Source organism: Desulfotruncus alcoholivorax DSM 16058, assembly GCF_000430885.1.
GTDB lineage: Bacteria > Bacillota > Desulfotomaculia > Desulfotomaculales > Desulfallaceae > Desulfotruncus > Desulfotruncus alcoholivorax.
Window position 1 is genome coordinate 1 of record NZ_AUMW01000012.1, and the last position, 57,671, is coordinate 57,671.

Below are 57,671 nucleotides of genomic sequence, written 5' to 3' on the forward strand. Positions count from 1 at the left end.
GGCTTTGGTACTGCTGAATTCGGTAAGGGTATCAACAGTTCCGTCACCGTTAATATCGTATTTGATGCTTGCCAGGTTTAATTTGAGTTTCTTATTGTCGGCAGTAAATGCTGCTTTAAGCACGTTCTCCAATTGAGCGCCGGAGATGGTTTGGGTTGCACCATTGTTAACTTTTACGCTGGCTTCGCCCCAAAGTACGGTTACTTTGGATACTGCGCCCCACTCAAAACCGTTCGGAAGGGTGAATTTCAGGCTCTCGGCTTCGTTGTCCAGGGTGTCGTTTACTGATTCATCAACACGAATGGTTGTCGTGTCGTTGTCGCTGAATGTGGGGTCATCTGTTACTACGATGTCAACGTCACCGGATCCAACGCGACCAACGACTAATCTTTCACTCGAAAAACCGCTGCCGCTGGGAGCGCTTATATTTAAGGTAATATCGCCGTCAAATCCGCTGTCAACATATATTCCGCCAAGGTTAATAAACATATAGGTATCCAAACTGGTATCAGGATCGCCATTTACCGTTACCTTTAATTCGTTTTTATCAAGCTTGGTTACAGTAAATGTTGACTTACCTGTAAAACCATTGTTGTCGGAAAGGTAATTAGCAGGTATTGTAATGTTGTTTTTTGTTCCGCCTAGCTTTGAATAAGTTGCATCATGCACTGACCAATCAGTTTCAGTCGTATCATTCTCCATAAACTTAAAATCTTTCGGAAGAGAGATGGTAAAAGAATCCCCATCCTTAATTTTTCCAGCAGTGTTCTGAATGAATACTGTACCGAGAGGTACAATTGAATCATCATTAACGGTCGGTGTTGATAACACCTCTGTACTGCTAGCAAATGCCGCAAACGGGAATACCATGGTGAGCGCGAACACAAGAGTCATTACCAAGCAAAATCTCTTATTGCGTAGCTTTAACAAATTTGTTTCCCTCCTTAAAAATTAATATTTCGGCCCTTGGGCCTAGTTCTAATGAAGTTTAACGTTTGGTTGCACATCCCCCCTTAAACAGGTATCGGTTAACTTGCTGCCGTGAAGCCTTTCCCGCTCTCAATAGCAGGATCTTCCAGGTTTATTGCTTGGCGGTTCCGTTAGAGAAGCGACCGCTCCGCTTACTCGCATTGTAATGTTACTAGGCTTCACAATCTAAACAGTTTTGCTTAATTTTTTCAATGCCTGTCTGTTTCCACCTGATTAATTAGACACGCAATCAAATGTAAAAGTTCCAATTACCTGGTTTTTTTCTGCCTATTTAATAATTTTCGTTAGTTTGGTGCTTTTGGATTTCTTTGTTTTGCACCCGTTTATTTAGACACGGCGGTCTCAATAAAAGTTCCAGGTGGAATAGCAAAATTAAAATTTTTTATTTCCATAATTAATAGCGTTATAATGTGAGGGGAACATTGCTGACCGGCTTGCGGCAAGCCTTTAACATTTAATGCAGACGGCCTGTTTTATTTAACTATTGAAATATCAGGGCGGGCAGGCAACGGTAACCTTTGATAAATTTAATGTTTTAAAGTAAATTATTTATTAGATTAATTATTTATCTTTTTTAGTTTTGCCATTTTTTTTAAAATAAGTTAAAATAGTGCCCGCTGCCGGAACTTTTTATATTGCATATGTGTCTAAGAAGTGTCCGGAGCTGGAGCTCGAGGGGGATCGTCCCTTTGGATAACGTAAAGCTCCTGGTAAAGAGATCCCAAAAGGGTGACACCAGGTCCTTTGAGCAACTGGTGACTCTGTACCAGGATAAAATTTTTGCACTAAGTTACCAACTCACAGGCAATTACGCCGATGCGCAGGATCTGGCCCAAAATGTATTTATAAAAGCCTACCGGGCTTTACCGGGGTTTCGCAACGAGGCTGATTTCGGGACCTGGCTGCACCGCATTACAGTAAACCTTTATATTAATGAAAGGCGCAAAAAGAGACCCGAGGTTTACCTCGACAAACCGGTGCAAACCGGGGAGGGTGAAATGCCCCGCTTGGTGGCCTCTGGTACCGAAAATCCCGAAGAAGCATTTGAAAAAAAAGAATTCCGCAGTATGGTACGTGATGCGCTGTGGAAACTGTCCGAGGAGCACAGGGCGGTGCTCGTGTTAAGGGAAATGCAGGGTTATTCTTACGAGGAAATAGCGCAAATGTTGGACTGCACCCTGGGCACCGTTAAGTCCCGCATCAACCGGGCTCGCCTGGCCCTAAAAAAGCAATTATTTCAGGCTGCCTGCAGCGGTAAGGATAACCTTCCTTAAATTTAATCAGCTCCAATGATTTTGCTCCGGGGAGGTGAATAACAGTGAATTGCATGCAAATTCAGCAGCTAATACCGGAATGGCTGGACGGCGAATTGGATACCGGCACAGCCGGGCAAATTGAAAAACACGTTACTACCTGTGATGAATGTAATGCAGAGGCTGCTTTTTGGCGGGAGACCGGCAATGCTCTAAGGGAAGGCGTGCCAAGCGTCAAAGCCCCGCCCGGGTTCGCCGGCGTGGTTATGAGTCAGTTGCCGTCGCAGCGTAGAACCATCACGGCAAGATTGTTCACCGGGTGGAAACGCAATTTCGCAGCGGCTGCCGCCTTTATGATCGTGGCGCTGGGATCCGCGGGAGCCTACATGTATTGGGACGGTAATGTGGCCGGACAGTTGCTAAGCAACGGCAAGACTAACCCGGTCCGGATGATTTATAACAAAATTCAAAGCAACATTGGTCAAGATGTAACCGCAAACACCCCCCGGGACAACGTAACGGGTGAACATGCGGGCCCAGCTGTACAGCCGGGTGATACAAATGCAGACCCCGGCAAAGCACAGCACGATGCCAGCAATAATAACCATATGAATAATAATGAACCCGGCGCCCATCAGGGTGAGGCCCAAAACAGCCAGGCAACGCCCGATACCGAGTCGGAATCAGTTTCCAAACCCGCTGTTAAGGGTGCTGACCCGCAGCAATATGTATTGTTGAGCACGGACAAAAATCGAGTATTGGATCGCACTTTTTTAAAAGTAAAAGTTGATGATTTACAGGCCGCCCACCGTCAGGCACTGGCGCTTATCAACAGCTCCGGGGCCTCGTATGAGGTTTTTGGGTCTGAGTATACACCCGCAGGGAACCAGGAAACTTTAAAGATAGTAACGGGCAACAGTATTTCCGTCAGCCTGCTGGATAATCTTAAAAAGCTTGGCCAAGTGTTGAACAGCGATACCCAGCGGATCGATATCAACGCGCGTTACAAAGAAAAGGTCGAACAATACCAGTCACTGTCTGCCCAACTGGAAAATTCCGGCCCGGTGGAACAGGAACAATTAAAGATTAAGATGGCAGGCATTGAAGCGCAGCTAAAAGATTGGGATCAGGAAGCGAATACTGATACCATTATACTATGGCTGGATAATTAAAACTACGACAAGGCAGGAGTTTTTATAATAGTAGACTCCTGCCTTGTTTTTGATAATTAACTCCCCCTGGCCGCCATGGCGGCCAGGCAGATAATGATTGAAACCTGGTTATTGCAACTGGTCTGGTTCGTTTGCAATGCTTGTTACAGAATCCAGCAGCCTGTTCAAGGCGGCAACCGTTTCCGCCCGTGTTATATAGCTACCGGGAGCAAATAAATTGCCTGGTTTTCCCGATAGCAGCCCCAATGACCTGGACATACTAACGCTTTTTCTTGCCCAACTTGAAACTTTATCCCAATCCGCATAGTCCGGTTCTTTCCGCGGGTTTTGCGGCAAGCCTTCAAGCATGCCATAAGCGCGCGCCAGCAGCGCCGCGGCCTCTTCCCTGGTTATTCGTGCCTGCGGGCGGAAGGTATTATCCTCATAGCCTACGGCCAGCCCCCTGCTGTAAGCCATTGTTACGGCATTCCTCGCCCAGTCCGGTATAGACGCCGCATCCCTGTACGGCAAATTCGCCCCGGGACTGCCCGGCCCCAGCAGCCTGGAAAGCAATACGGCAAACTCGCCCCGGGTAACGGAATTGTCCGGCCGGAATGTGCCGTCCGGGTAACCGTTTATCATGCCCCGCGATACCATGCGGCGAATATCCGTCTCCGCCCAGTGCCCGCTGATATCGGTAAATCCCTTTTGCCGGCGGGCGAAATTCAGCTGGAGTCCGGCCACCCCTCCGGTTGTCCCGTCCACGGCTACCAGTTGAACATCTTCCGCCTCGCCAGCTTTGGCCGGGTAGTAAAACGCTCCGGATGCATTAATTTCCAGCTCTTTGCAGTCGCCCCCCGGATACCGGGCATAAAGGCGGGTGGCGGTGGTTTTGCCGGTAACCAGCGAGAATTTTTCATATGGTATAGTGGAAATTATCTTTAACAAAGGTGGATCGACCCCTTTACGGGTTTCCGCCGCCAGGACAGCAACAACCTGCTTGCCGTCCGGAGTATAAAGAGCAGTAATTGTAACCTGCTCTCCAGGCAGCAAATCTCTGAATTTAACGGTGTAGCCATTTTTAGTTATCGCGGCAAATGAACTGAGAAGTAATGTTTGTCCATTGTCAAGTTGTATTCCCTGCCCCGGGATATAAGCTTTCAAAACACTTTTCACCCTTTCGGCAGTCTCAGCAATATCCACCCGCCATACCGCGCCCGTGGCTGGGTTTAGCGCAACCCGCACCCATTGGCCGGGGTTTAATATGGAAATGCCTGCGGGCATACCCCACCTGTACAGCTGGGTTTCGGGAGATAAGTTTAAATATTTAAAGCCTTTTCTGCTGTCCAGCAAATACAGCGTATCTTTTTCCGCAAAAATAACCTGGCCGTAACTCACATCAGAAAAAGCAGCAACACCCAGCGCTTCGGTGGAACCCGGAGCCAGGTTGATAATGGCCAGGTCCCCTTCTTTCAGCGCTTCAAGCGCAGCCGGCTTCTGGTCCCTGGTGATGGATATGCCCGCCATAATGTGATACCGGCTGCCGGAAGCCAAAGTTATATATCCTGAACCGCGATCCACTCCGACTATCTGCCCCAGAGTCAGGTAACGCTTTACCGCCAGGTGATAGACCATTCCATCCGACCCCAGAGTAATTTGTACCGGCATACCCGGCAAAAGATTATCTAAGTCTGCGTTAGCGGCGGCACCGAAGGGCAAATCAGCCGCATCCCCGTCCATTATGACATCGGTAAAATCTATCGAGGCTTCCCGGTTCAGGCTGAATGTTTGCTTCCCTTCCAACAATTTTATGCTGTTGTTTTCGCGGTCAATGCCGGCCAGAACACCTTCTGTTTCCAGGCTGGCAACGCTTGCCCGCCAGATAGTCTGGTCATGTGGATTGATATCGGCCGACACGCTGCTGCCCGGAGGAACCGCCTGCTCCGCCGGCATGGTCCGGCCGTTGACGAGCAGGGCATTTTTAGCTTCCGGGTTAATGGTGTAGCCGCCTTCCCGGTAATTCTGGTTAATACGCACCAGAATTTTTTTACCTTCTCCTTCCATTTCTTTTATCCCGGACGCCTGCCAGGTGCGGCCCACAATATATGCTTTGAGGGAACCGGTACCAGGCCGTTCTACCAAGTAAAGATCAGCGCCGGCCGGGATTTCCTCGCCGTCCTGGAGCAGCCGGTCATCTACAGCCGCAACAGTTTCAGACGGCAAGGCAGCCCGGTTGTCCCCGGCAAGTGTCTCCCTGCCCGGAGGCTGGCCGAAAACCAGCGCAAAATCCTGCGTCACCCCTTCTTCTCTGGAGGTATCTTCTAAAATCGACCGGCCGCGCACCACGATTTTGTATTCCCCCGGTTTGGGATTAGGTATATAAACCTGCTCCACATTGTTGCGACTGTCCATTTTGCCCCGGTGGTCAAAATCATTTCCATAATATATTTGTCCATCGGGGGAGATAACCTCCAGATCCAGGTTATTAACCAAAGTTGTACCGGCACCCGGCTCCGCCGCGGGGTCTGTCCAGGAAAGGGTCGCCTTGAACGGTGACCCGGAGTAAGTGATCTTTTTTTCCAATACCTTACTGCCGCCTGTAGCCAGTCCTTTTTTATCGTCCACCAGTTCGAAAAGTTTGTTTTGCAGGGCTATAACCGTGCTGCCTATATCCAACTGACCAAAACCGGCTGCTGCGGGATTTGCGTCCAAATGCTGCGCGCCGTTGATTAAGATAGCTTTCATCAGGGCGGCCGAGGGATTCTGAAAGCCGCTATATTTTTGCAAATACTGGCGCAGCAGCGCTGCGGCACCGCCGGTAACGGCTGAAGCCATACTTGTTCCCTGCATCACCGTGTATGCGGGACGTCCAGACAGGTTCCCAGCCACCAGCCGGGAGGCTGTGGAAATTATGGAGGTGCCGGGAGCTACCAGCTCCGGCTTGATGCGCCCGTCAACAGTGGGGCCCCGGCTGGAGAATACCGCTACTTCGCCGGCGCCACCCATATCACTTTCAAACGCCGGCCTGGGGCTGATCGAAGCGCCTACAACCAAGGCGTTTTTACTGTTGGCCTCGGCAGTGAGGCCATCTGCCTGGGGGCCGGAATTGCCCGCACCGAAGATAGCGAGAAAATCCTGATGATTGCGCACGAATTCATCTATCTGGGCAGCCGAGCTGTCATATGCATTTTGCTTTTTGCCCCAGCCGTCTACATGTACGCGCACATCGGCGCTATAGGCCGGCCCGAAAAGTTCCTGCAGGTCCAGAGGCGGAGCGGTGTTACCGTTTTTGTCCACGATGCCCTGAAAGTACAGGCTGGCCCCGGGAGCCAGGCCGGCGTATTTTCCATTGGAAGCCTTGCCGCTGCCGACCAGGGTGCCAGCCATATGGGTGCCGTGCCCGTTGGTGTCGGCTGGGTTTTTAACCCCGGCCCAGGATTTTAGCAGAATTACCCGGGGCTTTTTACCGGGATCGGATTGCAAATCAGTATGGATATTGGTCATCGAACCGGTGTCCAGCCCGCTGTCCGCCAGCCCGATGGTTACCCCTGCCCCGTTCAGCCTGCTCGGAGTGACAAAACTCGGAATAGCCAGTGGCCTGGCCCCAACTATATCCCTGGCCCGGTCATTTAACAATTCAGGTTGTTCGTATTTTTGCACATACAGCACAAGCGGCGAGGCAGCCAATTCACCAACCGTGTCACATGGTAATTCTACCTTCAGATAGCGGCCGCCGACCGCAGCGCCGTCCAGTACCCGCCCGCCCAAGTTTTCTACCAGCCGTATAGTTTCGGGTTTGTCTACCGCACCGGTCAGGGTAACAATATAAGCTACCGGTTTTGTATTATTTTTGTAAATTTTACCACTGCTGTTTTCAGGTGCTTGTTGTCTGTCCTGTGCCTGGCTTAACGACGGGTGCTGTAATTTTTGCTTGGAATTGTATTCAGTAATTTTTTTAACATAGGGCAATTTTTGCAGCTCCGGTTTTTGTTCGGGCCTGACCCGCACCAGCAAGGTCTCGCCGTTTAGAGTTCCCATCCAGTTCACCTTTTCGGCGAGAAGTTTTTTTTCATTGCTGTCAAGCGGCCTTTGTAAATTTATTGCATACATTGCAAGATCATGATCCGGTCCAGTTGTCCCGCCGGTTTCGTTGTCATAGTTTATTGCGCCCTGCCGGCCACCAATACCCGACCATAGCGCCATACCAAGTGCAAAAACGGATACAATTAACATTATACGACTTAACTTTACCGTGCTATCACCAGCCTCACAACGTTTTTTGTTATTCAAAGATTATGTCTTTCCATTGTCCCGGCTATTAATGATTAATGTTTTTGCATGTATTTTATTTTCCACAAAACCTTTTAAATTCCCTGTTTGTTAACCTGGTAAATATTTAACAATATTAACTAACCAGAAAAATTTTCATGTTACTCGTATCCGGCACTCCAACAGTTCCCTACACGCGTTGCGCATTCCCCTTGTGCCCGTAATCAACAAATCATTTTTATCTTTTTTATATCAGGTTAATAGACGACTCTAAGAAAAAATTGTTCCCTACAATTCTTTAAAAAAAGGGCAAAAAAAAGCAAGCAACTATTAGCTTTTTAATTGCCCGCTTACGGTTTGTGTTTAAATAATTCTTTCCTTATAGTTCGCCCGTTTATCCTGCATATACTTTCTGCTTGATTACTTTGCGTATCATCCTGCGTTTATGTTGAGCGTTCAACACGTTCAACATGTTCAGCGCCCTGCCGGTCCCTATAGCCACACAGGAGAGGGGGTCTTCCGCAATAAACACGTTCAAGCCGGTTTCCCTGGCTATAAGCTTGTCCAAATCGCTCAAAAGTGCGCCGCCGCCGGTCAGTACGATGCCCTTGTATACTATATCCGCAGCCAACTCCGGCGGGGTTTTTTCAAGCACTTCTTTAACCGCGCCCACCACCAGGGTAAGGTTTTCCTTGATCGCCTCATAGATATTATCACTTGACACGGTAACTTCTTTAGGCAGGCCGTCTATCAGATCACGGCCCCTGACCCGCATTTCAGACGGCGCGCCATTGGGACAAGCGCTGGCAATTTCCATTTTAATCTCTTCCGCCGAGCGTTCCCCTATGGCCAGGTTGTATACCCGCCGGACGTATTTGACTATAGCCTCGTCAAACTTGTCACCGCCGACCCGCAGGGAAACGCTTTGTACGATTCCGCCAAGGGATAATACGGCAACGTCCGTGGTACCGCCGCCGATGTCGACAACCATGGTGCCGCCGGGCTGTGAGATGTCGAGACCGGCGCCGAGCGCCGCGGCCAGCGGCTCCTCTATCACGTGGGCCTGGCGCGCGCCTGCCTGAACGGTGGCCTGTTTAACCGCGCGCTCCTCCACCCCGGTAACACTCGATGGAATGCAGACCATCACCCGGGGTTTGAAAAACAGTTTTCTTCCCACTGCTTTTTCTATAAAGTAACGCAGCATTTTTTCCGTTACGTCATAATCGGCAATCACACCGCTGCGCAGCGGGCGGATGGCCACAATATTGCCTGGAGTTCGGCCCAGCATGCGCCTGGCTTCGGAACCTACGGCGATCACTTTGCCCGAGGATTTATCCATAGCCACCACCGAAGGTTCTGTTAAAACTATACCCCGACCTTTAACATATACCAGAACGTTAGCCGTTCCTAAATCTATACCAATATCAGCGCTCATGCGGAACTTCACTGTCCCCTTTCCAAACTCTTTTAATGCTGCTTGTCCAATATATTTAATTAATTATTTAAAGCACTATCCATAAATTAATGATGGCACTACGTATTTATTATCTTTAGGGACAAGCTTACCGCTACTAATACTTCTACTATTGGGGACAAATTCCTCCAGGATATGATATTTTTGTTATTGTTTTTCCCGGTATTTTTTTCTGGTAGCTTCGCCGCCGCGCAGGTGCCTCTCGGCCTTATTAAAATCCAAGACTTTTTTAACCTGGTTGGCCAGCTCTTTATTTAATGAAGGGAGCCTTTCCGTCATGTCTTTATGCACTGTGCTTTTACTCACGCCAAAGACCAGCGCGGCCTGGCGGACAGTGGCCTGGGATTCAAGGATATAGGAGCAGATTTCCAGCACCCGCTTTTGAATATATTCCTGCATTGCTTTACCTCCCCGGGCATTTGTTACATTATATGCGGGGAGAATAAAAAAATTGTTTTCTCCAAAAATAAAAACACCCCTGATTTAGGGGCAGCATTTGGATTAAGCCATACCCGGCATCATTATGCCTGTTGTTACCAGGCCCTAGCAGCCAGCGCTTTAGCCAGCGTTTGTATTTCTCCACCGGGTCCTGGTTGCCAAGCCTTTTTTGGAAGGGCCACATCAATAACACCCCCGTGTATATAAAGTTGGAGTTAAATTTATTGTGGCTTTTGGTTGATTTTTTATGCCTGGTATATTCTTGGAGTTTTCAATTTTTTGTTACATATTATGCGATTTTTATTGCGAGATTGCAGCAATGACAGGGGTTTTTGGTGCTGTTTGCGCGGGCGGACAGTGTCCGTCCCTGCGTAAATCCTCGGGCCACTCGCCCGCCCCTACAGAAATCACACGGGGTTTTTGTCATTTGTTGAAAATGCTGTTTATTTCCACTCCCGTATAATAGTGCTTGATTATTTTTTTGTAGTCATAACCATGTTCGGCGAATCCCTTTGCTCCGTACTGGCACATTCCCACACCGTGCCCGTAACCCCTCGTCGTAAATGTAACCTTATTTCCAGCTGAGGTGATGGTAAAATTGGTTGAACGCAAGTTTAGCATGCGCCTGATGTCTGTGGCGGCAATTTTTGACCGGTCGCCGACCACCAGTGTTTTGGGCCTGCCGGTTGCTGTTCGCTCCAATACCTGGAACATGTTGTCCCTTTGTCCTGTGGACACTGCTATGGCCTGCTGGTCGACGCCAACTGCTTTTGATAGCTGGGACAAACTAAACGTCACCCGGCGCTCCGGCTCGGGGTCGGCGTCATAAGGGCAGGCCACGCTTTTCAGGTATGGCACGTCATATTTCCAGACATCACCGGAATTTTCAGTCCACCCGCCGCAGGAAGCATGAAAGACCGGGTCAATGGGCTGCCCGTTGTAGGTAATTATTTCTCCCGCAGTGGCATCTACAGCCATGCGTATCTTGTAATAATAACGATAGTAATTGACCTTGCCCCAACGCTTTTTCATTTCTTCAGCAGGCAGCCAGGCCTGGGCGTGGGCCGGGTCGTCACACGTATCCGCGCCCTCCTTGCAGCCGTTGATCACGCCCCCGCCCGCCATTCTTTTGTAAATGTAAGTTCGCGCGGCCACAGCCTGGGCTTTAAGCGCTTCTGCGGGAAATTCGGCCGGCATTTCGGCGGCCACCACGCCGGTAACGTATTCTTCCAGTGGAATTGAGATAATCTCGCCGGTCGAATGCCTGTAGAGGCGAACCATTGTGCCCTCATTATCCAGCGGCGGTTGAGCCAGCTTGCGGGCAGCCCAGGGTAATCCCAGGGCCAGCATTGCTGCTATCAGCAAAGTAAAAACAAATACCTTACGCAAAGGCGTCACCTTCTGCCTGTGTTTCTTACTCAGTAGTCAGGAGTCAGGAGTCAGCATAAGAGATCGGTTTATCGTCTCGTAATATTCTGACTTCTGAATTCTGAGTACCTGGATAATCATTTATATTACCCATTAATGGCATTTATTACCTATTATCGCCGACAAGTTGAAGGTTTATACCGGGGTCTATTAAGCGCGATATTCAAGGTCAGCGCCGACCGCTTTTAATTTTTCAGTTAGTTTTTCATAGCCTCTCATAATGTGTTCAATATTGCCCACGACGGTCTCGCCTCTGGCGCTGAGGCCCGCCAACACCATGGCCGCCCCCGCCCTTAAATCGGTGGACTTAACATAAGCCCCGGTCAGCCTGACAGGCCCTTCAGTCACCGCCATCCTGCCCTCTACTTTGATCCTGGCGCCCATGCGTTTTAACTCTCCAACATGCATAAACCGGTTTTCAAAAACTGTTTCGGTGATGATTCCAGTGCCTCTCGCCCCCGTCATCAAAGCCATCATCTGCGGCTGCATGTCTGTGGGAAAGCCGGGATAAGGCATTGTTTTAACATCAACAGCGTGGTACTGCTCACTTGCTGTCACCCTGACTCCGTTTTCCAGTTCCTGAACCTGTATACCCATCTCTTTTAACTTCGCGGTAACCGGCTTTAAGTGATCAAGGATCACATTTTCCACTGTTATATCCCCGCCGGTAATGGCCCCGGCCACCATATATGTACCGGCTTCAATCCGGTCCGGTATAACCGGGTGAGTAACGCCGTGCAATTCCTTTACCCCGTTGATTCTAATTACCTTGGTGCCGGCGCCCTTTATTTTGCCGCCCATAGCGTTGATAAAATTGGCCAGATCCACCACCTCCGGCTCTTCTGCGGCGTTTTCGATAATTGTTTGCCCGTCCGCCATAACCGCGGCCATCATAATATTTTCCGTAGCGCCGACACTGGGAAAGTCAAGGTAAATCCTATCGCCCTTCAAGCCATTTACTCCCGCTTCGGCAAGGACGCTGCCGTAGCCGTGTTCAATACGTGCTCCCAGCGTGCTGAAGCCTTTTAAGTGCAGGTCAACCGGCCTGCTGCCGATGGCACAACCGCCCGGTAATGATATGGACGCAATTCCGGTACGGGCTAAGAGCGGCCCCATAACCAGAAAGGAAGCCCTCATTTTCCGGACAAATTCATATGGCGCCTCGGTGCCGGGCTTTTCCGGCGGTTCTATAATTAATGTGCTGCTGTCGAGCCAGGTAATGCCGGCTCCCAGCGTCTCCAAAACCCTGCATATGATGTGGACATCGGCAAGGTCTGGCACATCTTCCAGAATGCACGGCGAGCCGGGTAAAAGACATGCAGCGATAATGGGCAGCACAGCATTCTTGGAACCGCTGACCCTTATTTTACCGTACAGCGGTTTGCCACCCCTGATTACCAGTTTTGTCACCAAAAAATCTCCTTGAACGTTGCTTTGTTACCTATTGTTGCCAATTTAAGGTATTGAAATACGATTATTTAAAAACCCCGGCGTACCGGGGCTTTTTTTCTAAAATAGCTACATGCCGTTATACCTTTATTCGATTTGTTATAACGGTTTCAGCGCTCATTGCAAGCTTTCGGCGGTTTCCGCAGTATTTCCGTTTCCACCGGTTGTTTCTGAATTGTCTGTTGCCACAGTCTCACCTGTATCACCGGCTTGATTATTGTTTCCGTCTGCAACAGAACCGGTTTCACTGTTTTCAGCATTTTCAGCGCTTCTCTCAATCAGCCTTTCCATTATAGCTGCCATTTCCGCCCTGGTTATTGCGCTGTCGGGATTGAATTTACCGTCCGGGCTTCCTTTCATTATTCCATCGTTATACAGCGCCAGGATATATCCCAAATCTTCCTTTGATATCTTTAAGCCGTCCGTAAATGGGACATCGTTAGCTGTCACAGGCTGCAGCTGCAAGGCCATGGCCAGGCTGACCGCCACCTGTGCCCTTGTTGCCTGGACTTCCGAGTGAAAGCGACTCATATTGACGATTCTAAGCTGGGCGGCCTTGCGCACTGCTTCCCTGGCCCATTCAGGGACTTTTTCAAAATCACCGTTTTCTTCCTGCGCCGCCGTATCGTCTCCCGTATTCTGGCCGTTTTCTACTGTACCTTCCGCCGGCGCATCCTTCTCAGCCAGTCTCATCACCAGCGCAATGGCCTCGGCCTGGGTCAGCGTTTTATCGGGTTTAAACGTACCGTCTTCATATCCGTTAAACGCACCGATTGCAACCATTTTTTGAATTGATTCACCGGCCCAGTGATCTTTAACGTCCGACAAGTTGCACTCTATATCTACGCCTTCGCCGGTTAGTTGATTATAAGCCTGATATTTTTGTCTGAATTGATTTGCGGTCATGGCTTTTTTCTCATAAGCTTGTTCATCTGCACCAGCCTTATGGACGTCATCCGTAATCTCAATTTTTCCGTCCTTTATCTCCACGTGCAGGCCTTTTTCTGTTACATATTCGACGTTATCGCCTGCTTTGTAATTTTCCATTGTCTTTGTTTTTTGCTGATTGGTTTTCTCATATGTATTCTCATATGTATTTTGGTTTTTATTATCGCCTGTTTGTTCGCTATCATCCTGGATCCCGGTCTTTTCCACACCAGTGCTGCTGCCTGCGCTGTTGTCCGAAGATGTTGAACTGCTTTTGCCGCCACCGGTATGATTGCTTCCCGGCTTGGCCCAAACTATGCCGCTTGACACCGCAAGTGCAAAAATTAAAGCCAAGATAATAATTAAACCACGCTTCATTTATTTTCCCTCCTGATATTTTTTCTTTTATTATTATATAAAATCCATATAGGGACCAGCGTCTTATTTTTTTAGATATTTAGTCCTAATTTTATTCGAAACAGTGTGTTCAGACCCGCCCTCATCAGTGATAAAAAATCTCCAAAAAACAAAAACCCCCGGCTGTTAATCCGGAGGGTCTTTGCAATTTATATTATTATTTTCAGCTTACAGCCTTGAGGCGGTTGATTGCACGCTTCAGTGCAGCCTCGGCGCGCAGCACGTCAATGTCGCCCCCGCCTTGCAGGCGGCGCTCGGCGCGCTCCTTGGCCGCCTCGGCCCTTTTTACGTCAATTTGGTCCTCGCGCTCAGCGGAGTTGGCCAGTACGGTCACCCTGCTGTTGCGGACTTCAACGAACCCGCCGCTGACAGCTATTTTTAAAATTTTGCCTTCATGATGCACTCTGACCAGCCCAATTTTAAGGGCGCTGACCAGTGGAGCATGGTCGGGCAAAAATCCTAATTCGCCTTCACTGCCGGGCACCACCACAAACCGCACTTCCTGGCTGTATACTTTCCGCTCGGGCGTAACAATTTCCAGTAATTGCAGTTTATCTTCCGCCATACTTATGCACTTCCTTCAGCCAGACGTTTTGCTTTCTCTATGGCTTCTTCAATAGTTCCCACCATATAGAATGCATCTTCCGGCAGATCGTCATGCTTGCCGTCCAGGATTTCCTGGAAGCCGCGGATGCTGTCCTTCAGTGAAACATAGGCACCGGGATAGCCTGTGAACGTTTCCGCCACGTGGAAGGGCTGGGAGAGGAAACGCTGCAGTTTCCGGGCCCGGGCCACGATCAGTTTGTCTTCATCTGACAGTTCTTCCATACCCAGAATGGCGATGATGTCCTGCAGTTCCTTATATCTCTGGAGCACCTGCTGCACACCGCGGGCGGTGGCATAGTGTTCCTGCCCGATAACGTTGGGGTCCATAATCCTGGATGTGGAGTCCAGCGGGTCCACAGCCGGATAAATACCCAATTCCGCAATCTGACGGGACAGAACGACGGTGGCGTCCAAGTGGGCGAATGTGGTCGCCGGGGCGGGGTCGGTCAAGTCGTCGGCGGGCACGTAAACGGCCTGCACGGATGTAACCGAACCTTTCTTGGTGGATGTAATCCGCTCCTGCATCTGGCCCATCTCAGTGGCCAGGGTGGGCTGGTAACCCACGGCGGAGGGCATCCGGCCCAGCAGAGCCGAAACCTCGGAACCGGCCTGGGTGAAACGGAAAATGTTATCGATGAACAGCAGTGTGTCGGCGCCCTGCTCATCCCTGAAGAACTCAGCCATGCACAGGCCTGTCAGGGCCACGCGGAGACGCACTCCGGGCGGTTCGTTCATCTGGCCGAACACCATGGTGGTTTTGTCCAAAACGCCGGATTCAGTCATTTCATGATACAGGTCGTTACCTTCACGGGTACGTTCACCCACGCCGGCGAACACGGAGATACCGCCGTGCTGCTTGGCGATGTTGTTGATGAGCTCCATAACGATAACGGTCTTGCCCACACCGGCGCCGCCGAACATACCGACCTTACCGCCCTTGAGGAACGGCACCATCAGGTCGATAACCTTAATGCCGGTTTCCAGCTGTTCCGCCCTGGTGGACTGGTCCACCAGCGCCGGAGCGGGACGGTGGATGGGGTACTCGTTATCACTTACAATGGGGCCTTTGCCGTCAATGGGCTGCCCCAGCACGTCCACCAGGCGGCCGAGAACCGGCTTGCCCACAGGAACGCTGATGGGTTTCCCCAGGTCGACAGCTTTCATACCGCGCACCAGGCCGTCTGTCGTGGACATGGCCACGGAACGCACTATATTGTTGCCCAAGTGCTGGGCCACTTCCAGAGTGAGGTCAATCTTTCTGCCGAAAGCGTCCTCTTCTTCACTGGTAATTTTAACAGCGTTATAAATATCAGGTACTTGGCCGGGCGGGAAACGTATGTCCACCACAACGCCGATGACCTGTACTACTTCACCTACGTTAGCCATTAGCTACTCCGTACCTCCTTTGCCTCATAATCTCCTTTTTCCCCCCGCCCCGGCTATTCCAGAGCGGCAGCGCCGCCGACAATTTCAGAAATTTCCTTGGTGATGGCGGCCTGACGGGCACGGTTCATGGTCAGCGTTAGCCTGTCAATCATATCCGCAGCGTTGCTGGTTGCGTTATCCATGGCGGTCATGCGGGCGCTGTGCTCGCCGGCCTTGGTCTCAAGCAACGCCTGGAACAAGGAGTTCTCAACATACATGGGCAGCAATTGGCCCATTATCACTTCGGCGTCAGGCTCAAAAATGTAATCCACGTGTTTGCCGTCAGCCTCTCCCTCGGGTGGTTCAACCGGAAGCAGTTTTTGCACAACAGGCTTTTGTACAAGCACGTTCACAAACTGGCTGTAAACCAGGTATACTTCGTCATATTCTTCAGCCGCGTATTTATCCATTACAAACTTGGCCACTTCGCGGGCAAAACCGGCGTCGACCGATTCGCCGATGCCGACGTACTGCTGGGCTATGTTGTAATCCCGGCGGCGGAAGAAATCCCTGCCCTTGCGTCCGATACACACAACATCTGGGTTCGGGCGGTTTTTCATCTCCAGAACGGCTTTCTTAATGACGTTACTGTTAAAGCCGCCGCACAGTCCGCGGTCTGACGTCACAACTATATATGCCACTTTATTGGCTTCGCGCACTGCCAGCAATGGGTGCTTCAAGCCCACCGAAGCGGATCCCACCCTGCCCAGTACGTCACGCACTCGCCTAGCGAATGGCCTGGCAGCCAGAACATTTTCCTGGGCGCGCCGCATTTTTGCCGCAGAAACAGCCTTCATCGCTTTGGTAATCTTCTGGGTACTGGATATACTCTTGATACGGCGCCGGAGGTCGCGTATGTTTGCCATCTACTAATTCACCACCTCGCTGTTTACTCTGCCGGGCAATCTATTTGACGAATGATTCTTTGTATTCTTTAATGGCAGCCCTGAGTTTTTCTTCCAGGTCCTTGGTAATCTCTTGCTTCTCGCTCAGTTCCTTGCGGACATCTGCCTTGTTGTTCTTAATGAACTTAATCAGCCCGTCTTCAAACGGCAGCACCTGTTCCACAGGAAGGTCGTCCAGGAAGCCCCTGGTGCCGGCGAAGATAGAGATAACCTGGTCTTCAACGTCCATCGGTACATACTGGCCCTGTTTGAGCAGTTCCACCATGCGCTCACCACGGGTCAGACGGGCCTGGGTAGCTTTGTCCAGGTCGGAACCGAACTGGGCGAAAGCAGCCAGCTCACGGTACTGGGCCAAGTCCAGACGCAGGGTACCGCCGACTTGTTTCATAGCCTTGATCTGGGCGGCGCCACCCACACGGGATACTGAGATACCCACGTTAACGGCGGGACGGACACCGGCGTAGAACAGGTCCGGTTCAAGATAGATCTGACCGTCTGTAATAGAGATAACGTTGGTCGGAATGTAAGCTGAAACGTCACCGGCCTGGGTTTCAATAATCGGCAGGGCGGTCATTGAACCGGCGCCCAGCGCGTCACTGAGCTTACAGGCACGCTCCAAAAGGCGTGAGTGCAGGTTGAAAACGTCACCCGGGTACGCTTCACGTCCGGGCGGGCGGCGCAGCAGCAGTGACAATTCACGATAAGCAGAGGCCTGCTTGGATAAATCGTCATATACAATTAACACGTGTTTGCCTTGTTCCATGAACTCTTCACCCATGGAGGCGCCGGCAAACGGAGCGATAAAGAGCAGCGGAGCAGGATCGGACGCTGTGGCGGATACCACGATGCTGTATTCCATAGCTCCGGTATCTTTCAGTTTTTGCACCACGTTGGCCACAGTGGAGTTTTTCTGGCCCACCGCAACGTAGATGCAGATAACGTCTTTACCTTTTTGGTTAATGATGGCGTCAACAGCGATAGCTGTTTTACCGGTTTGGCGGTCGCCCAGGATCAATTCCCGCTGGCCGCGGCCGATCGGGATCATGGAGTCGATCGCCTTCAAACCGGTTTGCAGCGGCTGGTGAACTGATTTACGCTCAATAACGCCGGGGGCGATACGCTCAACCGGGCGGAACTTATCGGAGTTGATGGGGCCAAGACCGTCAATGGGCTGGCCCAGAGGGTTAACCACGCGGCCGATCAGGGCATCGCCGACAGGCACGGAGATAATCCGTCCGGTCCGCTTAACAGTATCGCCCTCTTTAATGTGGGTGTAGGGACCCAAAAGCACGCAACCGATGTTGTCCTCTTCCAGGTTCAACGCCATGCCCATGGTGCCGCCGGGGAATTCCAGCAGCTCACTGGCCATACATTTTTCCAAGCCATAGACCCTGGCAATACCGTCACCCACCTGGATGACCGTACCAACGTCGCTGACTTCGACTTCGGCTTTATATTTCTCAATTTGCTGCCGAATGATCGAACTGATCTCTTCAGGTCGCAAATTCATCTACTGTTTCACCCCTATCTACTTAACTTATTTGTCTGAGGTGTTCGCGCAGGGTCTCAAGACGTGTGCGCACACTACCGTCGATAACCTTGTCGCCAACGCGTACCAGCAACCCGCCCAGCAAGCCCTTGTCAACATTATAGCTGAGCCTGACTTTTTTACCGGTGCATTTGGCCATAGCATCGGCAAGCCGCTTTTTCTCCTCCTTGGTGAGCTCCACCGCCGAGGTTACATTTACGTCGCTTATATTCCGGGCCTTATTGGCCAGTCCGGTAAAATATTCGGTGATGTCCGCCAGGTAAATTTCCCTGTGACGCTCTACTAAAAGGCCCAGGAAGCTCATGGCAACCTCGGATATACGCCCTTTAAAGAGGCTGTCCAGCACTTCCTTCTTCTCAGCGGCGGTAATGCGGGGGTGAAAAAGAATTTTCCTCAGCTGGTCGGATTCAGTGATTACACCTACAACTGCTTTTAATTCCTCTTCAAGTTGGTCAACAAGCTTCGCTGTTACCGCAATTTCATAAAGGGCCTCAGCATAGCGCCCGGCCACGGCCCCCTTTAGCATGGCAGATCCCCTGCCTCTTTAATAAATTCGTCAATCATGCTGCGCTGTATATCGGCAGTAATTTTCTCGCTGACAACTTTACTGGCAACCAGTATGGACAATGTAGCAACATGATCGCGTAATTCTGCAACAGCCTTTTCCTTCTCCCTGTTGATATCCTGCAGTGCCGATTCCTTGACGCGATTGGCTTCCGCCTTGGCCGCCTCAATGATTTCACGGGCCTGCTCTTCACCGGCCTTGGTAGCTTTCTGGATGATATCCCGCGCTTCATCCTTGGCTTTTTGCATTTCAGCCAGGTATTGCTGGCGCAGGGACTCGGCCTGCTTTCTTTCTTCCTCGGCGGCGGTTACATTTTTCTCAATATAATTCTGCCGCTCTTCAAGTATCCGCACGATATGAGGATACACCACGATGCGCAGGAAGATGAGCAACACGATAAAGTTAAAAATTTGCGCCACCAAAGTATTATTAAGGCCTAACGCCTGAACTACAGCACCCACAACTTACCCTCCTTCCTTTCGATTGTGACAAAAGGAAGGCGATAGCAGGCTCTGGTTGACCAAAACCCGCTATTCCCGCCTTCGCCACAATATTGCCTGGCATTACAGGGGGCCTTACCCGATTTTACCCATAAGAATGAATGCAATAACGACGGCAATGATGGGCAGCGCCTCGATCAGACCAACGGAAATGAACATCATGGTCATCAGGTTACCCCTCATTTCAGGCTGGCGAGCGATAGACTCAACAGTTTTACCGGTTACGAGACCGTCACCGATACCGGCGCCGATAGCAGCCAAACCTACGGCCAGGGCAGTACCGATTGCAGCAGCACCTGCTAATTCCATACTTTTCCCCTCCTTTCTCCCAAAATTGCAAATCATAAATTATGGTGGCATATCTCTATTTAAATTGAGATATCAGCTAATTGATATGCAGCGGTTAACAGGTATTAAATGCCGGCGATGATGAAATCCGGCGATTCCAACAATTCCACGTTTCCAGCGGTTAATGGTGCTCGGCGGTTACTTGTCCGATGTAAGCTATTGTCAACATGGTAAAAATAAATGCCTGGATAAAACCTACGAAGATACTGAAAGACAACCACACCACCGAAGCGATGAAACCGCCGAAGATTGTTATGGTCAGCGGGATCAACCCCAGCAGAACCGCTATAAGAACTTCACCGGCGTAGATATTGCCGTAAAGACGGAAGGCCAGCGTCAGCGGCTTGGACAATTCCTCAATGATAACCAGCGGCAGGAAGAATACAAATGGTTCTACGAAGTGTTTGAAGTAGCTAAGCTTGCGGTAGTACAAACCCAGGATCTGGACCGTGATAAACACCCCAATGGCCATTCCCAGCGTGGTATTGACGTCGGCCGTGGGAGACATCATGGTTGGGATCAGACCCCAGAGGTTACAGAACAGCAGGAAAATAAACAAACTGAATAACAGGCACATCAGGGAAGCGCCTTTCTTCGGGTCCAGGTTTTCATAGGCCAGACCCTTTAAAAAACTGTACATCTCCTCCACCATCAATTGCAACTTGCCTGGTCGCTTCAACTGCATACTGCGCGTGGCTGCAACTGTAAACAGTATGACCAGTGCCATCACGATCCAGGTCATGACCAGTGTTTTCAGGTTCATGGGACCCAGACCGAAATTTACAGCCTCGTGGGGAAATCCCCAAACATTCAGGTTCTCGTGCACCATTGCAAGCATGTCTTTGCTTGCTTCATGAGCTGCTGCGGCTGCGGACAATTTTTTTTCACCCCTTTCCCTTTATAGATTAATTTTCTTTATATTTTATCAACGGCATTGCGTGCCGCGAAATACTTGTACAGCGCAACGTTGGCATCCACGATGGTGATGAGCGTGGGTATCAAAAGCCCTGCCCCGACACCGTATACATTTATGAAATCCACCTTACTGGCTAAATAGATCACGGCCACGATCATGCCCAGGCGCGGGTAAAAGCCCGCTCGCATAAACATTTTGGCCTGCTTCTGGCCGGCGTTCTTTTGCAGAACCAGTTCCACCAGCATGCGCATCCGCCTGACCAGGAAGTAGCAGTTGACAATCCCCGCCACGCTGCCCACAATAAAACCCAGGATCAACGTATCACCGGGGTTGACAATCAATCCCGGCAGCGTCAGCACGGCAATCAAGGCCGTAATCCTGGTGGTGCGCGCATATTGTAAATCTATGTCCCTGATGGGTGTGGGATCTGTCAACCGGTTTCACTCCTCAGTTCTTAAAAAACCTTTGCATGGTCTGGATAATACCGAATATCCCCACGGCAACCCCGGTCAGCACACCTCCCACCAGAAACCAGGGCTCGGTGCCCAGTTGCCGGTCCAACAGCCTGCCCCCGTAAAATCCCAACAGCACGGTGATGGCCAGCTCGGTGCCGATGGTGGTGGTAACGGCAATAGCCATTAAGGGTGCATTTTTTTTCTTGGGCTTGGGTTCTTCCACATTACCACGCCTTATCAACTAAAATTGTAGTATACAATTGTCGCGTACATTACAATTTTAGTTCAGAGAATACTTTCTACATAAATAGTATTATTCCTTCACCAGACCGCACTTTTTTATTTTTTGCATCATTGGAAATATTTATTACTTTGAAGGTCTTTATTACTTTGTGATAAGACGTACTTTTTTTGTGACAAATGTTAATAATCCAGCTGTTATTAGGAATTCAGAGTGCCTTGAGCCGGTTCTCTTATTCCTTGTAGACAAATTGTAATTTTTCTTGTGATAAGTTGTACTATTTAATATATGTTAATCTATGCGTCAGTCTGATCATTTATCAGGAACAAGTTCTCCGCTTAAACGCCTTTTTCCTTCTAAAGAGGCCGGGTTTTAAATATATTTTTTACTTTAGACATGCCAAATTGAAGCAATTACGCCAGCCATATTCAGGTATTCGGAATTTAAGGAGTCAGAATGCCCCGAGCCGGTTCTCTCATTCCGCCCCCGACTCCCAACTTCTGACTCCTGTCTTCTGTCTTCTGACTCCTGACTACTAAGTAGTTACAGATGATGAAAAGTTACTTTTATGTTTTTTTGGCCCCGGCTTCCTCTTTGAAGCAGTGAGGTATTTTTTCATTTTGCGAACCACCGTGGACTGATTAATATTGAGGACCTCCGCCATGCGGTAAGTGTTGCCAAACGCCTTGAAGGCCTTTTCAATCAATTGCCTTTCCACTTCCTCCACGGCTTCATCCAGAGGGCAAATATCAGGAATGAAGATTTTATTGCTTTTTTCGCTTACTTTGCTGAGCACATAGTCCGGCAGGTGGTTCGGTTTAATCTCAACCTCATCCGACGTAACCGCCAGCCTTTCTACAATGTTCTCGACTTCCCTGACGTTGCCGGGCCAGCTGTACCGGTCCAGAACCTCCCTTACCTCATCACTGAACCTTTTGGCCATGCCGTACTTTTTATTAAACAGGTCCAGGTAATAATCCAGCAGCACCTCCACATCCTCCCGCCTATCGCGCAGCGGCGGAATTTCCAGAGGAATGACATTCAGCCTGTAGAATAAGTCCTCCCGGAAAGAGCCTTCCTGGACCATTTTTTTAAGATCGCGATTGGTAGCGGCAACAAACCTGACATTAACATCAACCGCGGCCGTTCCGCCTACCGGAAGCACACTTTTTTGCTGGATGACGTGCAGTAATTTAACCTGCAGGTTGAGGGGCAGTTCGCCTATTTCGTCAAGAAACACCGTACCCCCGTCGCCCATTTCAATCAGGCCCTTTTTGCCCCCCTTGCGGGCCCCCGTGAAAGCCCCCGAGGCATACCCGAACAATTCAGACTCCAGCAGATTTTCCGGAATAGCCCCGCAGTTGATGGTAACAAAGGGCCCGGCACTGCGGGAACTCATTTTATGAATTCTTGCCGCCACAACACCTTTACCCACCCCGGACTCGCCGGTGATTAAAACCGTGCTGTCAACGGCGGCAATCTTATCCGCCATTTCCAGCAGTGAAACCATTTGCGGGCTGGAAGCTATCAGGTCCCGGTGCCCGTCTTTCCGCTCGCTGTTAAGCTGCAGCATCTGTTTCCGGTAATTATCAGCCAGCCGCTCGGTATCCTTTAACATCCTGCGCAAACTGGCAAGCTCGGAAATATCCCGCGAATTTACAACCACTCTGGTAATGTTACCGTTTTCATCAAAAACAGGATTCCCCGTCACAATCAGCTCTTTGCCGCTGCGAGTCGTCTGGGTTATGGTTACCCGCTCCCTCCTTTCGAAAACCAGCCGGGTAACCGAAGGCGAAAAATAACCCTGCTCTTCCAGCTCAATTACATTCCTGCCGATAAGCTCATTTGTATCAACGCCATAGAAGCTCTCACCGGCCTTATTAATTTTTCTGGTAATACCTTCGCCGTCAATGACGAAAATTTCATCGTATGAGGAATTGAGAATAACCTCCAGCTCATCTCTGGCTTCTTTAAGCTCCTGCATTTGCTCCTTAACTTTCTCCAGTTCCGAGGTATCCTGTACTATGAAAATAGAACCAACCAGCCGCGCATTTTCATAAACCGGGGTGCGGCTTACAATCAGCCTCTTACGACCGGCACTAATTTTTTCTTCTTTGCTTTCCCGGTCATTCAGCATCACATCGGTAAGCCTGGTATCGGGTATGATCTCTTTAACCGACCTGCCGATTACACTGCGCAGCCCCAGCCCTAAAAGCGCCCTGGCTGCGTCATTCAACATAGTTATTCTGCCCGAAGCATCAGCCGTAATTACCCCGTGACTGCCGGCAGTCAAATGCATCCCCACACCCCCTTCACCCCCATTATACTCCCTTTTAACATGAAAAGCGCGCTGAATCAGTTCCCTTAGCGCGCGCTTTTCAGTACTTTTTTCCTTAACCCTGGCTATATATATGGCCAGTATACTTTCCAAAAGTAAAAAAATGGACCCGGTGTGAGCACGGGTCTGTTATAGGAAGATAGCTTGTATGAGTCAAATTGTATGCCTTTGGGCACACAATAATGGTAATAAAAGAGCATTATGTTCAGCTGATCCTGGCGTAGCGGAATTTGTCATTTCTGTCCAGCATGCGCTTTAATTCTTTGATTTGCCTTTCCAGCTCCTCCATCTTCCGCACCATCTGGCTGGGCGCGCAGTTACCGTATTGCTCGCAATTTTTGCACGGGTCGGACGCATATGCCATCGGGCACCTTGTCATTTATCATCACTCCCCTAAATTATTACTTACAATTTAGGCCAACTTTATCTCACATTTGACTTGCTGATAAGCCTGGTTACCCAGCCAGCCCCTCATGTACATGGCCTGGCTGATGCGTTCGATTGCCACCATGTAGGCGGCGCCCCTCATGTCGACATCCTTGCGCTTGCGGTAGAGGCTGTATACATTATTAAACGCTTCAACCATCTTTCTCTCCAGCCTGTTGTTTACTTCTTCCTCAGACCAGTAGTAGCCGTACTGGTTCTGCACCCACTCAAAGTAGGATACGGTTACGCCGCCGGCATTGGCCAGCACATCGGGCAGCACCAGGATTTTCTTCTCCGCCAGAATGCGGTCGGCCTCGGGCGTTGTGGGACCGTTGGCACCTTCAGCGATGATTTTGGCCTTAATTTTGGCTGCGTTTTCGCCCGTAATCTGGTTTTCCAATGCGGCCGGGACCAGTATGTCACATTCCAGAGCCAGCAGTTCATCTTTGCTGATGTCCTTGCTGCCGGGGAATCCTTTAACGCTGCCGGTGCAGGCTTTGAATTCTTCGAGAGCGGCAATGTCAAGACCATTGGGATTATAAGCGCTGCCGGACGAATCGCTGACGGCCAGGATGCGGCAGCCGTCTTCCTGCTGGAGCAGCCTGGCAGCTATGCTGCCGACGTTGCCGAACCCCTGCACCACCACAGTTGCTCCTTTAAGTTCAAGTCCTGTTACTTTGGCAGCCTCGCGGATAGTGAAGACACACCCGCGCGAGGTGGCCTCCACCCTGCCCAGTGAACCGCCGACAATCACCGGCTTGCCGGTAATCATACCAAACTCGTTGTGGCCGCGGTAACGGGAGAATTCATCCATCATCCAGCTCATAACCTGGCCGTTGGTTCCCACGTCGGGGGCCGGTATGTCAAGCTCGGCGCCGAGAACGGGGGCAATCGCCCTGATATAACCCCGGCTCAGCCGCTCCAGTTCCCCCGGCGACAGTTCTTTATGGTTGACAATAATCCCGCCCTTGCCGCCGCCATAGGGGACGTTCAGTACGGCGCATTTGAGAGTCATCCAGGTTGAAAGCGCCTTGACCTCATCCAGGTTTACATCCTGGTGGAACCTGATACCGCCCTTATATGGGCCCAGAGCGTTGTTATGCTGAGACCGGTAACCGGTAAAAACCCTTATCTCGCCGTCATCCATTTGGACCGGAATGTTCACAGTAAGAACCCGCTGTGGCTCACTCAGTATATTGTATACCGATTTGTTTAAATTTAATTTCTTGACGGAGGTATCAATTAAATCCTTTACAATTTCAAAACTGTTGATTTCCTGGGTCATGATAACCCCTCCCTAATTTTGCATTTGACTTTCATTTAACTTTAATAACTAGCAAAGGCAATGCCAGAATGCGCAATATTTACAATGCTGCCATTAGGGGATAATTGATTAATCGCCTCACTTAATAATGCAAACATGCATTATCTGCTTTTTGAGGTCCACTTGTATACAATACACAGCCAGCAATCCGGCAAGTCTTACACAATTGATGCTGAAACAAATTAATTTGATTTTGCTTTGCATTAATATCTTTGGGACGGAATTTTTTCAATAATTTTTTCAAGAAAAATTTTTTGCAAATTTAATGCTAGGTGATAAAACAGTAAACAGCTATATATAAACACTCCAAAACGCATTAATTTTGTCTTTAATTTGAAACACCTGTTTCATCTTTGAAATTATTTAATCACTTGTGAGACAGTTTTATCGAAAAAAACAGGATTCCAATATGGCAATCAAGAATATTATATTTAAAGCTCCGGCTTTAAATATGGATTACCACGTCGTTTCACTCCTCGCAATGCCTGACTGCTTAATATTGTCTTTTTGCCACTTGAACTACTATATGTAGAAGGAATTCCGGTCCGGATACAAGGAACTGTAATTGCGAGCGCAGCGAAGCAATCTCAAATGAGAGGGATGCAGACCCATGTCTCTTCTGAGGAAAGGGGACACACCTCCAAATAAGGAAAGGGGACACACCTCCTTCGGAGGAATGTCCCCAACATATGAATGTTCCCGATTAATGTCAATATCGGATACCGCACAGCAGGTGGCCGAAGCCATTTCCGCCGTACTGGACGTTGAAACCGAAATTTTGGACAATCAATATAACATCGTGGCCGGAACGGGAAAGTATAGAGACCTGGTCGGTACCAAGGATGAGGAAGCCTGGCATACAGATGAGGATTTTATCTACACCAGGGTATTGAAAACCGGTAATCCAATTATTATTGAAGACCCGGAAGCCGACTTTTACGGCCCCATTCTAATGGGGGAAATGGGGGAGATTTGCTGCCCGATTAAGTTGCATGGACAGGTAATCGGTGTAATGTCCCTGGTTGCATTTGATGAAAAGCAAAAAAACCAGCTGATGGATAAAAAAGACCAGTTGCTGAATTTTCTCACCCGCATGGCTTTTTTGCTGGCTTCCAGGGTGTCGGAAGTTGAAGCCTACAACCGGCTGAAGATTACTTCCAACAAATTAAACGTTATTATTGAGACCATAAACCAGGGTATTATTTCAATCAGCAAGGATAATCTAATCATTCACTGCAACAAATATGCCGAGTCGATTATTGGTATTCCAGGCAAGCATCTGCTGGGCCGGCACATAGAAGAAATCTGGCCCAATTCCCCGGTGGTAAATGTTGCCAAAACGGGAATCGGCTACCGGGAGAAGGAGGAGCTTTATGGCGCACCCCCCAACCAGATGCATCTTCTTGTAACCGCCACTCCCATTTGGTTGGAGGACAATCCAATGGGAGCGGTTATATCGTTCAGGAATATGTCTGACGCCAGGCAGCTGGCCTATGACCTGACGGACAATAAAATAGCCTTGGAACTGGACCACATCAAGGGCAACAGCAGGAAAATCATTGAGGTAAAATACCAGGCGCTGCGGGTGGCCAAGGGCGCTTCAACTATTTTAATCACCGGCGAAAGCGGAACGGGCAAGGAACTATTCGCCCGGGCCATTCACTACGCCAGCCCCAGGCGCAATAAACCGCTGGTCATAGTCAACTGCGGCGCCATTCCGGAAACTTTGTTGGAAAGCGAATTGTTTGGCTACGAGGAGGGAGCCTTTACAGGCGCCCGCAAGGGAGGTCGCCCCGGAAAATTTGAGCTGGCCAACGAAGGCACGATATTTTTGGATGAAATTGGGGACCTTCCGCTGCATCTGCAGGTTAAGCTGCTGCACGCCATCCAGCGGCGCCAGGTGGAAAGAGTGGGGGGAAATCACCCGATTCCCGTGGATGTAAGAATTGTGGCCGCCACCAACAGGGATCTGGAAGCAATGTGCAAAACAGGCGAATTCAGAGAGGACTTATTCTACAGGCTCAACGTGATTCCTTTATATATCCCCCCGCTGCGCAACAGGAAAGAAGATATTGCCATACTAATGGATTATTTTCTGGACAAATATCGCAGCCTGCTGGGCAAGAATATTGACGATTTCAGCGAAAATGTGCGCCAGGCCTTTATCCAGTACGACTGGCCCGGCAATGTCCGGGAACTGGAAAACGCCGTGGAATACGCGGTGAACATGGAACCGGGTAAAATTATCACCCTGGACAGCATACCCAAAAGGGTAAGCGGGCACTGGCTGAACAGCGGCAATACAGTTCCAATCGAAACAAATTATAGAAATGACCTGGGTAATATGGAAAAAGACTTACTGGCCAAGAAAATTATGGAGCTTTCCAGCCATAATTACAGCAAAAAGGAAATTGCAACCGCGCTGGGCATCAGCAGAGCCACTTTATACAGGAAGATTAAACAATACGGCATCAAGATGTAGCGCAATTTCCCTTACTGTTATTGCGAGCGCAGCGAAGCAATCTCAATGGCGAAACAATTCAGTGAGATTGCTTCGTCGCTTCACTCCCCGCAATGACACGCGGGAGCCAGTTCCACTAAACCCAGTTCCACACTTGGCAGGCTGGCCTGATGACGCGGCCGGGAAGGGCGTCTTCGAGGACTTGTCCTTTTTCCACCACCGGCTGGCCATTGACCAAAACGTGTTCTATGCCTTCGGGGGGCGCGTCCGGGATGCCAAAGCCGGGGTAATCCGCCCTGTCGGCAATCCGGTCCAGGTTGAGAATCACCAGGTCGGCATCGGCGCCCACTTTCAGCCGTCCCTTGCTGCCCAAACCGAGCCGCTCGGCCGGCAGCAGGGTGCACCTGCGCACCGCCTCAACCAGCGTCAGCCTGCCCTGCTCCCTGACCATCTTTTGAAAAAAGCGCGGGTAGGTCCCGGCGTCCTGCGGGTGTCCGGTGCCCGGTTCGGGGGAACCCACCGCCCCGTCTGTGCTAACCATCATGTAGCCGGGCATCAATGCTTCATATACTTCGGACTCCCTGCAGGCAAAAGCCACCACCACATCGTCCTTGTGGTTCGCCCTCAATTCGCGATACATTTCTTCAGTGCAGCGCCTGCCGGCGTATTTGCCGGTGGCAACAAATAAATCGTGGTAAGTGCAGCCCCACTTTTCCAGGCAGCCTTCATCATACACCGGCGAGCCGATAAAGGTGGCAAAGGCGTGGTACATGCCGCTGTCCGCCGCCACATCCAGGCCCGAGGCCACAGCATGGTCAAGCACTTCCAGCGCCTCGGTCATCATACCCATCCCCACCTGATATACCAGGTGGGACACCTGCACCGTCGCCCCGGTCAATTCGTTTATCCGCACCACTTCCTTGATCGCGCCGATGCCCGCCCAGGAATCGGTGCGGGTATGAACCGCCACCAGTTTGCCATATTTGGCGGCAATCCGGCTCAGCACCAGCACTTCTTCATCAGAGGAACCCGGGGCGTATTCGAGGCCGAAGGACAGCCCTATCGCTCCCTGCTGAAAGGCCGTTTCCAGCAATTCGGCCATTTGCCGGACCTGTTCCCTGGTGGCCGGGGAATAGGGATCTTCAGCCCCCACCTTTTCCCTGAGGGTAAAGGAATGCCCGATCATCATGGCCTGGTTGATGGGGAACCCTTCCGCTTCGTATCTGTCAAAGAAACCGGCAAGGTCCAGGGGGCCGAAGCCGCAGTTGCCGCCCACGGTAGTGGTTATCCCCTGCCTGGCCATACACCGGGCGGAATAATGATATCCGTCCACGTGGGCGTGGATGTCGACAAAGCCCGGGCAGACCACGGACAGCCCCGCGTCAATTGTCTTTTTACCATCAATTTCGTCCCTGGCAATGGCGGCAATTTTTCCACCGCTGACGCCCAGGTGACCTACAGTTACGCGGCCTCTCTCCGGGTCTACCAGCGTCCCGTTTTTAATTACCAAATCAAACACCTGCAAAACCTCTTTTCAAGGTGTGTTTAGGGGCCAGCCCCCTGCAGGGGGGTCTGACCCCATCATAATAACCGTATAATACCAATATTATAATATTACTCAAGTCTTACTCAATGATTAATTTGGCTAACTCGCCGTAGGTTTCCGGGCGCCGGTCGCGATAAAACTGGAGCAAGTTGCGGAATTCTTCAATTTGCTTGAGGTTTATCTCGGCTGCCACAATTTCGTCACCGTCGCCACCCCTGGCCAGCACCTCTCCAAAGGGGTTGCTGATGAAGCTGCCGCCGTAAAAGCTCATTTCGTCCTCCACGCCAACCCTGTTTATCGCCCCGATGAAGAGACCGTTAGTAATGCCGTGGGATTTAATTACGGTTTCCCAGGCTTCCTGGGAGCTGTATTCGGGCCGGTCGGGCTCGCTGCCGATGGCGGAAGGGTAGAAAATAATCTCAGCGCCTTTTAGCCCCAGGATCCTGGCCACTTCTGGAAACCATTCATCCCAGCAAATCCCTACGCCGACAGTGGCGTACGCCGTTTTAAACACCGGGTAGCCCAAATCACCAGGGGTAAAGTAGAATTTTTCCAGGTATTGCGGGCCTTCGGGAATGTGAATTTTTCTAAATTTGCCGGCTATACTCCCATCGGCGTCAATCACTACGGCTGTGTTGAAATAAACCCCGGGTCTGGCATACTCATATACCGGAACAACCATGACCACTTTTTTATCCGCCGCGATTTGGCGCATTATTTCTACGGATTCGTCAGTCAGGGGACGGGCCAATTCGTAATGTTTCACGTTAACTGTTTGTGGAAAGTAACGGCTGGGGTAAAGCTCCTGCAGGCTGATAATATTGGCGCCGCCCGCAGCCGCTTCTTGCACCATGTAGACTGTTTTTTCTATATTCGCCTTAATATCCTTTCCGCAGGACATCTGAATCAAAGCTATTTTTACATTCATGTTGTCACCCCCGTATACTGATGGCAGGATCATCAACCGTGACATATGGAAATCATCCAATTATTCAGATCAAGTTATGTTTGAAAACACACCGGTGCTGATCAGTCCCGGTCCCAATAGGCCCAAATACTATGAATTGAAGTCCATCTCCGGCGGAAGCTTTTTGAAGAACTTGGTGGTAATGGCAAGGTATATTAAGCCTACCACTGTCCAGGTTAAGCCCAGCTCTTTGGACTTGATGTCAAGGTTGAACCAGATTACCAGGCAGATTAAGGCACCTGCAGCCGGAAGGAGCAAATAACGGATTAAATTGCGCCCCCCGCGTTGCTTATTACGGATGAAGTAGTGGGAAATAACCGATATATTCACCATCACAAATCCGATCAAAGCCCCAAAGTTAATCAGCGAAGCAGCCGTGGAAAGGCTTAAAACCAGCGCAGCAAGGCTAATTACAGCAATTAAAAAGATATTGCGAGTTGGAGTTTTATATTTCGGATGCAGATAGGCAAAGAACTTTTTGGGTAATATTCCGTCCCGCCCCATACCAAACAAGATGCGGGAGGCCGAGGACTGGGAAGCAATAGCCGAAGCCATGCAGCCGAGCACGTAGGCAGCCGTAAAGAAATACCCCATAAACGAGCCGGCTACCTTGCTGATTAATTCATAAGCACCGGTGTCTACACTCTTAAATTCATTCCATCCTGTCGGCCAGGCAAGCTGGGTAAAATAGGTTATGACGATAAAGAACAGACCCGCACCGATACAGGTAATGATGATAGCCCGGCCAACATTAACTTCCGGGTTGTGCGCCTCTTCCGAAACAGTGGACACCGCATCGAACCCAAGGAAAGAAAGCGCGAGGATCGACGCACCGCCGAAAATAACTTTCCAACCCATATCAGGCTTGTTAAACTCAGTTGAGTTGAAAAATGCGCTCCAATCAAAAAAGGTGCCTGCTCCTCCACCAGCCGAAATCCATTTGATAATAAAGAACATTAAAGCCAGCACAAACACAACCTGAACCCAAATCAACAGGCTGTTGGCCCAGGAAGTGACCTGAATCCCAAAGTAATTTACTACGGTAACCAAAACAATAAAAATAAGAATCCATGCCCAGTTGGGAAGTCCGGGCAATGCCTCGACGATAAATAGCGCGGCAACTAAATAATTAATCATAGGCAACAACATATAATCCAGTAAAATAACCCAACCCGACATAAACCCGACATACGGGCTGATGGACCTGTGTGCATAAGAATAGGCCGACCCGGCAATGGGAAAGGCTTTAACCATGTGATTATAGCTAAAAGCGGTAAAAGCCATGGCAACTGTTGCAACGAGATAGGCCAGGGACAACATACCGTGGGTCATATTGGAAACCAAACCGTAAGTGGTGAAAATAGTAAGGGGAACCAGATAGGCCAGTCCATAATATATAAGTGAACTTAAAGAAAGAACCCGGTTCAAATCCTGACTGTAACCAAACTTTTCAAGCTGCCCGGAAGTTTTATTGTCCACAGTCACACTACAACCTCCTAATAGCATAAAGTTTATTTAAACATAATTTTAGTATATTAAGAATATTAAAAATAGATTTTATTATTGCTCTTGAGTCAAAAGACCATATAGCTGCGGCCTTCTGTGTTTACGGTAGTTCAAAGCCTCGTCCCGCACCCGTACCAGGTTTAAATCTATGTCAGCCAGCAGCAATTCTTCCCCAGGTCCCCCGGTACATAACAGTCTACCCACAGGGTCCGCCACCGAGCTTTGACCGAAGTAACTGAATTTTTCATCCGCGCCAACCGTGTTGGCAATTGCCACGAAAACCCCGTTCTCCATCGCCCGGGACCTAATATAAACCGATTGATATTCACTGTAGGGGTCCATGTTGGCGGTGGGCGACACAATTAATTTAGCCCCTTGAAGCGTTAGTATTCTTGAAACTTCAGGGAATTCAGAGTCAAAGCAGATCATCACACCTAATTCACCAAGAGAGGTTTCAAAAACATAAAATTCACGGCCAGGGGTATAATATTTGGATTCCTCACCAAATAAGTGCGTTTTCCGGTAACAACCGAGTATTGTCCCGTCCGCTTCAATTACACAGGCGCTGTTATAAGGCAAAGCACCCGGATTTGTTTCCGGAAAACCGCATACCGTCACCAAATTGAAACGACGGGCAAGCGCGGCAAGCTTTCCAATATATATCCCGTCCAGCGGTTCCGCCAGTTCAGCCAACCTGTCATAAACCATGTAACCAGTTAAATACATTTCAGGAAAGATAATCGCCCGTGCCCCACCGGACGCCGCTGCAGACATAAGGACTTCTGCTTTTTTTATGTTTTGTTCCTTATCGTATAAAACAGCTCCCGTTTGAGCCAGGGCCAGGATAAACCGGCTACTCATTACAATCCTCCTTTAAACTGCTCAAGCCACAGCAGCAAAATACCTGCATTAAATTAACCTACCTTGCTTCATAGCCCACCCCCCCAAAAAAAAAGCCGTCAAAGGTTGAAAAACAACCTTAGCACAGCTTCCTCGCCGTAAACCACTCAGCATTGGAATGGTTTTTATATCTTTAAATTCAACTAATTTTACACGATAATTCGACAAATTACAAGTTATTTATTAAATCCATTACTTGGCTTTAGCTTGTAATTGAGGCAGCCAATCACCTCGTAAATAATTTTTAGGGCCGCCCAGGAGGTTATATCGGAATGATCCAAACTGGGCGAAACTTCCACAACATCCATAGCTTTCACCGGCAGTTTTCCCACCACCAGTTTCACCAGTTCCAACAACTGCCGGGTGGACAGCCCCCCCGGCTCGGGCGTGCCCGTCCCCGGCGCAAAGGCCGGATCCAGCACGTCAATGTCCAGGGTAAAGTAGACGGCATCGTAACCGGCATAGCGTTTCATAATTTCCTCAATGGCCTTCTCAATGCCGGTGTAATACAGGTCACAAGCCGTAATTACTTTTATTTCCGGGTGGCCGGCTAGAAATTCAAGTTCTTCTTCCTCAAAGGAGCGTATACCAAGCAGAGTCAAATCTTCCGGCTTAATCACTTCTTCCAGTGCTCTTCTTTCCGTGCACGCGTGGGACCAGCCGTGACCATCGTAAGAGTCACAGAGGTCGCAGTGGGCGTCAAAATGAATAACACCAAACTTGCCCTTGCCGGCACACGACCTGCCGAAGGCTTGATGCAGGGGAATGGTTACCGAATGGTCGCCGCCGATAAACAGGCAGAACCTGTTACCGGACATCAATTCAAAGGCCTTGTCTTCAACCGTTTTAAAGTAGCGATCCCAGTTAAGGTCAAGCGGGATATCCCCTGCATCCATAATTTTAATTTTGTCAATGGCTGTTCCTGTTTCCGTAGTGGCCGGCTGGTACCTGGACAGGTGCCTGATTTTTTCCGGGGCCAGGGCGGCGCCTTTTCCGCAGCTGACGGCAAGATCAAAGGGCACTCCCAACACGTAAACTCCAGCCTCATCAGTATTTTCTGTCAAAAGTTTTCCCCAAGGTTGGGCGTTAATCATTTTTTCACCTCTTGGATATCCAACCCTCGATTAATAAATTGCCACATCGCTTCGCTCCTCGCAATGCCAAAAGCAGGGCGACAGGGATCTCACCCGGCCCGGGCTTGATTCTTATTATCCCCACATAATTATAACAGAAATATTATGCTTTAGGTCCTGCTTAACCAGCGTTAAACGGCAGCGGCACCAATAAGCCGCCGGCACCTGGTTTCCCTTTTCATGCCGGCGGCCCCGGTGCCGCTAGACTACGTAGAAATATTTTTAGCCTTTAAAAACATCCTCAAATCGAACTCTATTACCGGAATCCAAAACATTATTGTTTTTGCCCCAGAAATGGTACCAGACCATCGGCAGAATCAGCATGGGCAGTCCGACGTAAAGTGATGCCCGCAAGTCCGGATTCAGCGCCACTACCACCAGACAGGCCACCTGGGCCCAAATGGCAAAGTGGGTAAAATAGGGGAATAACGGGACTTTATACTTTAACTTGCTGACATCATAGCCGGTTTGTTCAAGCTTGCGCCGGAACTTCAGCTGCGACCAGCAGATGGAAATCCAAGCCATTGCTCCGGTGAAGCCGGAAAGGGCCAACAGGTAAGTATAAAGCATTTCACTCTTATCAACGGTAAAGGCGATAACCCCGATCCAGCAGCCGCCCACCGAGAATAAAATGGCATTATAGGGAACTCCCCTGGCGTTTACCTTGCCCAGCCAGCGCGGGGCCATGCCTTCCCTGGCCAGGGCGAAAACCGCCCTGGATGTGGCGTACAGGCCGCTGTTGGAACAAGAAATGGCAGCAGTCAGCACAACAAAGGAGAAAATGGCGCCGGCCCAATGGAAACCGTAGCTGTTCAGGGCCATGGCAAACACGCTTTCCTCCAGGCCCGCTTCTTTCCAGGGAATAATGGTAACTAAAAGCATCACAGGAATTACATAGAGGGCAATAATCCGGTAGGTTACATTTTTTACCGCGTTTGGAATGGTTTTTTCCGGTTCCTGGCTTTCACCGGCAGCCAATCCGATAATTTCCGAGCCCTGGAAATTGACCAGGATCATCACCATAGTGAGGAACACCGCCCAGACACCGGACGGGAACAACCCCCCCTGCCCGAGGAGATTTGAGGTCCCTGGGGACGGCTGGCCTCCGATCACGCCCAGAATAATCAATACGGCAATTACCGAAAACATAATTATCGCAATTATCTTAATTAAAGCCAGCCAAAATTCCAATTCACCAAATGTTCCAACATAGGTCAAGTTGATAATAGTAATTAATAAACCAAAGAACAACGCCCAGTACACAGTCGGAACCGCAGGAACGAAGGTATGCATAATAATACCGGCTGCAATCATTTCCGACGGCACATAGGTCACCCAGGTCGTCCAATAAGACCAACCCACACCACAGCCCCAAGTTGGATTTATGAAGTCGTTGGCATAATTAACAAAGGATCCGGAAATTGGTATATGCACAGCCAATTCACCAAGACATACCATAACCATGTACACCAGTAATCCGCCAAGCAGATACGCAAACATCGCCGCCGGGCCGGTTGATTCAACCACATAGCCCGTCCCCAGAAAGTAGCAGCTCCCAATGATGCCGCCTAAGGCAATAAGCTGCAAATGCCTGGGCTTCAACCCCCGCTTAAGCTCACCCGAATAAACATCAGGCGCGCCAGCGGCTTTCTCCTGAACCGACATTAACATCCCCCTTTTAATAATGATTTAACACTTAGAAGGAACTGCCATTGCAAGTGCAGCGAAGTAATCCGGAATTGCCGCGTCGCTATGCTCCTCGCCATGACAGACTTTCAAATATTGACACAACCGCATGCCTAACACATATGCTTAGCCTCCCGCCACTACAGGAAAGATGACTACGCTGTCACCTTCACTGAGCATGGTTTGCAAGCTTCCTTTTTTGCCGTTTACCACTATGAGTCCCACGTGTTGCAGCGGTATGGGAACTTGGTTCAGGATTTGCCGCACAGTGACTCCGTTGTCTGCCTTCGCTTCTATCCTGCCTTTTTCCCCGTGCTCACACCCGTAGCGTGCCAGTGGCCCGCGCAATTCAATTATTATCAAGCCTATCTTCCTTTTACCTTCGTCATTGCGAGCGCAGCGCGGCAACAGACTGCCATGCAGCTCCGCTCTTCGCAATGACAGAAGCAGGGCGTTGAATGTTGCTTATGAAGAGATTGCCGCGTCGCTTCGCTCCTCGCAATGACAAGGTCAGAACGCTGTATCTTCTGTTTTTATCTTAAGCCAAGCTCCTGAAGTTTTTCGCCGGAGGGGACACCGTTATTATCCCACCCGCGAATTGAATAATATTCCAATAGCATCTTTATAAACTCTTCCTCGGGCAGTGTCTTGCCTTCGGTAGAGCCGGTGGCCAGCGGGTGCCGGTGAATCCTGGCCGGGAGCACGTCGTCTTTGGCGCTCAGGCCTTCCCTGGTGTTAAACAGCCTGGCCAGGTTGAATATTCTTTCTCCCGCCTGTTCCAGAGACTGGGCGGTCACTTCCTCGCCCAGCAGCGCGGAAAGCATTTCCGCCATAATATCAAAGGACAGGGCCCAGAAATCGCACAATATCAGTGAGAACTTGGCCGCGTTATAATGCTGCAAGTCTTTGACCATTTCCGCTTTGCCTTCAATGGTAAAGGGATTGCCCTCGCCGTAAGCTTCGTCAGCCACCGGCCAGGCGCTCATGTGGCAGGCGCCGCGCGGCGCAGTGGCGTAGGCCAGGCCCATCCCCCAGGCCCCCCGGGGGTCATAGCCGGGAAATTCCAAGCCCTTAACCTGCATCGCAAATTCGATGCCGCCGTACTTTTCGGCCAACTTCTTTGCGCCCAGGGCCAGCTCGGCACCCAGGCCCTCTCTTTTGGCAATTAATTCCGGCAATTCAACGTATTTATCCGCATCGCCGAAGCGGATGCCAAAATCGTAAATGCCCTTCTCGGTCATTTCCATGGCAAAGGCGATAGTGCCCCCCGCGGAAATGGTGTCCAGCCCGAAGGCATCGCAGTTGGCATTAAATTTAACTATGGCCCCCAGGTCGTTGATCCCGCAGTTGGAACCGGCAATGGACAGGGTTTCATATTCCGGCCCTTCCACCACGGCTTCGCCAACCCGGGTAAAGTTGCCGCAGCCCAGCCCACAGCTGACGCAGCCTTTTTTGGCCTCCCTGGCGGCAGCCACCGCCTCCGATTTAATATTGGCAAACTGGTCAAAGGTGCCTTGCTGGAAGTTCCTGGTCGGCAGAATGCCGGTGGTTTGCGAAAGTTCCACAATCATCGGCGTCCCGTCGGTATAGGCCCAGAGGTTGGTATCGGTAAGCAGGTCGTTTTTATACGCGTTATAGGTGACGTCCATCAATTTTTTAGCGTCAGCCGCCCGCACCGCCCCTGTGCCTTTGACCACCACAGCCTTTAGCATTTTGCTGCCCATTACAGCCCCTACGCCGCCCCGGCCCGCCTGCCGGTATAAATCGGAGGTAATGCAGGCGTAGGCAACCAGGTTCTCTCCCGCCGGTCCGATGGAAAGGACGCTGTAATCATCACCGTAAACCTTTTTTAACTTTTCTTCGGTGTCGTGACAGCACAGCCCCCAGTAATCCCCGGCTTCTTTTAATTCAACTTGGCCGTCTTCAATCAACAGGTAAACGGGGTAATCAGATTTGCCTTCGACAATAACCGCGTCATAACCGGCCCGCTTGATTTCCACTGCGGCCGACCCGCCGATGGAGCAGTCAAGGATGTAACCGTTAAGGGGTGACTTGGTAATGATGCCTAATTTACCGGAACAGGGTACGATAGTTCCGGTAAACGGCCCTGTCATAAAAATCAGCTTGTTTTCCGGGGAAAGCGCTTCCACACCGGGGCCGACTTCTTCATAAAGGTACTTGATCCCCAGCCCTTTGCCGCCAAGAAAGTCTCTGGCCCATTCTTTATTCAGGCTTTCGGTGGCCACCTTACCGGTGGTGAGGTTAACTCTGAGAACCAAGTCTTGATAACCGGCCATCTAACCCACCTCCTCAAGGATTAACGCCCCGTGGGGACACCATTTCACGCAGTAGGGGTCGCCCTGGCAGCCGTCGCAAAGCAGCGGGAATTCGTCTCCGCCCGGCCTCAGCACGCCGGTGGGGCAGGCCTCAAAACAAGCCCCGCATTTAACGCAGTCGTCTTTTACAAATACCAGCCGGCCTTCCTCAAATTTGATCGCGCCGGTGGAGCATGCCCTCACGCAGCTTTGGCAGCTGTCGCAGATTTTAGCCTCATTGACCAGCTTGTATGCTTTATACCGTGATGCAACCTGCAGCCGGGCCAGGGAAGGATTAAAAACCCCTTCTTTGACGCCGGAGCAGGCCATTTCGCACAGGCGGCAGCCTATACATTTTTCGGGCAGGTATTTTATTTGCATTCGCATGCCTCCCTTTGTATTAGAGAGCTAAACTGGATAGCCTATTGGGGCGGGCGGACAGGGTCGTCCGCCCCTACAAATTAATGCCACGCTGCGCTCGCAATGACAAATGTGCTGCGCTCGCAATGACAAAAGAGCTAGGAATAACTATTTGCCGGCCGTTTTATTGACTTCTTCCAGAGTGGCGTCCAGCCGCTCAATAACCTGGTCCTGTTGTTCCCTGGTTATGGTCAAGGGCGGCTCAATCCGGATCGACTTGGCATTGATCAGCGTTCCGGCCACCAGTACACCCCTGGCAAACAGTCCCTTGGCAACTTCGTAGCCCAATTCGTTAGTTAAAAATTCGATACCGATCATCAAACCCCTGCCCCTTACCTCTTCAACAACGGCAGGATATTTTTCTGCCAGCTGGTAGAGTTTACCCAACATATAAGCGCCGGACTCGGCTGAACGCTCGGGCAGTTTTTCCTCCAGCAGCACGTTGATGCTGGCAATGGCAGCGGCGCAGCAGACCGGGTTGCCGCCGAAGGTGGTCGTGTGCAGGAACGGATTGTCGACTAATTTTTCCCAGATGGGCTTGCGGGCCACAGTGGCGCCGATAGGCATGACTCCACCGCCAAAGGCTTTGGCCAGGCAAATAATATCAGGCACTACGTTGCTGTGCTCGCAGGCAAACATTTTCCCGGTGCGGCCCATGCCTGTCTGCACTTCATCAAGGATGAGCAGCGCCCCGTACTTGTCGCAGAGTTCACGCAGCCTGGGCAGGTAGTCATCCGGCGGTATAATTACGCCGCCTTCACCCTGGATGGGCTCAACAATCACGGCGGCAACTTCTTCCCCAATAAACGCGCAGCTTTCCAGCATCATTTCCACCGCCTCGGCGCTGCCGTATGGAACATGGTGAAAACCGGGCACCAGCGGGAGGAAAGGCTTTCTAAACACACCTTTGGCGGTGGCGGTTAACGAACCCAGGGACTTGCCGTGAAAAGCCCGGGTGGTGGCAATAAAGCTGCGCCTGCCGGTAGCCATTTTGGCAAATTTGAGGCCGGCTTCAACGGCCTCGGTGCCGCTGTTGACAAAGAAAGCATATTGCAGGTCGCCGGGGGTAATGGCGCCAACCAGCTTAGCCAAGAGGGCGCGCAGCGGGTCCAGCAGTTCCTGGCTGTGCAGGGACTGGCGCTTCAGCTGGTCCAGAACAGCTTTCATCACCTTGGGATGACGGTGTCCGACATTGTAAATTCCGTAGCCGCCGAGACAATCGATAAACTCTTTGCCCCAAATGTCAGTGAAGGTTGAGCCGGCGTCCTTCCACTCCACGGAAGTATAGTCGGTGGAAACTGATTTTCTGTATTCAAGGAACCCGGGGTTGACATTTTCCCGGAAACCATCCACCGTCTCCTTCACAACCCATTCCTTTTCATCCTGGGTGAGCTCCTCCTTGGCTATCATGTCCAGGTACCTTTGTGATTGGGCGATAATTTCGTCGTAATTTTTACTCATGTTGACCTCCTGATAGTTTTAGTAACTCCGAATTAAACGTCGCGGCAACCCCATTGCCGGGATCGCTTCGCTGCGCTCGCAACGAGAGGCTGCCTCACTGTCACTTGAGCAGATACTCAGTTTACTAAAAGTATATAAAAAAGTATGCAAGCAAAGTGCCACATCTCCAAAAGTCTGAAAAATGGCTGCTTGCAGCGTTCACATCAGCATTATCCGGCAGCGCCCGCCGGAAGGTTGTCTCACTTATGAAACATGCCCGAACAAAGAGCACTTGCTTGAATTGTGTTTATTTTCAGAAAATATTTATCTTTACTGAGCTTACAACCCCCTGCACAAAATTTCGACTAATATAAATATGTCTGCATCAAACATGATACAAACGTCTCAAATATAAAACAGTGTATACTAAATGCAAAACCCCGGGCCAAGTAATTCCCGGGGCTTTTGGCACTTTGTTACTATTCAGGTATTCAGAATTCAGACATCCATGCCGCTGGCGCGGCACCAGCAGTTGATGAAAATCCATTTTCAGGGCAGTTGTCAGAATTCAGGATGCCCCGAGCCGGTTCTCTCATTCCGACTCCTGACTTCTGACTTCTGACTCCTGAGTAGTTAAAGATGCTAAATAGTTATGGTAACTTTTTAGCAACTTATTGCCACCCGCGCAATTGATAGTAGTCATCAACCATGCGGTTAAGTTCAGCCGGGGTTATTCCGTTTTGACCGTCGTTGACTTTTTCCTTAAACAACCTTTCAGGTATGGTATCATCTGCCCTGGAAAGACCCTGCTGCAGGTTAAAATTATGGGTGGCGTCTATAATTCTATCGGCTATTGCCCATAAGTCCTCCTTGGTGAACTCCAGGCCGGTGATGGCCTTGTTTAATTCAACCAGCGTCTCCCAGGTGATTAAATCCCTGAAGAACACGCACAGTATTTGGGTGTTAAAAATGGTCAGCCTGTTTTCAAAGTCGATAAACAGCGCGGCCTTGCCCTCGGTGGTGGAAGGGTCAATCATCCCAACCAGCTCGGGCCTGTAAAACGTGGCCCTTAAGTGACAGGCGCCCCTGGCCGAGGTGGCGTAGGCCAGCCCCATCCCTTTAAGCACTCTGGGGTCATACCCGGGAGGCTCCATTCCCTTAACATGAATGGCGATATCCTGCAAGCCCAATTTGGCGGCTGCCTCCTTGATGCCAAGGGACAGGGTTTCTCCCAGTCCGGTGCGCTGAGCCATTTGAGCTACCAGTTCTGCAGCAGCCCCGGCATCCCCATACCTGACCGGGGTATCGATCAGGCCGCGCTCGGTGCCTTCCATAACCAAGCCCACCAGGTTGCCGGCAGTGATTGTATCCATGCCCAGGCGGTCGCACAGGTCGTTAAGATAGGCCACCTGATCCAGCCGGTTAATGGAGCAAAGCCCCCCGAAGGCGTAAATGGTCTCGTACTCGGGGCCCTCGATTTCTAGGCCGGCATGTTCGCCGGAATCGATGGAAACATGCTTCCCGCAGGCCATAAAGCAGTTGGGGCAGGCGGCAGGCTTAACCTTATACTGCTGCAGCAGGGTATCACCGCTCAGGTTTTCCCAGTTGGGGTCAACCGCCCTGTTCCAGTAACGGTTGGGGAAGGCCCTGGCGCCATTCATAATCTTAACCATCACAGTGGTGCCGTAATTGCGGTAGTTCTCCACCCCGGGGTTGCCTTTGCCCAGGTCCCGGATTTTTTTAACCACTGCTTTAAGCAATTCCGGGTCGGCGATTTCCGCTTTGGCGCTGCCGTGGAACACTACCGCTTTCAGCTTTTTGGAGCCCATCAGCGCCCCCATGCCGGCTCGGCCGGCTGACCTCCACCGGTTGTTCTCGATGCAGGCAAACCGAACCAGGTTCTCCCCGGCAGGGCCGATCACCAGCGCCTGGGCCCCCTGCACGCCGACTTGTTTCAATGCTTCTTCCTCGGCGGCATAGGTATCCAGACCCCAAAGCCCGGAAGCATCGTGGAACGACACGCCGGAGTCACTTATTTCCACCAACACCGGTTTATCCGCGGCGCCTTCAAATATTATGGCGTCGTAGCCGGTGCGGCGCATAACCGGGGCCACCCTGCCCCCGGCATATGATTCGGCATAGCCGCCGGTAAGCGGTGACTTGCCGAATACACCATAACGGCTGTTGCCCACCATGGCTGTGTCGGTGGACGGACCGGTGGTGAAAATCAGTTTGTTGCCGGGGGAAAGGGGGTCGATGCCGGGCTTGACGTTCTGCAGCAGCAGGTAGGAGCCCAGTCCCTTACCGCCAAGATATTGTTTAAAAACTTCATCTGGAATAGTCTCTTGGGCGTAACTTTGCCGGGTCAGGTCTATTCGTAACAGTTTTCCAAAAAATCCTTTCATACTCTACCTCCCTGGTCAGGTCATTGTATTACCAGGCTAATCAGATAGTAACTATTTAATTAATCATGAGACGGTCGGACAGGGTCGTCCGCCCCTACTTCGAGGCGTGGGCTACGGCTTGTTCCAGAACGTCCAGGCCCCGCTCCAGCTGCTCGTCGGTAATGGCCAGAGGAATCAGGGTGCGGATCACGTTGCTGAATATACCCGCACTGATGGCGATAACGCCGTTGTCAACGCAGTACTTGGTGACGGCTGCCGTCGCTTCCTTGGCCGGCTCCTTGGTTTCCCTGTCTTTAACCAGCTCGATGGCGTTCATGGCGCCCAGGCCGCGCACATCGCCGACAATGGGGTATTTTTCCTTCATTTCGAGCATCCGGCTGCGGGTTTTATCCCCGATCTCCCGGGCGCGCTCAACCAGTTTTTCCTGCTGCATGTAGTTGATGGTGGCCAGGGCGGCCGCGCAGGATACCGGGTTGCCGCCGTAGGTGCCGCCGATATGTCCGGGATCCGGTGCGTTCATGATCTCGGCCTTGCCCACAACGCCGCTGAGGGGCATGCCGGAGGCAATTGACTTGGCCACGGTCATCAGGTCGGGCTCGAGTCCCCAGTGCTCGCAGGCGAACATTTTACCGGTCCGGCCAAAACCGGTCTGAACTTCGTCAGCAATTAAGACGATACCATGTTTATCACAGATTTTCCTCAGGCCGGGCAGGAATTCCGGCGGCGGGACAATGAAACCGCCCTCGCCCTGGACGGGCTCGATAATCATTGCCGCAACGTTCTCGGGTGCAACTTCGGCGGCAAACATCCTGTCGAATTGTTCCAGGCAGTGCATGCCGCAGCCGGGGTAAGTCGACCTGTAGTAGCAGCGGTAGCAATAAGCGGACGGGATTTTGTAAACATCGGGGGCGAATGGCCCGAACCCGAATTTATAGGGCTTAACCTTGCTGGTCAGGCTCATGGTCATTAAAGTGCGGCCGTGAAACGCGCATTCAAAGGAGATCACGCCGGTCCTCTTGGTATGGAACCTGGCGATTTTAACGGCGTTTTCAACACACTCGGCACCGCTGTTGACAAACATGGCTCTTTTTTCATAGCTGCCCGGTGAGATTTCAATCAGCTTTTCCGCCAGGTCCAGATATGGCTCGTACATGGTAGTCATAAAACAAGTGTGCAAAAACTTTTCCGCCTGCTCCTTGATGGCAGCCACCACGGGCGGGGGGCAGTGCCCGGCGTTGAGAGTGCCGATACCGGCGTAAAAGTCAATATATTCGTTGCCTTCCACGTCAATTATAGTCGCCCCCCTGGCCTCCTTTACGAAAATACCAGTGGAATTGGAGATGCCGCGGGCCACCAGTTTGTTTTTTCTTGTTAGAAGCTCTTCATTTTTTCCCATTTTTTAATCCTCCTTTTCAAAATGGCGTTTTACTATTCAGGCAGACAGAATTAGTAGTAAGAATTTGACTTCTGCCTCCTTTAGCCGCCTGTTATATAGGGAAAAAGTATTATTTTATCACCGGGCCCCAGCGGGGAGGCCCAATCTTTTTTTTCTCCGTTTACAGTAACAAAACTGATATACTCCCCGGGAATTCCCAAAAAAGCTACCAGTTCACGCACGGTAGCGGGCCCCGCAAGAGATACGGTAATTTTGGGCTTTTGGCAACATGGCTCTTTGACGAGTTTGGCCAGCACCACGCCCAAGTCTACATCCACAGAAAAAATACCGGCGCTACTCACGCTGATCTTCCTTACCAAAATATTTTTTCATTTTGCGCACCACCGTTGATTGGTTAATGCCTAAAGCCTCAGCCATGCGATAAGTATTCTTATACTTGCTGTGCGCTTTTTCCAACAGCTGAGCTTCAATTTGCCCTATGGCATCCTTCATGGGGCAAAGGTCGACAACCATCACCTTGTTTTTACCCGTGCCGCCGTCAGCCCGGGTGATGCGTTCGGGCAGGTCAACCGCGGCAATAATATTTGAGATGGAAGTTATCATCAGTCTCTCGACTAAATTTTCCAGTTCCCGGACATTGCCCGGCCAATCATATGCAATTAAGGTATTCATTACTTCCTGGCTGATTGATTTCCTGGTGCCCAACTGCTCATTAAACTTTTTGACAAAATGATTAATTAGATGGGGTATATCTTCTTTCCGGTGTCTTAAAGGCGGTATAACAACGGGCACCACATTCAGCCTGTAAAACAGATCTTCCCGGAACAGATTTTCAGCCACCAGTTTATGCAAATCCTTATTGGTTGCGGCGATAATTCTAATATCCACCTCTTTGTAATCGGAAGACCCCACCGGCATGATTTTTTTATCTTGAATTACATGCAAAATCTTTACCTGCAGAGGCAGTGGCAGCTCGGAAATTTCATCCAAAAAAACGGTACCGCCGTGCGCCATTTCAATAAGTCCTTTTTTGCCTTCCTTATTGGCCCCGGTAAACGCCCCCGCAGCATATCCGAAAAGTTCGGACTCAATCAGGTTTTCCGGGATGGCCCCGCAGTTGATCACAATAAAGGGCCCCTTGGCCCTCCTGCTGGCGCGGTGAATTCTTAAAGCCACCAGTCCCTTGCCGACACCCGACTCACCCTCCACCAGGACGGTGGAATCCACCTGGGCAACCCTTTCCGTTGTTTCAAGGATCTGCTTCATCGACTGGCTTTCGGCAACAATTTCATTCTGCGGCAAACTGGCATTCCTAAGCTGGGCAAGTTCCTCCCGGTAAGTTTGCACCAACCTCTGGGTATCTTCCAGGCGCTGCTGCAGGTTCATTAATTCGGTAATATCTCTGGAGTTGCAGACAATCCTGGTAATACGCCCCGCATCATCAAACACCGGATTTGCAGTAACAATAAGTGTTTGGCCGTTTTTTACGGTTTGGACAGCGGTGATCCGCCTTCTGGCTTTAAGCACCCTGGGCACAAGCGATGGCGAATAGTAATTCAGCTTTTCCAGTTCACTGACGTGCTTGCCGATAATTTTATCTTCAGATACACCGTAATATTTTTCGCAAACCTTGTTGACCCGAACTGCAACACCGTTTCCGTCAGTTACAAAAATTTCATCGTAAGAATTATCAAAAATAACTTTTAGTTCCTGGTACAGGCTTTTTACCGAGCCTAATTCATCACTGATCCCTTCCAATTCTTTAATATCTTTTAAAGTTATCACCAGCCCGACGGGGTCACCATTACGGCAAACTGTCCTGAAACACAAAATTAAAGTCTTTCCTGCAACTTCTATGATCTGGTTTTTTTGGTCCAGATCACAGTTTTTCAGGTTAAAATTTAAACCGGGCAGGACGTCGGAAAGCCTGAGACCCGCCCACGGTTTGTTTTTTAAGTTCAGGTAGCCCCTGGCCGTGGAATTCATGTAGGTTATTGCACCGGAAGCATCAGCCATCAACACCCCGCCGCAAATGTATTCCAGCCCGTCCTCCAGCCTCACCGGAGATACCCCCTTAAAATATAATTGCCGGCGCCGCGCTGCGCCGGCTTTCTAACGAAGCATTTATCCCGCCAGACCTTTATCGTTTTCAAGCTTGCTGAAAATATGCTCCCGCATGGCCCTGTCCGCTTCATCCTTGCCATAGGAAGACCTGGCCCAGATAAAGAATACGACACCGATAACAGACCAACCCAAAAAGATCAGCCACTCATACGGCCATACCAGGGCCGCCGGGCTGCCGGGCAGGTACAAAAGAACAAACAACAAACTCAGGATCACCGCCAGGTACCCCACCAAATTCCCCGCCTGAACCTTGAAAGGACGCTTCATGTGGGGTTCCTTCTTCCTCAATACCACAAAGGAAAGCGAGACCATGAAATAGGCCGCCACAATGCCCAAGCCGCCGGCGTCCACCAGCCAAACCAGCATTTTTCTGCCGAACAGGGGCGCCAGAGTTGATAACACCCCAATTAATATAACGGCATAATAAGGTGTTTTATACTTTGGGTGCAATTTGCCCAGGAAGGCCGGCAGCATTTTGGCCTGGGCCATGGAGTAAATGGCCCGGCTGCCGCCGATATAAAACCCGTTCCAGCTGGTCAGGATACCGCAAATGCCGCCGATAATCAGCAGCTTGCCGGCCCAGGCCCCGCCGAACAGCTTGGTCATGGCGTCCGCCGTCACCAGGGAAGCGTTGTTCATTTGCTCGGCCGTGAGGGCGCGGGATACGCCAAAGATAACCATAATATACCACAATGCCGCCAGAAAAACGGAAACGAGCAATATTTTACCTATGGACTTATAGGGTATATTGATTTCCTCCGCCGCCTGGGGGATGACGTCAAACCCCACAAACATAAACGGGGTCATAATCGCTACGGTAAATATACCTTTAAAGCCGTTAACAAAAAGGGGCTCCATGTTGGCGGTGCTGCCGTTTACAACCGCCCCGCCGATCAGCACCAATCCCACCAGGGCTATGCCGATTGTAAATACCAGTTGCAAAAAAGCTGCCACCTTAATGCCCACATAATTGACTATGGTCATTAAAATCGAGCCGGTAACTCCGATCAGAACCCATGAAGCATAAACATCCCAGCCCGCAATATTCCAAAGAAATCCGAATTTGTAGCCGGGGAAAAGGTACTCCACGACGGTGGGGAGCGCCACTGCCTCGAAGGCAACCACTGATACATAACCCAATATAATCGCCCAGGTACAAATAAATGAGGCCGACACACCGAGAGCACGGTAACTGTAAACATGTTCACCGCCGGCCAGCGGCATGGCCGCAGCCAGCTCGGAGTAAGTTAAACCCACCAATACCACCAGCAAGCCGCCCATTAAAAATGCAAGCATGGCCCCCAGTGAACCGGCGGAGTTAACCCACGAGCCCGCCAGAACCACCCAGCCCCAGCCGATCATGGCGCCAAAGGCCAAGGCCAACACATCCTTGCGGGAAAGAACTCTTACAAAGTTGTCATTATTGTTTCCGCTCACACACTAACCTCCCCAAAATCAATATTGTATAAGCCTTGAAAAACTCAACCATACCTCCTTTGCTAAAATTTCTTACAGCATGGCATTAACCTTACGCAAAACGCAGGCCAAATGGAGGTTGTACAATTACAAATGTTTTGAAAAATGTATACAAAAACCATGATGCAGAGCGGAATCATAACTCCGTTAATCTTTTGGGGCCGCTTTAACTATAATGCATTTAATTAAATGCATTTGGGAATCCTAAAATGCCGATTCGCATCCCACAACTTTAATTATTCGATATATTTGTTAAAAATCTTTTAAATTTACGCAATTCACAATATAAATTAGGCAAAAAATTTTTACCAAAAAGAAAGGGGACACACCTCCTCTTTAGGGTCAAAGCTTTAGGGTCGGAGGTATGTCCCCAATAATATGAAAACCAGGGGTTTTTGCAGCCCCTGGTTATTTCCCTGAATTTTTAACGGTAATTTCAATATACTCATCCAGACCGGCCAAACTTTTCCTGGCCGCGGCCCCGCCCATAATCAGGTTGGCCGGGTCAGCCGCCCGGACGGCCTCCAGCTCCTCGTCCGTTGGTTCGGGGGCGGTTTTTAATTGTGGAGCGATTTTTAAATCCCAGCCCACCAGCGCTTTGATTTCCTCAATATTTACCCCCGGGTAAATGGTATCAAGGTACATCTCACGGGTTTGCCGGTCAAATCTGAATAAAGCTTTGTCTGTCACCACGGCGGCAGGTCCGCTGCCCAGCAGGCCGGCCTTTTTCCTGGCACCGGGGCTGCCGTCCAGAAAGCCGGGCGTAGTAAGGTAGTCCACCTTTTCCACAAACCTCAGCGGCTCCAATCTTAACATCACCACGACCCGGCCGATATTGGAGCCGATGTCGTTGCCGCCCCCGCTACCCGGCAGGCGGACTTTGGGGGACTGGTAGTCCTGCCCGCCGAAAATGGCGGTGGTATTGAGGTTGCCGTATTTATCCACCTGGGCCGCGCCAAGCACTCCCACATCGTAGTACCCGCACTGCATGTCGCTGAACACGCGCCATTCCGAGGTGAGGCACAGTGCGCCGTCGGCCGCCGAGGAATCCCCGACGTTAAAATCCACCCGGTATTTTTGCGGCCCGATGCAGCCGGATTCATATACAATATTCAGGTTGGGAGCATGAAACCGCTTGGCGGTGATCCCGGCCACCAGGGGGATGCCTATGCCCACAAAGGCAACTTCCCAGTCTCTGAATTCCTTGGCGGTCATTATGGCCATTAATTCCGATGCGCTGTATCGTTTATCGCCCATGATCAAATATACCCTCCTTAGCCCGGAATGCGATTGAAGCGGCGCTCCAACCCCATCAGTTTTTGCAGCCTGTCCCAGCCCACCTTTTCACAGTAGGCGAGATGATCGGCGGCGCCCAGCACATAGCGGTCCAGCCACCGTAAAAAGTTGTCCCTGTCTTTGGCCGACTCGTGATACTCACCGCAAAACAGCACATCGTAGGCATAGTAGCCGTAGCAGGACTGCGGGTGACACCCGTACGGCACCTGGACCACGGCGTCAACGCAATAAAACGGGATCAGGGTCATATTGCCCCGGCGCCGAATTTCCTCGGTGGATACAATTTCCTCACAGGTGATAATGGTATGCCTGGCGGCACGGGCCTTGTTTTCATCATTGCCGGTGAAGCCCCAAACCTGGGCATTGCCCATGACATCGGCCCGTTGCACGTGAATTACGGCCACATCGGGATGGGCCGCGGGAACGAGGGCCACCGTGGCGCCCTCATAGGGGTCTTCAATCAATTTAATCCGCTGGTTGTACTTGACTATGTCCGTACCCAGCATCGACCTGGTGGGCATAAACGGGACATTCAAACTGCCGGCCAGAAAGCGCATGCTGATGCCGGCATTGGACCAGTCCTCCAACTCAATTTTCAGCGGCACGCCTTTCTCCACGGACCGCCTGATATTCGGGGCCAGTCCGATGGCGCCGTAGCCAAGGTAAGCACCTTCCCACCTTTTAACGGCGCCGGCACCCACCAGCAAATCCATAACGTCGGTTTTACTGTCGTCAATTACCGTCAGGTTTTTGATGCCCTGTCTGATGATTTCATGTGCCGCAGCCACACAATCCCGGCCGATGAACCCGCCGAAAGTGATGCTGCAGCCGTCTGTTACATATTTCCTTACCGCGTCTTTGAGAGACATCTGTTTGTTGGCATTGTTCCTGTCCGTCAAGGTCAACTCCCCTCCAAGTTGTTAGCTTGCGCAGGCCTCAGCAAGGCCCTCTCCATAGAGTATCGTTTACCACAAAGCCGGTGTTTCCGCCCGCCGGGCGGCAATACCGGTTAGCGCTGTAAAACATGACCATGCAATATGCATACCATCTCCCGTGAAAAAATTTTTACAGATCATCCCAGGTGCCTGACACCTCGAACAAATTGATTTACCGTTCAAAAGAAGATAAAGTTATAATAACAAGACAAAAGCAGGCGGGACACAGAGGCGGTGGGAGGAGGGACACGGGGGGGACACGGGGACAGGTCCCATGTCCCTTGTCGGGACATGGGACCTGTCCCCGTGTCCCTCGTGTCCCCGTGTCCCCTGCGAAAGGTTGGTGCGTTTTCGTGCAAGTTCGAGAAATAATGGCCAAATGCGACATAACCATACAGCCCTCGGCACCAGCCCTGGAGGCCTGGAGGATCCTCAGCAGCACAGGGCTGCCCGGAGTCCCGGTTGTTGATAGCCGGGGGCAAGTGGTGGGCATCGTAACCGGGGAGGAAATAGTCAAAGCGGGGCCGGATATGTTTGTCGAAGGCAAACAGGTACGGGACATCATGCAGGAAGACATCTTCGTCCTGAAAGAAGACACCCCTGTCACAGACTCCTGGACCATGCCCGCCAATGTATTCCCGGTGGTTGACAGCCGGGGCCGGACAACAGGCATAATGGCCCGGTCGGAAGCAGGACAGGCCCTTTTTAAAATGGCCAGCAGTATGTTCCAGCAAATTGAAACCATCATGGATTCGGCTCATAACGGGATCGTTGCCATTAATGAGGACGGCATAGTTACCATGTTCAACCAGGCGGCGGAAAAAATCACCCGCAGGAAAAAAAGCGAGGCCCTGGGGCGCCACCTGTCCGAAGTAATTATACCCCAAGGGTTGCTGGACATCCTAAAGGACGGGCAGTATCAATCCCACTATAAGTTTTCGGTGGAGTATTCCACGGGAACCCACACCTACCTGACCAACCGCAGCCCGATCATGGAGAAGGGGAAAGTTGTGGGGGCCATCGGCGTATTTCAGGATATTTCAGAAATTGAGTTTATTTCCGAAGAGCTCAGCTCAGTCAAGCAGCTGAACAAAGAGCTGGAAACCATCATCGAGTCATCTTATGACGGCATTTTAATTACCGACCGGGACGGGAAGATTATCAGGGCCAACCGGGCCAACGAGAGGATCACGGGGGTATCTCCCGCCGCGCTGCAGGAAATGACCATCCGGGACCTCATCAACAACGGCATTTACACCAAGCACATTACCAAAGCCGTTGTGGAGAAAAATAAGGCCGTCACCGTTTCCGAGCAGACCGCCGACCACAATTTATTAATAACCGGAAACCCGGTGCGCAACCAGCAGGGTGAAATAGTCAGGGTGGTCATTAACATCCGGGATATGACGGACCTTGATAAGCTTAAAAACCAGCTGGAGCAAAGCAAGGCCCTGAGCGAGCGCTACCAGGACGAACTGGCCCAGTTACGCAGAAAGTTCATCGAGCAGGAAGATGTGGTGATTAAATCCACCAGCATGAAAGAAGTAATGGACATCTCCCTGCGCCTGGCCCGGGTTGATTCCACGGTGCTGCTGCTGGGCGAGTCGGGTGTGGGCAAAGAAGTGGTGGCAAAAACCATTCACAAGCACAGCAAACGCGGCAGCGGGCCCTTTATCACCGTCAATTGCGGCGCCATTCCGGAAAACCTGCTGGAATCCGAGCTTTTCGGCTACGACAAAGGTGCGTTTACCGGCGCCAGCAAAGGGGGCAAACCGGGCATGTTTGAACTGGCCGACAACGGGACGCTGTTCCTGGACGAAGTGGGCGACCTCCCGCTGCCGTTTCAGGTTAAACTGCTGCGCGCCATCCAGGAAAAAGAGATCACCCGGGTCGGCGGGGTCAGGCCCCGCTCGGTCAACGTGCGCATCATCGCCGCCACCAACAAGCAGTTGGAGGAACTGGTGCAGCAGGGGAAATTCCGCGAGGACCTTTATTTCAGGCTGAACGTGGTGCCCGTGAAAATCCCGCCCCTGCGGGAAAGAAAAGACGACATCATCCCCCTGGTTTATTATTTCAAAAAGCATTTTGAAAAGGTTTACGGTATCAGCAAGGAGTTTTCACCCGGCGTTTATAAGGATTTACTGAATCATTCCTGGCCGGGGAATGTGCGGGAGGTCAAAAACGTGGTGGAGCGGCTGCTGGTGACCTCGCCCGGGGAAATTGTGCCATCGGTGGAAATCCCCCTGGATTTCACCCCGCAAGCGCAGGCCGGGCCGGCCGGAAAAGCCGGTCAAGCCGCCGCCGGGGCCGGAGGAATCGTGGTCAACGGGATTATCCCCCTGAAAAAGGCGCAGCTGGAGCTGGAGCGGCAGCTGATCGGAGCCGCGCTGAAGGAACTGGGGAGCACCCACAAGGCGGCCAGGGCGCTGCGGGTGGACCAGTCCACCATTGTGCGCAAAATGAACCGGATTAGGGAAGAAGGATTGAGTATTTAAACCCCAAAAGAAGCCTGCAAAATGTTCCTAATCAGTGGGTTAAATATTTAAGTTAATTAAAGCCGTTTTTGGAGGTGGGCAAAACCCCGTCCCCCACACACCTCGTAGGAGGTCAAAAGAGATGCAGGAACTGGCGGTCCTGCCCAAAAACGGCACCGGATTTTTTAAGAAAGGCAGAGGGGATCAATCACAGCCCCTCTTATTTCATCCTTACTTTATCGCGGCGATGAAAGCACCGGCCGCCACCGCGGTGCCGATTACCCCGGCCACGTTGGGTCCCATGGCGTGCATCAGCAGGTAACTCTGCGGGTTGGCCTCCGTGCCCATATTATGTACAACCCTGGCAGCCATGGGCACTGCTGAAACACCGGCCGCCCCGATTAGCGGGTTGACTTTGTTCTTGGTGAATAAATTCATCAGTTTGGCGATCAACACACCGCCTGCCGTGGCAAAGGCAAAGGCCACAACGCCCATAATGAACACACCAATGGTTTTCCAGGTTAAAAAGACTTGGGCCGTCATGGTGGAACCAACACCCACGCCCAGCAGGATAGTTACGATATTCATCAGCTCGTTGCGGCTGACATTGGTCAATCTTTCCACCACACCGCTTTCCATGAACAAATTGCCCAGCATGAACATGGCGATCAGTGGAGCAGACTTGGGAACCAGCAGCATGACAACAATTGAGGTAAGCAGCGGGAAAACGATTTTTTCCGTTTTCCCGACCATCCTCATCTGAGTCATCACCATGGCCCGCTCCTGCCTGGTGGTCAACAGCTTGGCAATGGGCGGTATGATTATTGGCACCAGCGCCATGTAAGAATAGGCTGCCACCGAAACCGCGCCCATCATGTGCGGGGCCAGGTTGGCCGACAAAAAAATGGAAGTGGGACCGTCCGCTCCGCCGATTATACCGATACAGGCCGCTTCACTGATGGTGAAACCCATCAGCAGCGCCCCGAAAAACGCCGCATATACGCCCAACTGGGCTGCCGCCCCCAGCAACAGCGTCTTGGGATTGGCAATCACCGGGCCAAAATCCGTCATGGCGCCCAGCCCCAGGAAAATCAGCGGGGGTATTAACTCTGTTTCAATACCGTAATGATAAAAGATATAAAACAGCCCACCTTCATCTAAAAGGCCGGTAAGGGGGAAGTTGGCCGCAAAAATGCCGAACCCGATGGGAACCAAAAGCAGCGGTTCAACCCCCTTGACAATGGCCAGATAAAAGAGGGCAAAGGCAATCAGCCACATTACAACGTTACCCAGAGTTAGATGCATAACCCCAATTCCACTAAAAATATCTACCAGCTGACCCAATGCACTTTCCTCCCCGGCCCTCTATTTATTCAGGTATTCAGTAGTCAGTAGCCGGAATTCAGAATACTACGCGACAATAAACCGTTCTCTCATTCTGACTTCTGACTCCTGTCTCCTGACTCCTGAGTACTTACAATTAGTTTAAAGCTACCAGTACAGTATCCGTGTTGACCACATCACCCGCGTTAATGTTAACTTCAACCACTTCCCCGTCGGTAGGAGCGTAGACTTTAATTTGCATCTTCATGGCTTCCAATGTAACCACAACGTCGTTTTTCTTGACCTTGTCTCCCACCTTGACATCAACCGATACCACTTTACCCACCATGGGAGCATTAATTTGTATCATAAAATTACCTCCTCAAAACGCTAAGCCTTTTGCTTCTGCTTTTTCTTCATTTGGCTGTTGATAATACTGCCGGAAATCTGAACGGCGATCTGAAGCACCGCCAGCACCGCAAAGACAGATATGATTCCAGTAAAGGCCACTACTGCGGCCGCTTCCCAATCAACCATTTTTTACCTCCCCGCCGCGCTTTACATATTAATGTTGGAGAATTTCCTCCAGGGCCGGGCCACGGACTTGTTCTCGAGCAGGTCCAATGAGGCGCAAATTTTCCTCCTGGTTTCGGAAGGCAGGATAATGTCGTCAACATAACCACGCTCCGCGGCGTGGAACGGGTTCTCATACAGATCCCGGTATTCCTGGATCCGCTGAGCCCTGACTTCCGCCGGGTTTTCCGCGTTTTTAATCTCTTTGGCAAAAATTACGCTGGCTGCCGTTTCCGCGCCCACAATGGTAATAGTTGCCTCCGGCCAGGCGTAAACGATGTCGGCGCCGGTGTCTTTGCAGCACATGCCCAGGTACGCACCGGCAAAGGACTTACGCATGATGACGGTAATTTTGGGCACCGTGGCATCGATGTACGCATACAGCATTTTGGCTCCGTGCCTGAGGATGCCTTTCCATTCCTGCTCGGGACCGATCATATAGGCCGGGGTGTCGTGCAGGTTAACCAGCGGAATATTGAACAAATCGCAGAACCTGACAAACCTGGCAACCTTGTCGGCCGCGTTGCAATCGATCACGCCACCCATCCAGTTGGGCTGGCTGGCCACGATACCTGTACTGCGACCGTTGAACCGGGCAAAACCAATAATCACATTCTTGGCAAAGTCTGGCATAATCTCCAAAAAGACTCCATTGTCCACCAGCTTGAAGATAACTTCATGCATGTCATAAGGGATCATGGTTTGTTCGGGAATCATGCCGTCCATTTCCGGCACCAGGCGCATTGCCTCGTCACCGGTATCAATCCGGGCCGGTTTTTCCTTGTTGTTTTGGGGCAGGTATTCCAGCAGTTCTCTGGCCTTATTCATGCAGTCCTTGTCGTCACCCGCCACAATATGGGTGCAGCCCGATTTAACAGCGTGCGCTTCGACACCGCAAAGGGTCTCCAGATCTATGTCGACGCCCAGCTGGGTTTTAACAAAAGCGGGACCGGCAATTCCCATATAACCATGATTTCGACTTTGAATCACGAAATCCTGCATCACCGGGTGATAAGCTTGGCCACCCAGGCAGGGGCCCAGCAGCAGCGCAATCTGGGGGATAATCCCGGAAGCCAGGTTCTGCGCTTTAAACAGCCAGGCGTAGGCTTGCAGAGTATCGATGCCTTCCTGAAGCCTGGCGCCGCCGGAATCGTTCATGCCAATAAAGGGGATGCCCATATCTTTGGCCATGTCTATGGCAGCGGCAAATTTTTTACCGTGGTATTCGCCAAAGGTACCGGCCATGGCGGTATAGTCTTCAGCACCCACCATGACCATCCTGCCGTTAACTTTACCGTAACCGCAGACAACTCCTTCAGCAGGAACATTTTTTTTGTCCATGCCGAAGTTGGTGATGCGGTGTCTTACAAAAGTGCCTATTTCAGTAAATGTGCCGGGATCAAAGAAATATTCCACCCTTTCCCGCGCGGTTAACTTCCCTTCCTTGTGCTGCTTGGCAACGGCTTTTTCGCCGCCCATTTGCATGATTGCTTCTTTTCTGCGTTTAAACTCATCGTACTTCCGGCTCATAATTAACCTCCTCGGTATCAATTATCTGTTGGCCTTGCGGTAACCCAGGGCATCGGTGGCGATAATCATTTTCTGGATGTTGCTGGTTCCCTCAACTATTTGATAAGACTTGGCGTCGCGGTAGTAGCGGGCCACCGGGTATTCCTCGGAATAGCCGTAGGAACCGTAAATCTTCATGGCACAGTCGGCGCAGTAGTTGGCCGCCTCGGCCGCAAAATATTTGCCCATTGAGGTTTCAAGGGTGCAGGATACGCCTTTATCCTTTAAATACGCCGCTTTGTACATCAGCAGGCGTGCCGCTTCGGTTTTTACGATCATCTGGGCTATCATATCCTGGTTCATCTGGAACATTCCCACGGGCTGGCCAAACTGTTCCCGCTCATTGCAGTAAGTTAGAACTGCGTCAATGCAGGCCTGGGCAACGCCAAGGGCACCGGCGCCGCAGCCCAAGCGGGTATCATTCAGCTGGTTCATGCAAATTTTAAAACCTTCGCCCTCTTTACCCAGCAGGTTCTCTTTGGGCACGGGCACATCCTCAAAGGTCACCACGCCCACGGGTGCGGCCCAGGTGCCGAGCTTTTCGGTAATGGGCTCAACGGAAATGCCCGGGGTTTTAAAATCCACCACAAAGGCGGACATGCCTTTTACTTTGACTTCAGGGTTGGTATAAGCGTAAACCAGGCCGATATCGGCCACGGGAGCGTTGGAGATCCACATTTTGCTGCCGTTTAAAACATACTTTTCGCCATCCCAGATCGCTTTAGTCTTCATGCTGGCCACGTCGGAGCCCGCGTTGGCCTCGGTTATGGCAAAACAGCCCAGCAAGCTGGCATCGCAGAGGCCCGGCAGGTATTTTTGCTTCAGTTCCTCGCTGCCGTAATTTAAGATGGTGCGGGCAGGGCCAAGGGCGTTCATATTAAAGGGCAGGCGCATCGAGCTGTGCACCCGGGCGATTTGCTCGGCAATCAAGGTTATCGCCAGAAAGCCCATTTCATTGCCGCCGTATTCCTCGGGAATAACGCAGCCGAAAAAGCCCAGGTCGCCCATTTTCTTGACCAGGTCCCGGCGAAATCTGTGCGCCTTGTCATCCTCGTCAACAGTGGGGGCGATTTCTTTTACAGCAAAATCGCGAGCCAGTTTCTGAATGTCCAGCAGTTCTTCAGTTAAATCAAAATTCATTAAAAAACCCTCCTTGCATTTTTTAATTTGGCCAGGCTGCAGTTGTAACTGATGCCTGACCCCCAAAATTAATCTTTGTTTTCAAAGATTTTCGAAACAAAATGCATGCAACGGACATGCCACATGCAGATTCCGGCTGCTAGCGCGAGTAGCCCTCTGGCCATTGCAAGCGCAGCTAAGCAATTTTTATAAAAGTTAATCTTCAGGTGCCTGGCACCTGAAGATTAACTTTTTGACAGAAAAACGGCCCCACCAATGAGACCGTCATGCATTTTTACATTATTGATGTATTTTTGCAAAGCCGCATCATAATATCTACTTGTACCAAGCCCTCGGGCCGATGCATTTATGCAAAGGGAGAAAACTCCGCCGGTTTTTCCGCGGCAAGCTGATATGCAAACTTGATCGCCTGCACAATTCTGGTGCAAGCACGGCCGTCGCCGTAGGGGTTTATGGCCTCGGACATGGAGCGATAGTGGTCTGCATCGGAAAGCAACCGTCCCGTTTCCCCACGCACAGTTTGGCGGTCCGTTCCCACCAGTATTACTGTCCCCGCATCCACCGCTTCAGGGCGCTCGGTGGTATTGCGCAGCACCAGCACCGGCTTGCCCAGGGCCGGGGCCTCTTCCTGCATACCCCCGGAATCCGTCAATACCAGGTAGCAGCGGGACATCAAATTGACAAAGGGCTCGTAATCAAGGGGTTCCACCAGGTGCACCCGGTCATTGCCCCCGAGGACCTCCTGCACCACCTGGCGCACAGCCGGATTTTTGTGCACCGGAAAAATAACCCGGATATCCGGGTAATCATCCAGCGTGTCCCGCAGGGCTAAATATATGTCCCGCATGGGCGCGCCGAGATTCTCCCTGCGGTGAGTGGTCATGAGTATGATCCGGCCTTCCCCGGACACCAGCCGGTTCAGCAGCGGGTCGCTAAAACGGTAATCCGGCCGCACCGTGGCCACCAGCGCGTCAATAACCGTGTTGCCGGTGACAAAAATACTCCCGGGGTCGACCCCTTCCCGTAACAAGTTCGCCTTAGCCCCGGCCGTGGGCGCGAAATGCAGTTCGGCCAGCGCTCCGGCCAGCCGCCGGTTCATTTCCTCCGGGTATGGAGAATATTTATTGCCGGTACGCAGACCGGCCTCAACATGACCAACCGGAATTTGCATGTAATAAGCTGCCAGGGCTGC

At 51.0% G+C, this 57,671-nt stretch carries 46 protein-coding genes and 1 pseudogene (1 of these 47 running past the window's edge); 4 read left to right on the plus strand and 43 right to left on the minus strand.

All coding sequences use genetic code 11. The features are described 5' to 3' along the window. Positions 1-930, minus strand: a pseudogene (locus H569_RS0106645) (hypothetical protein); the annotation flags it as partial. A 749-nt stretch (positions 931-1,679) separates the two neighbouring features. Between H569_RS0106645 and H569_RS0106650 the strand changes: the two are divergent. Continuing rightward, positions 1,680-2,264: a sigma-70 family RNA polymerase sigma factor gene (locus tag H569_RS0106650; RefSeq protein WP_027364358.1), complete on the plus strand. Its 585-nt coding sequence runs from the start codon at positions 1,680-1,682 to the stop codon at positions 2,262-2,264. Positions 2,265-2,317: 53 nt separating this feature from the next. Then, positions 2,318-3,415 (plus strand): zf-HC2 domain-containing protein, encoded by a 1,098-nt coding sequence (locus H569_RS0106655; protein ID WP_238492490.1) that lies wholly within the window; start codon positions 2,318-2,320, stop codon positions 3,413-3,415. A 108-nt stretch (positions 3,416-3,523) separates the two neighbouring features. Here H569_RS0106655 and H569_RS21240 read toward each other — a convergent pair whose 3' ends face one another. The 19 genes from H569_RS21240 to H569_RS0106755 form a co-directional block, all read right to left on the minus strand. After that, the gene (locus H569_RS21240; protein ID WP_157833476.1) at positions 3,524-7,684 is read right to left on the minus strand and encodes an S-layer homology domain-containing protein; all 4,161 of its coding nucleotides are present in this window, start codon (positions 7,682-7,684) and stop codon (positions 3,524-3,526) included. A 373-nt stretch (positions 7,685-8,057) separates the two neighbouring features. Beyond that, complete coding sequence (gene mreB / locus H569_RS0106665; RefSeq protein WP_034629809.1) at positions 8,058-9,098, minus strand: rod shape-determining protein MreB; 1,041 nt, start codon at positions 9,096-9,098, stop codon at positions 8,058-8,060. Positions 9,099-9,284: 186 nt separating this feature from the next. After that, positions 9,285-9,536 carry a sporulation transcriptional regulator SpoIIID gene (spoIIID, locus tag H569_RS0106670; RefSeq protein WP_027364361.1) on the minus strand — a complete coding sequence of 84 codons (252 nt, stop codon included), beginning with the start codon at positions 9,534-9,536 and terminating at the stop codon, positions 9,285-9,287. A 462-nt stretch (positions 9,537-9,998) separates the two neighbouring features. Beyond that, positions 9,999-10,964 (minus strand): stage II sporulation protein D, encoded by a 966-nt coding sequence (gene spoIID, locus H569_RS0106680; protein WP_027364363.1) that lies wholly within the window; start codon positions 10,962-10,964, stop codon positions 9,999-10,001. 189 nt (positions 10,965-11,153) lie between these two features. Further along, the gene (murA, locus tag H569_RS0106685) at positions 11,154-12,413 is read right to left on the minus strand and encodes a UDP-N-acetylglucosamine 1-carboxyvinyltransferase (protein ID WP_027364364.1); all 1,260 of its coding nucleotides are present in this window, start codon (positions 12,411-12,413) and stop codon (positions 11,154-11,156) included. Positions 12,414-12,569: 156 nt separating this feature from the next. Further along, positions 12,570-13,757 (minus strand): S-layer homology domain-containing protein, encoded by a 1,188-nt coding sequence (locus tag H569_RS0106690; RefSeq protein WP_027364365.1) that lies wholly within the window; start codon positions 13,755-13,757, stop codon positions 12,570-12,572. Positions 13,758-13,959: 202 nt separating this feature from the next. Continuing rightward, complete coding sequence (locus H569_RS0106695) at positions 13,960-14,361, minus strand: F0F1 ATP synthase subunit epsilon (protein ID WP_027364366.1); 402 nt, start codon at positions 14,359-14,361, stop codon at positions 13,960-13,962. A 2-nt stretch (positions 14,362-14,363) separates the two neighbouring features. Then, complete coding sequence (gene atpD, locus H569_RS0106700; protein WP_027364367.1) at positions 14,364-15,788, minus strand: F0F1 ATP synthase subunit beta; 1,425 nt, start codon at positions 15,786-15,788, stop codon at positions 14,364-14,366. Positions 15,789-15,841: 53 nt separating this feature from the next. After that, positions 15,842-16,693 carry an ATP synthase F1 subunit gamma gene (gene atpG / locus H569_RS0106705; RefSeq protein WP_027364368.1) on the minus strand — a complete coding sequence of 284 codons (852 nt, stop codon included), beginning with the start codon at positions 16,691-16,693 and terminating at the stop codon, positions 15,842-15,844. Between the two features lie 40 nt (positions 16,694-16,733). Further along, positions 16,734-18,242 (minus strand): F0F1 ATP synthase subunit alpha, encoded by a 1,509-nt coding sequence (atpA, locus tag H569_RS0106710; protein ID WP_027364369.1) that lies wholly within the window; start codon positions 18,240-18,242, stop codon positions 16,734-16,736. Positions 18,243-18,264: 22 nt separating this feature from the next. After that, complete coding sequence (locus H569_RS0106715; protein ID WP_027364370.1) at positions 18,265-18,807, minus strand: F0F1 ATP synthase subunit delta; 543 nt, start codon at positions 18,805-18,807, stop codon at positions 18,265-18,267. Next, positions 18,801-19,307: a F0F1 ATP synthase subunit B gene (atpF, locus tag H569_RS0106720; protein ID WP_027364371.1), complete on the minus strand. Its 507-nt coding sequence runs from the start codon at positions 19,305-19,307 to the stop codon at positions 18,801-18,803. Before atpF ends, H569_RS0106715 begins: the two co-directional genes overlap by 7 nt. A 114-nt stretch (positions 19,308-19,421) precedes the next feature. Next, a complete protein-coding gene (gene atpE / locus H569_RS0106725) occupies positions 19,422-19,655 on the minus strand; it encodes a F0F1 ATP synthase subunit C (RefSeq protein WP_027364372.1) in 234 nt (77 codons plus the stop codon). 160 nt (positions 19,656-19,815) lie between these two features. After that, positions 19,816-20,532 (minus strand): F0F1 ATP synthase subunit A, encoded by a 717-nt coding sequence (gene atpB / locus H569_RS0106730; protein ID WP_051273403.1) that lies wholly within the window; start codon positions 20,530-20,532, stop codon positions 19,816-19,818. A 77-nt stretch (positions 20,533-20,609) separates the two neighbouring features. Further along, the gene (locus tag H569_RS0106735; RefSeq protein ID WP_027364374.1) at positions 20,610-21,044 is read right to left on the minus strand and encodes an ATP synthase subunit I; all 435 of its coding nucleotides are present in this window, start codon (positions 21,042-21,044) and stop codon (positions 20,610-20,612) included. A gap of 13 nt (positions 21,045-21,057) precedes the next feature. Further along, positions 21,058-21,288 carry an AtpZ/AtpI family protein gene (locus tag H569_RS0106740; protein WP_081410905.1) on the minus strand — a complete coding sequence of 77 codons (231 nt, stop codon included), beginning with the start codon at positions 21,286-21,288 and terminating at the stop codon, positions 21,058-21,060. 553 nt (positions 21,289-21,841) lie between these two features. After that, positions 21,842-23,605 carry a sigma-54-dependent Fis family transcriptional regulator gene (locus tag H569_RS19490; RefSeq protein ID WP_051273404.1) on the minus strand — a complete coding sequence of 588 codons (1,764 nt, stop codon included), beginning with the start codon at positions 23,603-23,605 and terminating at the stop codon, positions 21,842-21,844. A gap of 244 nt (positions 23,606-23,849) precedes the next feature. Next, on the minus strand, positions 23,850-24,023 hold the full coding sequence (locus H569_RS22455; RefSeq protein WP_157833477.1) for a hypothetical protein: 174 nt from the start codon (positions 24,021-24,023) through the stop codon (positions 23,850-23,852). A gap of 33 nt (positions 24,024-24,056) precedes the next feature. Next, positions 24,057-25,358 (minus strand): Glu/Leu/Phe/Val family dehydrogenase, encoded by a 1,302-nt coding sequence (locus H569_RS0106755; protein WP_207637529.1) that lies wholly within the window; start codon positions 25,356-25,358, stop codon positions 24,057-24,059. 712 nt (positions 25,359-26,070) lie between these two features. Between H569_RS0106755 and H569_RS0106760 the strand changes: the two genes are divergently transcribed. After that, positions 26,071-27,876, plus strand: coding sequence for a sigma-54-dependent Fis family transcriptional regulator (locus H569_RS0106760; protein ID WP_027364377.1), 1,806 nt, complete (start codon positions 26,071-26,073; stop codon positions 27,874-27,876). A gap of 115 nt (positions 27,877-27,991) precedes the next feature. Here H569_RS0106760 and H569_RS0106765 read toward each other — a convergent pair whose 3' ends face one another. From H569_RS0106765 to H569_RS0106845, 17 genes are all read right to left on the minus strand, one after another. Continuing rightward, a complete protein-coding gene (locus H569_RS0106765) occupies positions 27,992-29,374 on the minus strand; it encodes an N-acyl-D-amino-acid deacylase family protein (protein WP_309294778.1) in 1,383 nt (460 codons plus the stop codon). A gap of 106 nt (positions 29,375-29,480) precedes the next feature. Continuing rightward, a complete protein-coding gene (locus tag H569_RS0106770; RefSeq protein ID WP_034629815.1) occupies positions 29,481-30,329 on the minus strand; it encodes a carbon-nitrogen hydrolase in 849 nt (282 codons plus the stop codon). Between the two features lie 129 nt (positions 30,330-30,458). After that, positions 30,459-31,853, minus strand: coding sequence for an APC family permease (locus H569_RS0106775; protein ID WP_051273387.1), 1,395 nt, complete (start codon positions 31,851-31,853; stop codon positions 30,459-30,461). A gap of 75 nt (positions 31,854-31,928) precedes the next feature. After that, complete coding sequence (locus H569_RS0106780) at positions 31,929-32,735, minus strand: carbon-nitrogen hydrolase family protein (protein ID WP_027364381.1); 807 nt, start codon at positions 32,733-32,735, stop codon at positions 31,929-31,931. 215 nt (positions 32,736-32,950) lie between these two features. Next, the gene (speB, locus tag H569_RS19495; RefSeq protein ID WP_051273389.1) at positions 32,951-33,868 is read right to left on the minus strand and encodes an agmatinase; all 918 of its coding nucleotides are present in this window, start codon (positions 33,866-33,868) and stop codon (positions 32,951-32,953) included. Between the two features lie 261 nt (positions 33,869-34,129). After that, on the minus strand, positions 34,130-35,572 hold the full coding sequence (locus tag H569_RS0106790) for an amino acid permease (RefSeq protein ID WP_027364382.1): 1,443 nt from the start codon (positions 35,570-35,572) through the stop codon (positions 34,130-34,132). Positions 35,573-35,719: 147 nt separating this feature from the next. Further along, complete coding sequence (locus tag H569_RS19500; RefSeq protein ID WP_169726453.1) at positions 35,720-36,001, minus strand: MoaD/ThiS family protein; 282 nt, start codon at positions 35,999-36,001, stop codon at positions 35,720-35,722. A 125-nt stretch (positions 36,002-36,126) separates the two neighbouring features. Then, a complete protein-coding gene (locus H569_RS0106800; RefSeq protein WP_027364383.1) occupies positions 36,127-37,890 on the minus strand; it encodes an aldehyde ferredoxin oxidoreductase family protein in 1,764 nt (587 codons plus the stop codon). Further along, on the minus strand, positions 37,891-38,289 hold the full coding sequence (locus tag H569_RS19505) for a 4Fe-4S dicluster domain-containing protein (RefSeq protein WP_034629839.1): 399 nt from the start codon (positions 38,287-38,289) through the stop codon (positions 37,891-37,893). A 147-nt stretch (positions 38,290-38,436) separates the two neighbouring features. Further along, positions 38,437-39,789, minus strand: a complete 1,353-nt coding sequence (locus tag H569_RS0106810) for a putrescine aminotransferase (protein WP_027364384.1) — start codon at positions 39,787-39,789, stop codon at positions 38,437-38,439. A 650-nt stretch (positions 39,790-40,439) separates the two neighbouring features. Further along, positions 40,440-42,173, minus strand: a complete 1,734-nt coding sequence (locus H569_RS0106815) for an aldehyde ferredoxin oxidoreductase family protein (protein WP_027364385.1) — start codon at positions 42,171-42,173, stop codon at positions 40,440-40,442. A 94-nt stretch (positions 42,174-42,267) separates the two neighbouring features. After that, positions 42,268-43,569 (minus strand): 4-aminobutyrate--2-oxoglutarate transaminase, encoded by a 1,302-nt coding sequence (gene gabT, locus H569_RS0106820; RefSeq protein ID WP_027364386.1) that lies wholly within the window; start codon positions 43,567-43,569, stop codon positions 42,268-42,270. 80 nt (positions 43,570-43,649) lie between these two features. Continuing rightward, positions 43,650-43,910, minus strand: a complete 261-nt coding sequence (locus H569_RS19510; RefSeq protein WP_034629818.1) for a MoaD/ThiS family protein — start codon at positions 43,908-43,910, stop codon at positions 43,650-43,652. Next, on the minus strand, positions 43,903-45,630 hold the full coding sequence (locus tag H569_RS0106830; protein ID WP_114679266.1) for a sigma 54-interacting transcriptional regulator: 1,728 nt from the start codon (positions 45,628-45,630) through the stop codon (positions 43,903-43,905). Before H569_RS0106830 ends, H569_RS19510 begins: the two co-directional genes overlap by 8 nt. 63 nt (positions 45,631-45,693) lie before the next feature. Then, positions 45,694-47,130, minus strand: a complete 1,437-nt coding sequence (locus tag H569_RS0106835; protein WP_027364388.1) for an APC family permease — start codon at positions 47,128-47,130, stop codon at positions 45,694-45,696. A gap of 447 nt (positions 47,131-47,577) precedes the next feature. Beyond that, a complete protein-coding gene (locus H569_RS0106840) occupies positions 47,578-48,426 on the minus strand; it encodes a CoA-transferase subunit beta (RefSeq protein ID WP_027364389.1) in 849 nt (282 codons plus the stop codon). Between the two features lie 17 nt (positions 48,427-48,443). Continuing rightward, positions 48,444-49,364: a CoA transferase subunit A gene (locus H569_RS0106845; RefSeq protein WP_027364390.1), complete on the minus strand. Its 921-nt coding sequence runs from the start codon at positions 49,362-49,364 to the stop codon at positions 48,444-48,446. Positions 49,365-49,753: 389 nt separating this feature from the next. On the opposite strand from H569_RS0106845, the gene H569_RS0106855 reads away from it, so the two are divergent. After that, a complete protein-coding gene (locus H569_RS0106855; protein WP_027364391.1) occupies positions 49,754-51,895 on the plus strand; it encodes a sigma-54-dependent Fis family transcriptional regulator in 2,142 nt (713 codons plus the stop codon). Positions 51,896-52,105: 210 nt separating this feature from the next. Here H569_RS0106855 and H569_RS0106860 read toward each other — a convergent pair whose 3' ends face one another. From H569_RS0106860 to wecB, 6 genes are all read right to left on the minus strand, one after another. Continuing rightward, on the minus strand, positions 52,106-53,179 hold the full coding sequence (locus tag H569_RS0106860) for a sodium ion-translocating decarboxylase subunit beta (RefSeq protein WP_051273406.1): 1,074 nt from the start codon (positions 53,177-53,179) through the stop codon (positions 52,106-52,108). A gap of 175 nt (positions 53,180-53,354) precedes the next feature. Next, positions 53,355-53,567: a biotin/lipoyl-containing protein gene (locus H569_RS0106865; protein WP_027364393.1), complete on the minus strand. Its 213-nt coding sequence runs from the start codon at positions 53,565-53,567 to the stop codon at positions 53,355-53,357. A 20-nt stretch (positions 53,568-53,587) separates the two neighbouring features. Further along, complete coding sequence (locus H569_RS21700) at positions 53,588-53,734, minus strand: OadG family transporter subunit (protein ID WP_081410910.1); 147 nt, start codon at positions 53,732-53,734, stop codon at positions 53,588-53,590. Positions 53,735-53,755: 21 nt separating this feature from the next. Continuing rightward, positions 53,756-55,300, minus strand: a complete 1,545-nt coding sequence (locus tag H569_RS0106875; RefSeq protein WP_027364394.1) for an acyl-CoA carboxylase subunit beta — start codon at positions 55,298-55,300, stop codon at positions 53,756-53,758. Positions 55,301-55,321: 21 nt separating this feature from the next. Then, complete coding sequence (gene acd, locus H569_RS0106880) at positions 55,322-56,479, minus strand: glutaryl-CoA dehydrogenase Acd (protein ID WP_027364395.1); 1,158 nt, start codon at positions 56,477-56,479, stop codon at positions 55,322-55,324. 346 nt (positions 56,480-56,825) lie between these two features. Beyond that, positions 56,826-57,671 carry the 3' portion of a non-hydrolyzing UDP-N-acetylglucosamine 2-epimerase gene (gene wecB, locus H569_RS0106885; RefSeq protein ID WP_027364396.1) on the minus strand. The gene runs 306 nt beyond the window's last position, so 846 of the gene's 1,152 nt are visible here — the last part of the coding sequence; its start codon lies off the right edge, out of view; the stop codon is at positions 56,826-56,828.

Bases quoted from the DNA above. Each gene is read 5' to 3' on its own strand.
- H569_RS0106780 (WP_027364381.1), bottom strand. From the start codon at position 32,735: ATGAGTAGCCGGTTTATCCTGGCCCTGGCTCAAACGGGAGCTGTTTTA.
- H569_RS21700 (WP_081410910.1), bottom strand. From the start codon at position 53,734: ATGGTTGATTGGGAAGCGGCCGCAGTAGTGGCCTTTACTGGAATCATA.
- atpE (WP_027364372.1), bottom strand. From the start codon at position 19,655: ATGGAATTAGCAGGTGCTGCTGCAATCGGTACTGCCCTGGCCGTAGGT.
- atpA (WP_027364369.1), bottom strand. From the start codon at position 18,242: ATGAATTTGCGACCTGAAGAGATCAGTTCGATCATTCGGCAGCAAATT.
- H569_RS22455 (WP_157833477.1), bottom strand. From the start codon at position 24,023: ATGACAAGGTGCCCGATGGCATATGCGTCCGACCCGTGCAAAAATTGC.
- H569_RS0106695 (WP_027364366.1), bottom strand. From the start codon at position 14,361: ATGGCGGAAGATAAACTGCAATTACTGGAAATTGTTACGCCCGAGCGG.
- H569_RS0106690 (WP_027364365.1), bottom strand. From the start codon at position 13,757: ATGAAGCGTGGTTTAATTATTATCTTGGCTTTAATTTTTGCACTTGCG.
- atpB (WP_051273403.1), bottom strand. From the start codon at position 20,532: ATGCTTGCAATGGTGCACGAGAACCTGAATGTTTGGGGATTTCCCCAC.
- H569_RS0106810 (WP_027364384.1), bottom strand. From the start codon at position 39,789: ATGAGTAAAAATTACGACGAAATTATCGCCCAATCACAAAGGTACCTG.
- H569_RS0106760 (WP_027364377.1), top strand. From the start codon at position 26,071: ATGTCCCCAACATATGAATGTTCCCGATTAATGTCAATATCGGATACC.
- gabT (WP_027364386.1), bottom strand. From the start codon at position 43,569: ATGGGAAAAAATGAAGAGCTTCTAACAAGAAAAAACAAACTGGTGGCC.
- H569_RS0106875 (WP_027364394.1), bottom strand. From the start codon at position 55,300: ATGAGCCGGAAGTACGATGAGTTTAAACGCAGAAAAGAAGCAATCATG.
- acd (WP_027364395.1), bottom strand. From the start codon at position 56,479: ATGAATTTTGATTTAACTGAAGAACTGCTGGACATTCAGAAACTGGCT.
- H569_RS0106800 (WP_027364383.1), bottom strand. From the start codon at position 37,890: ATGGCCGGTTATCAAGACTTGGTTCTCAGAGTTAACCTCACCACCGGT.
- H569_RS0106715 (WP_027364370.1), bottom strand. From the start codon at position 18,807: ATGCTAAAGGGGGCCGTGGCCGGGCGCTATGCTGAGGCCCTTTATGAA.
- speB (WP_051273389.1), bottom strand. From the start codon at position 33,868: ATGATTAACGCCCAACCTTGGGGAAAACTTTTGACAGAAAATACTGAT.
- atpD (WP_027364367.1), bottom strand. From the start codon at position 15,788: ATGGCTAACGTAGGTGAAGTAGTACAGGTCATCGGCGTTGTGGTGGAC.
- H569_RS0106840 (WP_027364389.1), bottom strand. From the start codon at position 48,426: ATGGGCGATAAACGATACAGCGCATCGGAATTAATGGCCATAATGACC.
- H569_RS0106790 (WP_027364382.1), bottom strand. From the start codon at position 35,572: ATGTCGGTTCAGGAGAAAGCCGCTGGCGCGCCTGATGTTTATTCGGGT.
- H569_RS0106655 (WP_238492490.1), top strand. From the start codon at position 2,318: ATGCAAATTCAGCAGCTAATACCGGAATGGCTGGACGGCGAATTGGAT.
- H569_RS0106815 (WP_027364385.1), bottom strand. From the start codon at position 42,173: ATGAAAGGATTTTTTGGAAAACTGTTACGAATAGACCTGACCCGGCAA.
- mreB (WP_034629809.1), bottom strand. From the start codon at position 9,098: ATGAGCGCTGATATTGGTATAGATTTAGGAACGGCTAACGTTCTGGTA.
- atpG (WP_027364368.1), bottom strand. From the start codon at position 16,693: ATGGCAAACATACGCGACCTCCGGCGCCGTATCAAGAGTATATCCAGT.
- H569_RS0106770 (WP_034629815.1), bottom strand. From the start codon at position 30,329: ATGAATGTAAAAATAGCTTTGATTCAGATGTCCTGCGGAAAGGATATT.
- spoIIID (WP_027364361.1), bottom strand. From the start codon at position 9,536: ATGCAGGAATATATTCAAAAGCGGGTGCTGGAAATCTGCTCCTATATC.
- H569_RS19505 (WP_034629839.1), bottom strand. From the start codon at position 38,289: ATGCAAATAAAATACCTGCCCGAAAAATGTATAGGCTGCCGCCTGTGC.
- H569_RS0106865 (WP_027364393.1), bottom strand. From the start codon at position 53,567: ATGATACAAATTAATGCTCCCATGGTGGGTAAAGTGGTATCGGTTGAT.
- H569_RS19490 (WP_051273404.1), bottom strand. From the start codon at position 23,605: ATGCATTTGACTGCCGGCAGTCACGGGGTAATTACGGCTGATGCTTCG.
- H569_RS0106860 (WP_051273406.1), bottom strand. From the start codon at position 53,179: ATGCATCTAACTCTGGGTAACGTTGTAATGTGGCTGATTGCCTTTGCC.